Annotated in this window: 55 protein-coding genes (2 of these 55 cut by a window edge); 48 read left to right on the top strand and 7 right to left on the bottom strand. The window is 34.6% G+C overall.

Annotated features, from left to right (window positions below; all coding sequences use genetic code 11):
- The 18 genes from NZ698_RS07540 to NZ698_RS07455 all read left to right on the top strand — a co-directional run.
- Window positions 1-4511 carry the 3' portion of an alpha-2-macroglobulin family protein gene (locus tag NZ698_RS07540; RefSeq protein ID WP_263002463.1) on the top strand. It extends 1489 nt beyond the left edge of the window, so 4511 of the gene's 6000 nt are visible here — the last part of the coding sequence; its start codon lies beyond the left edge, outside the window; it ends in the stop codon at window positions 4509-4511.
- Window positions 4512-4553: 42 nt separating this feature from the next.
- On the top strand, window positions 4554-5042 hold the full coding sequence (eco, locus tag NZ698_RS07535; RefSeq protein ID WP_263002462.1) for a serine protease inhibitor ecotin: 489 nt from the start codon (window positions 4554-4556) through the stop codon (window positions 5040-5042).
- A 164-nt stretch (window positions 5043-5206) separates the two neighbouring features.
- Window positions 5207-5662 carry a DUF1569 domain-containing protein gene (locus NZ698_RS07530; protein WP_263002461.1) on the top strand — a complete coding sequence of 152 codons (456 nt, stop codon included), beginning with the start codon at window positions 5207-5209 and terminating at the stop codon, window positions 5660-5662.
- Window positions 5663-5671: 9 nt separating this feature from the next.
- Window positions 5672-6193, top strand: a complete 522-nt coding sequence (locus NZ698_RS07525; protein ID WP_263002460.1) for a hypothetical protein — start codon at window positions 5672-5674, stop codon at window positions 6191-6193.
- A 6-nt stretch (window positions 6194-6199) separates the two neighbouring features.
- Entirely contained in the window at window positions 6200-6670 is a 471-nt protein-coding gene (locus tag NZ698_RS07520; protein ID WP_263002459.1) for a hypothetical protein, read from the top strand.
- Window positions 6671-6672: 2 nt separating this feature from the next.
- Window positions 6673-7074 carry a hypothetical protein gene (locus tag NZ698_RS07515; protein WP_263002458.1) on the top strand — a complete coding sequence of 134 codons (402 nt, stop codon included), beginning with the start codon at window positions 6673-6675 and terminating at the stop codon, window positions 7072-7074.
- A gap of 2 nt (window positions 7075-7076) precedes the next feature.
- Window positions 7077-7448, top strand: a complete 372-nt coding sequence (locus tag NZ698_RS07510) for a VOC family protein (protein ID WP_263002457.1) — start codon at window positions 7077-7079, stop codon at window positions 7446-7448.
- A gap of 101 nt (window positions 7449-7549) precedes the next feature.
- Window positions 7550-7999 (top strand): VOC family protein, encoded by a 450-nt coding sequence (locus NZ698_RS07505; RefSeq protein ID WP_263002456.1) that lies wholly within the window; start codon window positions 7550-7552, stop codon window positions 7997-7999.
- A 219-nt stretch (window positions 8000-8218) separates the two neighbouring features.
- A complete protein-coding gene (locus NZ698_RS07500) occupies window positions 8219-8611 on the top strand; it encodes a DUF1398 domain-containing protein (protein ID WP_263002455.1) in 393 nt (130 codons plus the stop codon).
- A 112-nt stretch (window positions 8612-8723) separates the two neighbouring features.
- On the top strand, window positions 8724-9398 hold the full coding sequence (locus NZ698_RS07495; protein ID WP_263002454.1) for a DUF2490 domain-containing protein: 675 nt from the start codon (window positions 8724-8726) through the stop codon (window positions 9396-9398).
- Between the two features lie 29 nt (window positions 9399-9427).
- Window positions 9428-10432, top strand: coding sequence for a bestrophin family protein (locus NZ698_RS07490; RefSeq protein WP_263002453.1), 1005 nt, complete (start codon window positions 9428-9430; stop codon window positions 10430-10432).
- Between the two features lie 158 nt (window positions 10433-10590).
- Complete coding sequence (locus tag NZ698_RS07485; RefSeq protein ID WP_263002452.1) at window positions 10591-12204, top strand: Na+/H+ antiporter; 1614 nt, start codon at window positions 10591-10593, stop codon at window positions 12202-12204.
- Window positions 12205-12226: 22 nt separating this feature from the next.
- Window positions 12227-12652, top strand: coding sequence for an SRPBCC family protein (locus NZ698_RS07480; RefSeq protein WP_263002451.1), 426 nt, complete (start codon window positions 12227-12229; stop codon window positions 12650-12652).
- On the top strand, window positions 12652-13035 hold the full coding sequence (locus NZ698_RS07475; RefSeq protein ID WP_263002450.1) for a VOC family protein: 384 nt from the start codon (window positions 12652-12654) through the stop codon (window positions 13033-13035). Before NZ698_RS07480 ends, NZ698_RS07475 begins: the two co-directional genes overlap by 1 nt.
- 37 nt (window positions 13036-13072) lie before the next feature.
- Window positions 13073-14098 (top strand): glutaminyl-peptide cyclotransferase, encoded by a 1026-nt coding sequence (locus NZ698_RS07470; protein ID WP_263002449.1) that lies wholly within the window; start codon window positions 13073-13075, stop codon window positions 14096-14098.
- 88 nt (window positions 14099-14186) lie between these two features.
- A complete protein-coding gene (locus NZ698_RS07465) occupies window positions 14187-15092 on the top strand; it encodes a hypothetical protein (RefSeq protein WP_263002448.1) in 906 nt (301 codons plus the stop codon).
- A gap of 34 nt (window positions 15093-15126) precedes the next feature.
- Window positions 15127-15741: a deoxynucleoside kinase gene (locus tag NZ698_RS07460; RefSeq protein ID WP_263002447.1), complete on the top strand. Its 615-nt coding sequence runs from the start codon at window positions 15127-15129 to the stop codon at window positions 15739-15741.
- Window positions 15742-15830: 89 nt separating this feature from the next.
- Complete coding sequence (locus NZ698_RS07455; protein ID WP_263002446.1) at window positions 15831-16181, top strand: ArsC/Spx/MgsR family protein; 351 nt, start codon at window positions 15831-15833, stop codon at window positions 16179-16181.
- A gap of 48 nt (window positions 16182-16229) precedes the next feature.
- Here NZ698_RS07455 and NZ698_RS07450 read toward each other — a convergent pair whose 3' ends face one another.
- The gene (locus NZ698_RS07450) at window positions 16230-16535 is read right to left on the bottom strand and encodes a DUF493 family protein (protein WP_263002445.1); all 306 of its coding nucleotides are present in this window, start codon (window positions 16533-16535) and stop codon (window positions 16230-16232) included.
- Window positions 16536-16575: 40 nt separating this feature from the next.
- On the bottom strand, window positions 16576-17253 hold the full coding sequence (locus NZ698_RS07445) for a DUF4197 family protein (RefSeq protein ID WP_263002444.1): 678 nt from the start codon (window positions 17251-17253) through the stop codon (window positions 16576-16578).
- Window positions 17254-17661: 408 nt separating this feature from the next.
- Here NZ698_RS07445 and NZ698_RS07440 point away from each other — a divergent pair, with 408 nt between their 5' ends.
- The 19 genes from NZ698_RS07440 (at window position 17662) to NZ698_RS07350 (ending at window position 41734) form a co-directional block, all read left to right on the top strand.
- Complete coding sequence (locus tag NZ698_RS07440; protein WP_263002443.1) at window positions 17662-20499, top strand: SusC/RagA family TonB-linked outer membrane protein; 2838 nt, start codon at window positions 17662-17664, stop codon at window positions 20497-20499.
- A 12-nt stretch (window positions 20500-20511) separates the two neighbouring features.
- Window positions 20512-21975: a RagB/SusD family nutrient uptake outer membrane protein gene (locus NZ698_RS07435; RefSeq protein ID WP_263002442.1), complete on the top strand. Its 1464-nt coding sequence runs from the start codon at window positions 20512-20514 to the stop codon at window positions 21973-21975.
- A 16-nt stretch (window positions 21976-21991) separates the two neighbouring features.
- Window positions 21992-22972: a LamG-like jellyroll fold domain-containing protein gene (locus NZ698_RS07430; protein WP_263002441.1), complete on the top strand. Its 981-nt coding sequence runs from the start codon at window positions 21992-21994 to the stop codon at window positions 22970-22972.
- A gap of 44 nt (window positions 22973-23016) precedes the next feature.
- Window positions 23017-24408, top strand: coding sequence for a glucoamylase family protein (locus NZ698_RS07425; RefSeq protein WP_263002440.1), 1392 nt, complete (start codon window positions 23017-23019; stop codon window positions 24406-24408).
- 57 nt (window positions 24409-24465) lie between these two features.
- A complete protein-coding gene (locus tag NZ698_RS07420; protein WP_263002439.1) occupies window positions 24466-25845 on the top strand; it encodes a glucoamylase family protein in 1380 nt (459 codons plus the stop codon).
- A 20-nt stretch (window positions 25846-25865) separates the two neighbouring features.
- Window positions 25866-26576: a carboxylesterase family protein gene (locus tag NZ698_RS07415; RefSeq protein WP_263002438.1), complete on the top strand. Its 711-nt coding sequence runs from the start codon at window positions 25866-25868 to the stop codon at window positions 26574-26576.
- A gap of 177 nt (window positions 26577-26753) precedes the next feature.
- Window positions 26754-29081, top strand: coding sequence for a beta-glucosidase BglX (gene bglX, locus NZ698_RS07410; RefSeq protein WP_263002437.1), 2328 nt, complete (start codon window positions 26754-26756; stop codon window positions 29079-29081).
- A gap of 109 nt (window positions 29082-29190) precedes the next feature.
- Window positions 29191-29592, top strand: coding sequence for a hypothetical protein (locus NZ698_RS07405; RefSeq protein ID WP_263002436.1), 402 nt, complete (start codon window positions 29191-29193; stop codon window positions 29590-29592).
- A gap of 161 nt (window positions 29593-29753) precedes the next feature.
- Window positions 29754-31100 carry an alpha-amylase family glycosyl hydrolase gene (locus tag NZ698_RS07400; protein WP_263002435.1) on the top strand — a complete coding sequence of 449 codons (1347 nt, stop codon included), beginning with the start codon at window positions 29754-29756 and terminating at the stop codon, window positions 31098-31100.
- Window positions 31101-31227: 127 nt separating this feature from the next.
- Complete coding sequence (locus NZ698_RS07395) at window positions 31228-31821, top strand: transposase (RefSeq protein WP_263002434.1); 594 nt, start codon at window positions 31228-31230, stop codon at window positions 31819-31821.
- A 50-nt stretch (window positions 31822-31871) separates the two neighbouring features.
- The gene (locus tag NZ698_RS07390) at window positions 31872-32312 is read left to right on the top strand and encodes a hypothetical protein (RefSeq protein WP_263002433.1); all 441 of its coding nucleotides are present in this window, start codon (window positions 31872-31874) and stop codon (window positions 32310-32312) included.
- A 166-nt stretch (window positions 32313-32478) separates the two neighbouring features.
- Complete coding sequence (locus tag NZ698_RS07385) at window positions 32479-33228, top strand: SDR family NAD(P)-dependent oxidoreductase (protein WP_263002432.1); 750 nt, start codon at window positions 32479-32481, stop codon at window positions 33226-33228.
- 244 nt (window positions 33229-33472) lie between these two features.
- Window positions 33473-35617, top strand: coding sequence for a prolyl oligopeptidase family serine peptidase (locus NZ698_RS07380; protein ID WP_263002431.1), 2145 nt, complete (start codon window positions 33473-33475; stop codon window positions 35615-35617).
- A gap of 87 nt (window positions 35618-35704) precedes the next feature.
- Window positions 35705-36499: a thymidylate synthase gene (locus tag NZ698_RS07375; protein ID WP_263002430.1), complete on the top strand. Its 795-nt coding sequence runs from the start codon at window positions 35705-35707 to the stop codon at window positions 36497-36499.
- Between the two features lie 43 nt (window positions 36500-36542).
- Window positions 36543-36782: a hypothetical protein gene (locus tag NZ698_RS07370; RefSeq protein WP_263002429.1), complete on the top strand. Its 240-nt coding sequence runs from the start codon at window positions 36543-36545 to the stop codon at window positions 36780-36782.
- Window positions 36782-37087 (top strand): hypothetical protein, encoded by a 306-nt coding sequence (locus tag NZ698_RS07365; RefSeq protein ID WP_263002428.1) that lies wholly within the window; start codon window positions 36782-36784, stop codon window positions 37085-37087. Before NZ698_RS07370 ends, NZ698_RS07365 begins: the two co-directional genes overlap by 1 nt.
- A 69-nt stretch (window positions 37088-37156) precedes the next feature.
- A complete protein-coding gene (locus NZ698_RS07360) occupies window positions 37157-37387 on the top strand; it encodes a hypothetical protein (RefSeq protein ID WP_263002427.1) in 231 nt (76 codons plus the stop codon).
- 14 nt (window positions 37388-37401) lie between these two features.
- Window positions 37402-39912, top strand: a complete 2511-nt coding sequence (locus NZ698_RS07355) for a M1 family metallopeptidase (protein ID WP_263002426.1) — start codon at window positions 37402-37404, stop codon at window positions 39910-39912.
- Window positions 39913-40405: 493 nt separating this feature from the next.
- The gene (locus tag NZ698_RS07350) at window positions 40406-41734 is read left to right on the top strand and encodes a hydroxymethylglutaryl-CoA synthase family protein (protein ID WP_263002425.1); all 1329 of its coding nucleotides are present in this window, start codon (window positions 40406-40408) and stop codon (window positions 41732-41734) included.
- A 196-nt stretch (window positions 41735-41930) separates the two neighbouring features.
- Here NZ698_RS07350 and NZ698_RS07345 read toward each other — a convergent pair whose 3' ends face one another.
- From NZ698_RS07345 to NZ698_RS07335, 3 genes are all read right to left on the bottom strand, one after another.
- Complete coding sequence (locus NZ698_RS07345; protein ID WP_263002613.1) at window positions 41931-42083, bottom strand: AraC family transcriptional regulator; 153 nt, start codon at window positions 42081-42083, stop codon at window positions 41931-41933.
- 390 nt (window positions 42084-42473) lie between these two features.
- Window positions 42474-42692, bottom strand: coding sequence for a hypothetical protein (locus tag NZ698_RS07340; protein ID WP_263002424.1), 219 nt, complete (start codon window positions 42690-42692; stop codon window positions 42474-42476).
- Between the two features lie 102 nt (window positions 42693-42794).
- Window positions 42795-43994 carry a dicarboxylate/amino acid:cation symporter gene (locus tag NZ698_RS07335; RefSeq protein ID WP_263002423.1) on the bottom strand — a complete coding sequence of 400 codons (1200 nt, stop codon included), beginning with the start codon at window positions 43992-43994 and terminating at the stop codon, window positions 42795-42797.
- A 94-nt stretch (window positions 43995-44088) separates the two neighbouring features.
- On the opposite strand from NZ698_RS07335, the gene NZ698_RS07330 reads away from it, so the two are divergent.
- Genes NZ698_RS07330 through NZ698_RS07320 form a run of 3 tightly spaced genes read left to right on the top strand, consistent with a single transcriptional unit; the run spans window position 44089 to window position 45880 of the window.
- Entirely contained in the window at window positions 44089-45009 is a 921-nt protein-coding gene (locus tag NZ698_RS07330) for a DnaJ C-terminal domain-containing protein (protein ID WP_263002422.1), read from the top strand.
- A gap of 3 nt (window positions 45010-45012) precedes the next feature.
- On the top strand, window positions 45013-45315 hold the full coding sequence (locus NZ698_RS07325; RefSeq protein ID WP_263002421.1) for a chaperone modulator CbpM: 303 nt from the start codon (window positions 45013-45015) through the stop codon (window positions 45313-45315).
- Between the two features lie 31 nt (window positions 45316-45346).
- Window positions 45347-45880, top strand: coding sequence for a hypothetical protein (locus NZ698_RS07320; RefSeq protein WP_263002420.1), 534 nt, complete (start codon window positions 45347-45349; stop codon window positions 45878-45880).
- 85 nt (window positions 45881-45965) lie between these two features.
- Here NZ698_RS07320 and NZ698_RS07315 read toward each other — a convergent pair whose 3' ends face one another.
- Window positions 45966-46949, bottom strand: coding sequence for a PLP-dependent cysteine synthase family protein (locus NZ698_RS07315; RefSeq protein WP_263002419.1), 984 nt, complete (start codon window positions 46947-46949; stop codon window positions 45966-45968).
- A gap of 273 nt (window positions 46950-47222) precedes the next feature.
- On the opposite strand from NZ698_RS07315, the gene purB reads away from it, so the two are divergent.
- The 5 genes from purB to NZ698_RS07290 all read left to right on the top strand — a co-directional run bounded on the left by purB (window position 47223) and on the right by NZ698_RS07290 (window position 54038).
- The gene (purB, locus tag NZ698_RS07310; RefSeq protein ID WP_263002418.1) at window positions 47223-48650 is read left to right on the top strand and encodes an adenylosuccinate lyase; all 1428 of its coding nucleotides are present in this window, start codon (window positions 47223-47225) and stop codon (window positions 48648-48650) included.
- Between the two features lie 218 nt (window positions 48651-48868).
- Entirely contained in the window at window positions 48869-52567 is a 3699-nt protein-coding gene (locus NZ698_RS07305; protein WP_263002417.1) for a phosphoribosylformylglycinamidine synthase, read from the top strand.
- 120 nt (window positions 52568-52687) lie between these two features.
- Window positions 52688-53074, top strand: a complete 387-nt coding sequence (locus NZ698_RS07300; protein WP_263002416.1) for a barstar family protein — start codon at window positions 52688-52690, stop codon at window positions 53072-53074.
- Between the two features lies 1 nt (window position 53075).
- Window positions 53076-53705, top strand: coding sequence for an SGNH/GDSL hydrolase family protein (locus NZ698_RS07295; RefSeq protein ID WP_263002415.1), 630 nt, complete (start codon window positions 53076-53078; stop codon window positions 53703-53705).
- Window positions 53706-54038, top strand: coding sequence for a gamma-glutamylcyclotransferase family protein (locus NZ698_RS07290; RefSeq protein ID WP_263002414.1), 333 nt, complete (start codon window positions 53706-53708; stop codon window positions 54036-54038).
- A gap of 49 nt (window positions 54039-54087) precedes the next feature.
- On the opposite strand, the gene NZ698_RS07285 is transcribed toward NZ698_RS07290, so the two are convergent.
- On the bottom strand, window positions 54088-54444 hold the full coding sequence (locus NZ698_RS07285; RefSeq protein ID WP_263002413.1) for a diacylglycerol kinase: 357 nt from the start codon (window positions 54442-54444) through the stop codon (window positions 54088-54090).
- An 83-nt stretch (window positions 54445-54527) separates the two neighbouring features.
- On the opposite strand from NZ698_RS07285, the gene NZ698_RS07280 reads away from it, so the two are divergent.
- From NZ698_RS07280 to NZ698_RS07270, 3 genes are all read left to right on the top strand, one after another.
- Window positions 54528-55142, top strand: coding sequence for a hypothetical protein (locus NZ698_RS07280; RefSeq protein WP_263002412.1), 615 nt, complete (start codon window positions 54528-54530; stop codon window positions 55140-55142).
- An 84-nt stretch (window positions 55143-55226) separates the two neighbouring features.
- On the top strand, window positions 55227-56357 hold the full coding sequence (dnaN, locus tag NZ698_RS07275; protein WP_263002411.1) for a DNA polymerase III subunit beta: 1131 nt from the start codon (window positions 55227-55229) through the stop codon (window positions 56355-56357).
- Window positions 56358-56829: 472 nt separating this feature from the next.
- Window positions 56830-57671, top strand: partial view of a sensor histidine kinase gene (locus NZ698_RS07270; RefSeq protein ID WP_263002410.1) — the 5' portion only. 40 nt of this gene lie beyond the right edge of the window; only the first 842 of its 882 coding nucleotides appear in the window; the start codon lies at window positions 56830-56832; its stop codon lies off the right edge, out of view.

Below are 57671 nucleotides of genomic sequence, written 5' to 3'. Positions count from 1 at the left end.
ACGAAAAAGGAGTCTTCAAATTTCCAAATACCGCAAGCACAGATTATTACAGAACTTTTTTAATTCATCAGCCGAAAACAAATGACTTTCAAATAATGCAAGTCTATGGCAATCGCGGATATGAGGAAGATTATAATCCTAATAAGGAAACCCGTACAAAAGCACAGATTTTTACAGACAGAGCGATTTACCGACCAGGACAAACCGTTTATTTCAAAGTAATCAATACAAAAATAGAGCAGGAAGCTGAATCTGTTGTATCAAATTTAAAGCAAAAAATAATGTTGAAAGATGCCAATAATCAGGAAGTTTCTTTTCAGGATTTCACGACGAATGAGTTTGGTTCTTATCATGGAAGTTTTGTTTTGCCAAAAGGTAAACTAAACGGAAATTTCAGCCTTTCAACGGATGGGAATTCAAACGGATACAAATATTTTCAGGTTGAAGAATACAAACGTCCGAAATTTGAAGTCACTTTTGAACCTGTAAAAGATGAATACAAATACGGACAAACAATTGAACTGAAAGGAAAAGCAATGATGTTTTCTGGTGTGGCGCTGAGTAATACAAACATTAATTACGAAATCAAAAAACAAAACATCCGTTGGAGATATTTCCCATGGTATCCAAACGATAATGATAATGAGAACTCGATTCTTGGTGAAGCAAAAACCAATGAGATAGGAGTATTTACGATAAAATTAGATCTTAAAAAAGATGAAAAATTAGAAGGGATTCAGATTGATAATTACCAAATCAGTGCTTCGGCGACTGACATCAATGGTGAAACACAAACGGCAAACACGAATCTGAAAGTTGCCTCAGTTTCTCATTACATCAAAGCTGATGAGATTAAAAACACTTTCGCAGATGAAAATGTAAAATTGAAAGTTGAAACAAAAAATTACAACGAACAAAATCTTAAAAAGACCTATCAGATTAAATTATCAAAACTTGAGGTGGCTAACAGAATTTTCAGAGACAATTTTAAAGCAGAAGTTCAGAATTTACCGAAATTTTCAAAAGAAGAATTTATCAGCAAATTTCCACATGATTTATATGATAAAAATGATGAAGTAAAAAATTGGAAATCAACAATCGTTTTTGAAAAAACACAACAACCATCACCTGACAACGAAAAACTATCAACCAATCTTGATTTAGGAAAATTAGAAGCAGGAGATTATCAACTTGAATTATACAATATTGAAGGTAAAGACACGATAAAATCAACGCAAAACTTTAGTGTTTGGGATAAAAAATCTTTGAAACCCAATCAGAAAAATTTCTTAACGGTTTTGGCACCGAAAAATGAATTCTCAAGAGGCGAGAAAGCTAAAATTTATGTTTATTCTGCAATTCCTGATGCTTTGGTCAATGTTTTTGTACAAGATGGTTCAGGAAAAACAATTTCGGAAACTCAAAGATTTAAAAACGGAATTTTAGAATATACTCGTGAGATTCCGAAGGGAAAAAGTGTAAGTGATTTAAATATTCAGTTTCAGTTGGTCGCTTTTAATGATGTACAGAATAAAACGGTTAATCTGAAAATAAAAGATGCTGAACAACCTTTGAAAATTGAAACAACAACTTTCAGAGATAAGATAGAGCCTAATTCTAAAGAAAAATGGTCGGTAAAAGTTTCAGGAAATGACAAAGAAAAGATCAATGCCGAAGTTTTAGCCAATATGTACGATATGTCTTTAGATCAGTTTGCTGTGAATAGTTTTGACTGGCAGAAATTGTATACATCTTATTCATTCTTTAGTTCTTATGAGATCAGAGAAAATCTGGCTCAAAAGTATTATCAGAAGAGAATGCAGTATTATAGTGGGAAATTTGTATCTGTTCCGCAGTTTAGTTGGTTTGACCGTAATTTAGGATTTGTTTCGGATGCAGATGGTGATGGTGTTTTAGATAAAGATGATGCTTGTCCTACAGTTCCAGGTTCAACGGAGTATAATGGTTGTCCAAAAGCAAAAAAAGTTACTGCAATGGAAATAGAATCTAGTATTGCTTCACCTGTTGCAGCACCAAGAGAAGCAAAACTGGAAGAAGTTGTCGTATTAGGATATAGTAAAACTGTTATAAGAAAAAGTAGTTCTGTAGCTAGTAATACTGTTGCAAATGAAGATGCATTAATTGAAATACAATCTTCCAAAGAAGATTTAGAAAAAATCCCAGTCCGTCAAAACCTAAACGAAACCGCATTCTTTTATCCAGATTTAGAAACAGATTCAGAAGGAAATGTCAACTTTGAATTCACTTCTCCGGAAGCTTTAACAAAATGGAAATTAATGTTCTTAGCACACACAAAAGACGCAAGAGCAGCAACCTTAGAAAAAGAAGTGGTGACGCAAAAAGAATTTTCAGTTACACCAAACTATCCAAGATTTTTGAGAGAAGGCGATGAATTGAATTTACAATCTAAATTATCAAACTTGACAAGCAAAAAATTAAATGGTTCTGCAAGTTTGCAAATTTTAGATGCTTTTACGAATGAAGATATTTCGTCTAAATTTGGTTTGAATTCAAGCGTTCAGAATTTCGATTTAAATGAAAACGGAAACTCAGCTTTGACGTGGAAAGTGAAAGTTCCAAACAACGTTTCTTCGATTATTTTGAAAGTCGTTGCCAGTTCCACTCCGCTGAGTGGACAAGGAAAATATTCTGATGGTGAACAAAAAGCAATCGCGATTTTACCAAACAGAATGTTGGTGACAGATGCATTGCCGATTTTTGTAAAAGAAGGCGAAACAAAAACTTTTGAACTGGAAAATCTTAAAAATACAACTTCGACGACGATTTCAAATGTTTCAAATACTTTGGAGCTGACGACGAATCCGATTTGGGAAATTATGTTTGCACTTCCAAGTTTGAAAAATGATCAGAACAATTCTGTGGATGTGATCTTTAATAAATGGTTTGCCGATGTTTTGGCTTCTGAAATATTCAAAGCAAATCCTAAAATGAAAACTGTTTTTGAAGAATATCAAAGCAAAGGATTGTTAAATTCAAATCTTGAAAAAAATCAGGAATTGAAACAGCTTTTACTGGACGAAACTCCATGGGTTTTAGAAAGCAAAAATGAACAGGAGCAAATGCAGAAACTGGCGCTGTTGTTTGATGCCAATACAATGAAAAACTCAATTAATCAGGATTGGGATGATTTCAAAAAACTGCAAAATCCTGATGGTGGTTTTTCCTGGTATCAAGGTTATCCTAGTTCTTATTCAACTTCACTTTATGTTCTTAAAAATTTAGGTAAAATCAATTTTTGGCTAAAAGATAATGTGAAAGATTATCAGAGTGCAGAACAGAAAGAGTTAGTTGCAAAATTAGTTCAATATGTTGACAGTGAAATCAATAGATATTATGATGGTAAAGGAAAAAATGTCTGGACTAACTGGACACTTGATTATCTTGACACAAGAAATTATTGGGAAAAACAATATCCGTTAAAAGGAAAAGGAGCAACTTTAAAATCTTTAGTGGAACAAGAAGCAAAAACTGCGAAAATTACCGATTTTACCTTCTTTGGATTGCACCGAGCTGCGTTGTTAATGAGCGATTACGGGTTGAAAGATGTTTCAGATAAGTTATTAAATTATTTAAAAGAAACTTCTGTAGACTCAAAAACACAAGGCGTTTATTGGAAGCAAAATTTGGATGATTGGGGTTGGTTCAGTTCAAAAGTGGTAAATCATGCAGGAGCTTTGGAGGCTTTCAATAAGTTAAAACCAAATGATCAGAAATTCATCGAAGACATGAAAATCTGGTTGATCACCCAAAAAGAAGTGAATTCTTGGGGAAGTTCAAGAGGAACTTCAGAAGTGATCTTTACGATTTTAAATTCAGGAAAGTCATGGACGAGTGCAGAAAGTGATAAAGCAACCATCATTTGGGGAGGAAAAGAATTGAAACCGGAAACTCAGGCAACAGGTTATGTAAAATCTACTTTGAAAACCGATGTTTTAGATAAAAATTTAGCTACGGTGACAGTAACAAAACCTGGTGCAGGAATTATTCAGGGAGGTTTATTCTGGCAATATTATGAAGATTTAGATAAAATAAAATCTTCAGAAAATTACATTTCGATAACAAAAGAATTGTACAAAAAAATCAAAACGGTAAACGGTGAAGAACTTCAGAAAATTTCATCTCAAACTCCATTGAAAGTCGGCGATAAAGTAACTGTAAGAATGATTTTAAATACCGACAGAGCGATGGAATTCATTCATATTAAAGATATGAGAGCTGCAGGATTCGAACCTTTGGATGTCATCTCCGGTTATCAATGGACAAATAGTTTAGGCTATTATCAGTCGACAAAAGATGCATCCACAAACTTTTATATTGAATCTATGCCGAAAGGAAAATATGTATTTGAATATGATTATGTTGCCAATGCATCCGGAAAATTCTCAAACGGAATTACCACCATTCAGAATTATTATGCGCCACAGATGAATGCACATACAAAAGGCAGCAATGTAGAGATTGTGGAATAATTTTTGACTTTAAGGAATTGCTCAATTTTAAATACATTAATTATGAATTTTTTGAAAACAATATCTGCAGTTTTAATGGTGTTCTTCATCGCAAATATTTCGGCTCAGAAGAAAACAGATAAATTTGAAAAACTTCAGATTGACATGTTTCCAAAAGCGAAAGAAGGATTTAAACAAGTGTATATTCGATTGCCTATTGCAAAAAATGAAGCTGATCTTAAAGTTGAATTTTTCGTTGGTTTAGAAAAATTGTTGGATTGCAACAAGCATTTTTTGATGGGAAAAGTTACCACTCAGGATTTGCAAGGTTGGGGTTATAATTACTACGAAGTAGAATCCAACGGCGAAACGGGCGGAACTTTAATGGGTTGTCCGGATCAGAAAAAAACTAAAAAATTTGTGTCTCTACAGCCCGAAATTGTGAGATACAACAGCAAATTGCCTTTGGTTTTTTATGTTCCGAAAGATCTCGAAGTTCGTTACCGGATTCTACGTCCTGATGCTGCAATGAAAAAAGCAGTTCAGAAATAAACTAAAATCATAAAAAGCATTTAACTCCTTACAAATTTTGTAGGGAGTTTTTTGTTGCAATTTGAAGCAATGATTTATTCATTAATTCACCATTGAAGATTAAAAACAATTATTAAAATCACCTGAAATAATATTATATTTGTTTTTATACAATTTGATAAACTATGGAAAATGTATTTGATGCGAAAGACGCTCAGAATTATATCAATAGAATAAATAATTTGGTGGAAGATACACACGGTTTGTGGGGAAGAATGACGGTAGATCAAATGTTGGCTCACTGTTGCATCACTTACGAAATGGTGTACGAGCCGGAAAAACATAAAAAACCGGGATCGATCGCAAAATTTATTTTAAAAAGATTCGTAAAACCAAAAGTAGTTGGTGATAAAGCCTATCCAAGAGATTCTCCGACTGCGCCTCAATTTGTGGTCTCCGGAAGAAGAAATTTTGACGATGAAAAGAAACGATTGATTGGCTATATTCAGAAAACACAGCAATTGGGAGCATCGGCTTTTCACGAAAAAGAGTCTTTTTCTTTTGGTAAATTAAAATCTGACGAATGGAATAATATGTTTGCAAAACATTTGAATCACCACTTGTCTCAGTTTGGAGTTTAAACTGATTAGATGAAAACAATTTTATTGCTTTTTTTCCCTCTTTTTACTTTTTATGCACAAACCAATAATTTTCCTTTGAAAGATCAGGATTTCAGTAAAATTTTATTGAATGAAAAATTAGGTTTTGACGGCAAAATAAATGATGGTAAAATAGATGTAAAATTTGAGACCGTTTCTAAAGATGCTAAAAAGCCGGAAAACTATTTAGTAAAAGGTATTTACATATTGAACGGAAAAACGTTGACATGTTCAGGTAAACTTACTTTCAATTATGTATTCAATGTAAAAGATCATCCAAATGAAATGTTGGTTTTTGGTGATTTTCAGTTAAATGGAACTCAGCCCGATATTGATGACGGATTTTTCAAAGGCAAATTTCGTATTCAGACAAGGAAAAATTTGAGTGATAGAGGAAATTACTCTACAACAACATTCAAAGGGATTTTTACAAATTTAGAAAGCGGAAAAGAATCTGAAGTCTGGTTCAGTAATTTTTCCCATGATGATATTTCTAAGGTAATATTTAAATAAAACAAGATGAAAAAACTTTTACTTTTTCTCATTCTGATTTCAAATTTTGCATGGTCTCAAATGCCGAATATTGCAAATGTATGGCTGAATCAGTCAAAACCTTATGTTGGAACCATAGGTAATGAAAACGAAACCATAAAACTTAAAGTTGAAATTTCTGAACAAAACAAAAAAAATGATCAGGAATATTTTATTTCAGGGTATTCTGTTGTTGAAAATAACACGTCTAAGTACGAAGGTAAAATCACAATTACAAAGTACAAAGACGGAAAGAAAAAAAGTACTGTTTATGGTGATTATGAGTTGTCTGAAGAAAATAAAGGAAAGCATTCCGGTACTTTTACAGGAAAATTTACTTATACATTTAGCTGGAACAAGAAAACTGAGAAAATAGAAAATCCTAACATCGAACTGATCGGAAACTGGAAAAGCTATGACGGGACTTTAGATTTTAAAACTAAATTAAAAAATCACTAATTATGCTAAGACTTATTTTAGGAGTTATCGCAGGAATTGTCGTCGGTTCTGTCTGCGTTTGGGCGGTAGAAACATTGAATCATAGCTTATATCCATATCCGGTTGGGATGAAAGCAGGAGATATGAATGCGTTTAAAGCTTATATCGAAAATCTTCCGTTCTTAGGTAAATTTATGGTGATTGTAGGTTACTCTTTAGGAGCTCTGGTTTCAGGATTCATTTCGACTAAAGTTGCAAAAAACGGAAAACCTACAGCCGCAGTTATTTGTGGGCTTATTTTTCTTTCATTCACCATTTACAATATGATAGTTTTGCCGACACCTGTTTGGTTCTGGGTTTTAGGAGTTTTGGTTTGGGGATTGGTTTTCGTAGGATATAAATTAGCTTTAAATAAAAATAGATAAGCATGAAATTAGGAGCATTTTCTATCAGTTTAAGCGTAAAAGATCTCGAAAAATCTAAAGATTTTTACGAAAAATTAGGTTTCAATACGATGGGAGGAAGTATGGAAAGCAATTATCTGATCATGAAAAACGGAACGACATTGATCGGACTTTTTCAGGCGATGTTTGACGGAAATATGCTGACTTTCAATCCGGGTTGGGACGAAAATGCACAGAATCTCGAGTCCTTTGACGACGTGCGCGAAATTCAAAAACATTTAAAAGAAAATCAGGTAATATTAGAAAAAGAAGCCGACGAAACAACTTCCGGACCCGAACATATTTTCCTGAAAGATCCCGACGGAAATATGATTCTGATTGATCAACACAGATGATTATAAATTAGTAATGGGTAATTAGTAATGAGCATTTAGTAATTTATCTTTAACAATCAACTATCAAATAAAATAATAAACACAAAATTTAAACTAAAATTATGGCAACAGTAAACGTTTACTTAACATTCAATGGCGATTGCAGACCTGCATTCGAATTTTACAAATCAGTTTTCGGAGGAGAGTTTCCGTACATGGGAACTTTTGGCGAAATGCCTCCACAAGACGGTAAAGAAACACCAGAAGAAGACAAAGACAAGATCATGCATGTTTCTCTTCCGATCTCGAAAGAAACTATGTTGATGGGAAGTGACACAGGTGGAGAATGGTCTTCTAATCTGAAAGTCGGGAACAATTTTTCAGTTTCCATCAATGCAGATTCGAAAGAAGAGGCCGATAAATTATTCAACGGGTTATCTGAAGGCGGACAAGTCACAATGCCTCTTGCAGATACTTTCTGGGGCGCTTATTTCGGAATGTTTACCGATAAATTCAGCATAAACTGGATGGTCAATTATGATGATCCTGCGAAAATGCAGCAACATCCTTAATATTTATATTTTAAAAATAAATTGCGTTAAAAAATAACCGGCAGATTAATTTGTCGGTTTTCATTTTAAGTATTTAAAAAATCAAAAATTTTAAAAATCTTTGCTGAGTGAAACGCCTTTGCGAACGAAAAAATATTCTTAATAATTTAAAAAAATCTTAGCGGATCTTGCGTTAAAATTATCACAATCAATAACAAATAATATAAAAAAACAAACAAAATGAAATTCACAATTGAAGAAATCAAAGCAGAACATCAAAAAGTAAAAAGCGGAGCAGATTTTCCGAAATATATTCAGGCAATTAAAAATTTGGGTGTTTCGCATTATACAGTGTATGTTGCAGATGGCAACACAGAATATTTTGATCCTGAAAATGATTCTGCAAGTACAGGTAGTAAATACGAAACATTACCAATTTCAGAAAACTTAAATCTTGATCAATTTAAAACAAGATTAAAACTTCACCAACAAGGTGGAACAGATTATATGACATTCTGTAAAGACTGCGTAGAAAACGGAGTAGAAGGTTGGAGAATGGATTTAAATGAAATGACTTGTACTTATTTTGATAAAAACGGAAACGATGTTTTAGAAGAAAAAGTTCCTTCGTAAGCTCCCTTTTTTCACTTCCTGAAAATTCAAATGATTATTTATTATTTGCAATTATTGATTTAAAGTATTAGATTTGTTAAATACGATAGATAATAATTATAAAGAATAATACATGAAAATTTTCAGGCAGTTGATTTTTATAATCCTTATTGGTTTTTCTACAACTTATTATGCTCAGAAAAGTGATCTTGGAGCGTGGTATATGTATTTTGGAAACAACAAAATCAGCAAAAAACTTAATTTTCATAACGAAATTCAATATCGTAATTTTGACGGAATCGGAGATTTGGAACAACTTCTTATTCGCACCGGAATTGGTTATGATCTTACCGAAAATAACAACAATGTTTTATTGGGTTATGGTTTCATTCTGAGCCAACCTTATGTACAAGGAGAAAAAACTGAAAATATTGAACATCGTATTTTCCAGCAATTTATTACAAAACAAAAATTCGGTCGTTTTAATATTCAGCATCGTTATCGTTTGGAAGAACGTTTTCTCCAGTATGATTTCAGGATGAGGTTCCGTTATTATTTAGGTTTTAACATTCCGGTTACCAACAAAGAAATGCTTCCAAAAACTTTGTATCTTTCAGCTTACAACGAAATTTTCCTGCATCTCGACAGTCCGGTTTTCGACAGAAACAGAGTTTACGGAGCTTTAGGTTTTGTCATCAACAAAAATATGAGAATCGAAGCGGGTTACATGAATCAGATTCAGGAAAATAAAAACCGTGGACAAGTGCAGATCGGATTTTACAACAATATTCCGTTTACCAAAAATTAATTTCATTAAAAAAACTAAAAACTAAGAAAATGCATTCAGGAAAAAGATTCGGACCGATAGAATTTATCATGTGGACAAGGAGAAGTCTGTACATTCTGTTTATCATGTCGGCAATTCCAACTGTTCTCTATTATTTTGGATTTACTTTCGTCTCATTTCCGTGGCAGCCGATTGCGATTATGGGAACAGCTGTTGCCTTTATCGTAGGGTTCAAAAACAACGCCAGTTACAGCAGACTTTGGGAAGCCAGACAAATTTACGGAGCAATCATTAACGACAGCCGGAGTTTTGGATATATTCTGAGAGATTCTTTGTCTGAGAAGAATTCGGATAAAGTAAAACTGATGTTTAGACGTCATTATGCTTGGTTGACGGCACTTCGTTTTCAGCTTCGTGAATCCAGAAACTGGGAAAATATGAGTACTTCACAGTTTAAAGAATATGCGCAGAAATATGAAATTCCCGAAAGACTTTCAACTTTGGATGCTGAACTGGAAAATTATCTTTCTGCAGATGAACTTCAATATGTTTTAAGCAAAAAAAACCGTGCAACACAATTGATGGCTTTGCAAAGTAAAGATTTGTCTGAAGCTTATTCTCAAAATGAAATTAACGATTTTCAATGGACGCAAATCAATCAGCAATTGGTGAAATTTACAGATGATCAGGGAAAAGCAGAAAGAATCAAAAACTTTCCTTATCCGAGAAACTTCTCTTCGATTACGACGTATCTTTTGCATATGTTTATCATTTTTGTACCGTTCGGATTGATCAGAGAATTTGACAAAATGGGAGAGGGAACTGTATTGGAAGATTATACTTTGTGGTTTAATATTCCTTTTTCGTTATTGGTGACTTGGTGTTTTCATACTTTAGACAGCGTTGGTGAAGCGTCAGTAAATCCGTTTGAAGGAAGTCCGAATGACGTTCCGATCACTCAAATTAGCCGCACCATTGAAATTGATATGAGAGATATGCTGGATGAAACTGATCTTCCGGCAGCAATTGTGGCTAAAAATAATATTGTAATGTAAAGTACAGTTTAAACGTTAAGATTTAAAAGATGATTTTCAAACTACATTTTATTGAAATTAAAATCCTTGCAGCTCAAAATATCATTCATCATAAAACACTGAAACACAAAGCGAAAATTATTACTTAGAATTAAATAACAATATTTAAAAAAATAATAATGATTCATACCTATGTCATCATATCCATTGCAGTTTTACTTTCTGTAATGATATTGGTAATGATTGGACAAAAGCTAAAAGTGGCTTATCCGATTTTTCTTGTGATTGCAGGATTGATTATCAGTCTTGTTCCGGGAATGCCACATATAGAGATTGAGCCGGACTTGGTTTTTCTGATTTTCCTTCCGCCTATTTTATTTGAAGCCGCTTGGTTTACTTCCTGGCAGGATTTTCACAAATGGAGAAAGCAGATTTTTTCGATGGCTTTCGGATTGGTTTTTCTGACCTCGATTGTAGTTGCTTACCTTTCTTCATCAATAATTCCTGGATTGACCGTCGCAATGGGATTTTTGTTGGGAGGAGTAAATTCTCCGCCGGATGCAGTTGCGGCAACTTCAGTTTTAAAGCATATGAAGATTCCAAAGAAAATAACAAGTATTCTGGAAGGAGAAAGTTTAATTAATGATGCTTCGAGTTTAATTGTATTTAAATTTGCTTTGGCAGCAGTGATTTCCGGACAGTTTATCTGGAGAGATGCGATCGGAGATTTTTTCAGCATGGCAGTTGGAGGAATCGCAATCGGTGTTGCTGTTGGATTGCTTTTCGGATTCTTTTTAAGACTGATTCCTTCCAATTCGAATATTGATACCGTTATTACGCTTATTGTTCCTTACATTTTATATGTCGGAGCAGAACATTTTCATTTTTCAGGTGTGTTGGCTGTTGTTGCGGGAGGATTGTTGATGTCTTATAATTCGCATTGTTACCTGAGTCACACATCCAGAATTCAATCCGGAAATGTTTGGAGTGTGCTTATTTTTGTGATGAATACGATTATTTTTATTTTAATCGGTTTGGAATTACCTATTGTTGTTGCTGCAATGAAAGATTATACCATTTCCGAAGGTATTTTTTACAGTATCGTCATTGGTGGCGCAATTATTTTGACAAGATTATTGTACAGCTATTCCATTATGTATTTTCCGTGGTTTTTGTCTAAAAAATTAAGGGCGGAAAATCCGAAACCCGATTGGCGTGAACCGTTTATCATTAGTTTTGCAGCGATGCGTGGAGTCGTTTCATTGGCTGCTGCACTTTCTATTCCTGCATTTTTGCCAAACGGAGAGGCGTTTCCGCACCGTAATATTATTTTATTTGTGACTTTCGTGATAATTTTGATAACTTTAGTCGGACAGGGATTGATGCTGACTCCGATTTTGAAATTCTTAAAAGTTGATGACGCCGGAAGTGATTTGCCTGAAGAAAAACAGGAAGTCATTCTGATGAGAAAGCTGAAGGAAACTGCTTTAAATAAATTGGAATCGGATTTTTCTGAGCTTACGGAGACAAACAGTATGGTTCGTCATCAGAAACACAGACTTGAAAATGAAATGCTGATGATGGCAGATAAATCTCAATGCATGGCTTCGACAGGAGATTACGTCACGGCAATGAATGAAAATAAAGATGTTGTGCGACAATTGATCCAGGCTCAGAGAAACGAACTTCACCGAATGAAACGTGAGAAAATATTTGACGATCACGTTATGAGAACAATCGAAATGCAGCTTGATTTTGATGAAGCTAAAATTACAGGATTTGCTCACAGTTAATTTAATTTAAAAAAATACAAAAATGAAAACTCCGATTATTGTTACTAAAAAAATCAATGCACCGATAGAAAAGGTCTGGAAAGCATTGACAGACAAAAACGAAATGCAGTCATGGTATTTTGATATTCCTGATTTTGAAGCTGAAGTTGGAAAATCATTTGATTTCTATGAACCGGGAGAAGAAAAAAAATACCTTCATCGGATCGAAATTTTAGAAATAATTGAGAATCAAAAACTGAAGCATACTTGGTTTTATCCTTCATTTTCAGACGAAAAAACGATTGTAACTTGGGAACTTGAATCAGACGGAGAAGGTACAAAAGTTAGTTTGACACATGAAGGAACAGAAAATCTGAAAGATTTGGGAGAAGGCTTTTCAAACGAAAGTTTTACACAGGGTTGGAACGAGATTATCGGACAAAGTCTGAAACTTTATCTGCAAAACTGATGATAAAATTCAATTCGTTTTTTCCAGTAATCTGGACAGAAAATTTTGAAGAAACCATTGGTTTTTATTTACATATTTTAAAATTTTCATTAATTGATGCAAATTCCGAAATGCAGTGGGCGTTTTTGGAAAAAGACAGCGTGAAAATCATGATTTCAAAACCGAATAAGCATGAGAAATTTGCTCAAATCGGTTTTTCGGGCTCATTTTATTTTAACGTAAATGATGTAAATGATCTTTGGGAAGATCTGAAAACGATCACAAAAATCTGCTACAAAATTGAAACTTTCGAGTGGGGAATGAGAGAATTTGCCATTTATGATAACAACGGTTACATATTACAATTTGGTCAACCTGTAACCGAAATTAGTAAGGAGAAATAAAATTTGCTATTTTTGGGGAAATATTTTAGAAATAATAATGAAGAAAAAAATAATAATAGGTTTTGCAGCGCTTCTGTTGTTCGTATCTTGTAACAATGACGAAAAAATACTGAATTCTTTAGCTGATTACAACAATTCTATGGAAACGAAAGGTTATCATTTCGGTGATAAACTTAATCTTCCGGAAGAAGTTCTGGATAATGCAGAAAGTATTTCGATCAGTTTTGGAGATAAGGAAACTTCAAGTCTTGTTGTAGACTCTAAATATTTTACGTTAGGTGATAATGCCGTAACTTTTAACATCAAAAAGAAAGACGGACAGGTTTTAAACCAAGATGCAACAATCAATGTTTTTGCAAAAAATCCTGAAGTGAAAATGAGTTACACTTTGGTTGCAGAATATCCTCATAACCCTACAAGTTTCACAGAAGGTTTCTACATGGAAGGAAATACAGTTTATGAAAGTGTAGGACAAGAAGGTGCTTCTAGATTTATGAAATATGAGCTTGGAAGCGAAACTGTTACAAAAGAAGCAAAACAACCGGATACTGTTTTTTCTGAAGGTATCTCTAGTCTTGGAAACAAGATTTATCAGTTGACATATAAAGAGAAAAAAGGATTTATTTATGATAAAAATTCTTTTGAACTTATCAGTGAATTTGCTTATCCTAATGTAATAGGAGAAGGTTGGGGAATGACGACTGACGGAAAATATCTGATGGTTTCAGACGGAACAAAAAATATTTATTTCCTGAATCCGAAAGATCCTTCAAAAATGGAAAGATTTATTTCTGTGGCAGGAAATTCTGAAGTTTATGACCAAATCAATGAATTGGAATATCACAAAGGATTTATCTATTCAAATGTTTGGCATAAAAATGTTATTCTGAAAATCAATCCTGCAAACGGTGAGGTTGTAGGTAAATTTGATTTATCTCAAATTGCAGATCAGTATACAAAAGCAAACAGTGAAAACGTACTTAACGGTATTGCTTTCAAAGGTGACAATATGGTGATTACGGGTAAAAACTGGCCGAAAATATATGAAGTCGCAATTAAATAATTTAAGTTATTTAATTCCTTTTAAACAAAATAAATGTAAATTGGTAGCGTTCCTCACGGAGCGCTATCATTCGTAAAGTAGATTTTTTTTGAAATTAATACAAATTTTTTTGATTTTCATTTTCTGTTCACTTTCTGCGCAGAGAGTTCTTCCTTTTGACACGTTGAGAATCAAAGAAGTGAGAGACTTGTTTGCGGATGATTATGGAAATATTTATCTCTATAAAAACAAAGATTTTAGTTTTACGAAGTACGATTCTTTAGGAAAACAGCTTGGTAAATTGATGTTTACGGTTCCTTTCAAAGTTCAGGGAGTACAAAATCCTTTAAGTATTGCTCTTTTCTCTGAAAATGCTCAGGAAATAAAATTTGTGGATCAGAATTTAAATGAAATTCAGAAAATAGATTTCAAGCAAAAATTTACTTATATCAAACATGCTTATGCTGAAGATCTGCAACAAATCTGGCTGTTGGATGAAAGTACAAAACGTCTTCTACAATACAATTTCAGAAATGATACAACGATAAATTCCTATCCTTTTGATGCGAGTTTTGACGATTTGATTGATCTTTTGGTTTTTGAAAATAAGGTTTATATTTTAACGAAAAATCAATTCAGAATCTATAATTTAAAATTTGAAAAATTATATGAAGCTCCTCTTGAAAATGGGAAACGATTGAGGAGAGAGAACGAATTTGTTTTAATTGTAGCAAAAAATTCAATTTTCAAATATATTCCTGAAAAAGAGGTGACAAAAATTTTCGAAGATCCAGATGTGCAAATTGTGGAAAAAAACTCGCTCGCTTATTTTGAAATCAAAGGCAACAAACTTTATCTTTACAACCTGGAAAACATCCGGGATTCTAAAATACAGACCGTCATCGAAAGTCCGAAAAATGACACGGAAAAAACTGTAGACGAACTGATAAAAGAAAAAACTGAAAAACCAGATATGATTAAGCTTCTGGATGAAATTCAGGATCTTGGCTTTTGAATCAATCAATTTTAAATAATATAGAAGACGAAATATGCACATTGCAGTTACCGGAAATATTGGAGCAGGAAAAACGACCTTAACGACAATGTTGGCAAAGCATTATAGTTGGGATGCGCAATTTGAAGATGTAGATCACAACCCTTATCTGGAAGATTTTTATGCAGACATGAGCAAGTGGAGTTTTGCACTGCAGATTTATTTTTTGGGCAGTAGATTTCGTCAGGTAAAGGAGATCAGAGACAGCGGTAAAAACATTATTCAGGATCGTACAATCTATGAAGATGCTCATATTTTTGCAGAAAACCTGAACGATATGAAGTTGTTGTCAGACAGAGATTATACAAATTATGCGTCTCTTTTTGATTTGATGAAAACTTTCGTCTCGGCTCCTGATTTATTAATTTATTTAAAATCTGATGTTCCGAATCTGGTAAAAAAGATTTACAAAAGAGGAAGAGAATATGAAGCTTCGATCAGCATTGAATATCTTTCTAAGCTAAATCAGAAATACGAAAAGTGGATCTCCAATTATACGGAAGGAAAACTTTTGATCATTGAAGTTGACGATCTTGATTTTGTAGAAAAACCTGAGGATTTTGGTTTGATTTTAGAAAAAATTGAAACAGAATTGAACGGCTTATTTTAATATTCTTTTCGTAAAGATTAAATCAGGAATGATGTTCTTTGGTGCTAAATTTGTTTAATGAAATTTAGATCATTTAAATATAAAATACAATGTTGGTAAAAGTTTTGCATAACGGAAACTGCTCAAAATCAAATGCCGTACTAGAGTATCTGGACGAAAACGGAGTGCCGTTTGAAATCATCAACATCATAGAAGATCCGTTGAGTGTTCTTGAACTGAAAACGGTTTTGAAAAAGCTAAACGAAAATGTTTTTCACATCATTAGAAAAGAAGAAAAGCTGTATCTGGAAAAATATGCCGGAAAAGACTTTACAGAAGATGAATGGCTAAAGATTTTATCAGAAAATCCTTCATTGATACAAAGACCAATTTTGATCAAAGGTTCCGTAGCAATGCTCGGAAGACCTGTAGAAAATGTGAAATTTTTTATTGAACATTAAGAAAATATACGAAATAAAAAAGTCAGCTTAATTGCTGACTTTATTTTTTTATAATAGAATGACACCTTCTATTTTTGCCACCTCTTTGTAAATTCTCACCACCTGATCTGCATCTAAAACGAATGCATTGATGTTACAAGCAGTGTACTTACCGTTTTTGCTTTCTCTGTTTCCCAGTGTAAATTTAATGCCGTCAAAAACTCTGTATATTTCTGTAAGCTTTGCCTGATCTGTAGGAATTATAAATTTAAAAAGATAATCCTCAGGAAAGTCGTGATGACCTTCCAGTTTTTCCTTTAGTGAAATATAAAAATCTTCAGGATTTGCGTGCTGATTTCCTTGTAATATGTCCATTATGAATACTAATTTATATATAAATATACTGAAAATTTAATTATTTTCCAAGTGGTCCGAGAAGAGACGCTGAGTTTTGCTTTTCGTGGTCTTCGATGATATTGAATAATCCGTTAACGATCTGTTCTGAAGCTAACATACTTAATCCACCTGCATTTACATTGCTTCTGTTTCCACCCAATAAACTTCCCAAAAGATTACTTCCTGATAAAGCGGTGTTGATGGTTTTAACGATGCCGTATTTGTTAAGTTCCTGCTCAACTTTCGGTGCAATTGCTGCAACCAGTTGCTGAGAAGTTTTTTCTTTTAAAATTAAAGTTGCAGTACCTTTTTCACCTTGAATAATTCTGGTAACATCTTGAGCATTTAAGCTATTAACAGCATTTTCAAGAATCGGTCTTGAAATATTAACTGTATAAACTGCTGCATCAGCAATGTATTCTCTTTCTTTTGCTACCAAAGAGGGAGCGATCTTCTCCAAAGTAGTATTGATATCTCTCAATTCTTTTGGTAAAGCTTTGTCTACTAAATTGTTTTGAAGAAAAGCTTCTTTATTTCCGTAGATGCTCATCCCTTTATTGATTCCTCCCAACAAGACTCTTTTGATAACCGCTAATCCTAAATCTGAAGTTGCAAGTGTAGAGCAAGATTGTAGAGTTGTGTTGATCACCGCGCCAGTTCCAAAAACCAATGCAATGGCTATTATATATTTTTTCATTTTCAATTTTTTTAACATTGTCAAATACTGCACCAAAGGTAAAAACAAATGGATGTTTAACAAAAATTAGTTTATAATAATTTTAGTAGAGCATATTGAATAGATTATTTTCGGAAGTACTGATAAATTACATTTAAATGTTGTTTGATTTTTGCGAATCAGATGATTTTGGAGCTTCAATGTTAATTTTGGGTTAAATATTTGTGGATTTGAGGCTTTGTTTCAATATGAAATATTCATTTATATTAAAATATTATGATTCCTAATTTATTAAAATTAAGATTATATTAACAAATTTGATAATTTAACGTGTTAATTTTAAAATATTTAAGTAAATTTAACATCATTTGATATTTTTTATATTTTTGACCAACGTCTTCTTTTGAGAAATTAAAGTAAGAGTTACAAATGACTAACACATTTGATTTGTACAAGATAAAATTAAACTATATGAAGCAAACTAATTTAAAGTATTCTTGTCTGATTGCAGTTCTCTACTTCGGTATGAACGTCAACGGACAAACGACTCCACAAGATACACTGCCAAAAGAGCAGAAGATTGAGGAAGTAGTGATGATTGGGTATGGAACAAGAAAGGCAGTAGATAATACGACTGCAATAAGCTCTTTAAAAGCAGATGAAGTTTCTAAAACAAAGGTTTTAAATGCAACACAAGCAATTCAGGGAAAGATTGCTGGTGTACAAGTAACTGCGTCCGATTTACCGGGTTCTACTCCTACTGTTTTTATTAGAGGCTTAGGTACTGTAGCATCTAAAAGATCACCATTATATGTGGTTGACGGACTTTTTGTGGAAAATCTGAATAATATCAACACAAATGATATTCTTTCTTATGACGTTTTAAAGGATGCTTCGGCACTTGCAATTTATGGTAATAGAGGCGCTAATGGTGTGATTATCATTACTACTAAAAGCGGCAGGGGCAAAGGTCTAAATGTTGAATATGATGGCTTTATTGGGGTTAGAAACCCACTAAGAAAGGTAAAGATGGCTGGTAGTAATCTTTTTAGTTATTATAATAATATTGCTTTGCAAACTACGAAATTCTCTCAGGATCAACCTGTGAATACTGATTGGTTTGATGAAATAACAAGAACCGGTATTTACAATCAACACAATGTTAGTTTGTCTGGATCGTCAGATAAAGCAAAATATTTTTTAAGTCTAAATAATTATGATGAAAAATCTATTTTGAAAGGAAGTGACTATAATAGAGCAACTGTTCGAACAAATAACGAATTTAGAATTGCAAAAGGAATTATTGTTTCTCAGAATTTAAGTGTAGCTTTTACCAATACAACTCCAAAACCACTTGGTGCTTTTACAACTGCTTACAGGCAGTCTCCAATTGTCCCGGTTCGTTTTGCTGATGGGCAGTATGGTGTTTCAATAGTTGGGCAAGATGGTTTTGCATCTCCAATAGGAACTGGAAGATTTAATGATCAAGGAAATCCTTTAGCTCAACTTGAATTAAATAATGAAAGACAAAAAGCTATGCAGTTACAAGGCGGTATAAAGCTAGATGCCGATATTGTAAAAGGTTTAAAACTAACATCACAGTTTAGTGGAGAGTACTATCATTACAAAAATTATGCATTTGATAATGGTGTAAGATTAATTGGTCAGCCAGCCGCATCTTTCACAAACCAATTAACTAATAATAATGAGGATTATTTTAATTGGCAATTGACAAACTATTTGACATACAATAAAGTATTTGCAGATGTTCATAATGTAGAAATAACCGCAGGTACAGAAACTACATTCAAGTCTGGTTATAATAGGTTAAGATATGTTCGACAAGGACTTTCCGGAAACAGCAGCTATTGGAATTTACAGGATTTAGATTATGTAGCGAATGGAAGCTTAAAGAATTTTTTTAGTTCAGATGAGAATGAAAATAGAACAGTTTCATATTTCGGTCGAGCACAATATAAATTGATGAATAGATATCTACTTACGGCAACAATCCGTAGAGATGGGTCATCACAATTTGCTGAAGGAAAAAAATGGGGTAACTTTCCATCTTTTGGTGCGGGTTGGATAGTTTCTGAGGAAAGCTTCTTAAAAGATAATAATATCATTAATCTCTTAAAAATTAGAGGAGGCTGGGGAAGATTAGGTAATCAGGATGTGTCATTAAATGTACCGACTTTAGCATCAGGAGGTGAAGGTTATAATTATTCGTTTGGTGGAACATTAAATTCGAATGGAACCACGAATAATCAATTGTTAGATCCTAATTTGGGGTGGGAAATCACAGAAGAAACAAGTGGAGGAATTGATTTCGCATTTTTAGATAGCAGACTATCTGGATCGGTAGACCTATATAATAAGATTACCAAGAATATAGTATTGGCTTCTCTACCTCCGGGTCCTGCAGGAATTGGAATATCAGGTTTCTCACATTTAGGTCAGGTCTCAAATAAAGGAGTCGAAATTAGTTTAGGATGGCAGGACAAAGTAGGTGAAAATTTTAGTTATGCAATCAATGGTAACTACTCTTACAACAAAAACAATTTGGATAAAGTTTTTGCAAATGTAAATATTATCCAAGGTGGAAGCCTAGGAAATGGTGAGTGGACTAAATATTTTGGGGAATTAGCAGTTGATCAACCGCTAGGCAGCTTCTATCTTTGGGAAGCAAATGGTTACGATGCCAATGGGAATATAGCATTTGTAGATACTAATGGCAATGGAATAACAGGAAAACAAGATGCAACCGACCGAAAGTTTTTTGGTTCTTATATTCCGAAATCTACATTAGGGATAAATATTGATTTACGTTACAAGAATGTTGACTTAGCCATTAATGGATTTGGAGCATTTGGTCACAGTGTTTATAACGGTAAAAAAGCTCAGAGAATATCTGGTGACAATATTGAATACGATGTTGCAACAAATTTTTGGACACCTAGCAATATGAGTGCTCAAAATCCGGTGCCATCAGCAGGCATTCCTGCAGCATCCACCTATTTTCTGGAATCAGGAGATTTTTTTAGAGTTAACAATATAACCTTAGGATATAATTTTGCAAAACCTGTGGAGCACATCTCTTCTCTAAGATTTTATGTAAGTGCTATTAATCCATTTATTTGGCAAAAGTTTTCAGGATTTACACCGGAGTTAAATGCAAACGGTAATCCTTATGAATTAGCTGGCGTTGAATTGGATGCATACCCATCACTTCGTTCTTTCGTTTTTGGAGTTAATATCAAATTTTAATCAGTAAACATTATGAAAAAATCAATTATAGCTTTATCATTATTATCACTATCATTTCTTACGCAGAATTGTAGTAGTGATTACTTAGATACGTCACCAACACAACAGATTGCTCTAGAAGACTTACTTAATGAGTATAATAATAATGCTGGAGCAGAAAGTTTTGTATCAGCAATCTATGGAAAATATCTTGATTGGAATATAAGTTCTTTTGCATGGATCGGTATAAGCAGTATAACATCTGATGATGCAGATAAAGGCTCTTCGGCTGGAGATGCTGGATCTGACAAGGATGTTTTAGATGCTTTGACATTTAGTGCAACAAGTCCATCATTTAATGATGTGTGGGAAGGTCACTATCAAGCTATCAATAGATCGAACCAGGCGTTGAAATACTTACCTTTATTAGACAAAGCTGATGCATCCCTCCGAAGCAGATTGGAAGGTGAGGCAAAGTTTCTTCGAGCTTTCTCATATTTTATTTTAGTACGTAGTTACGGTGATGTTCCTTTGGTTAACAGAGTTTTTGAAAATACTGATGAAGATCGAATGATGGTTTTTACAAGAAAATCTAAAGCCGAAATTTATGCTTTTATCGAGAGTGATTTGCAAGCAGCAATCGCTGCATTGCCCCAAAAGTCTGCATATAGTGGTAATAATGTGGGAAGGGCTTCAAAGGGTGCAGCTTATGCTTTACTAGCGAAAGTCGCACTATATCAAAAAAAATGGCAGCAAGTTATTGACAATTGTAATCAGGTAAACGGTTATTCTTTAACTCCAAACTTCCAAGATATTTATAAAGTTTCTGGCGAGAACAATGCAGAATCTATTTTTGAAATCCAAGGAAAAGGTGGGCCGGGTCAGCCAGGTATCAAGCAGTATTCTCAGGTACAAGGTGCAAGAGGTGCTGGTGGTTGGGGATGGGGCTTTAACACTCCATCACAAAGCCTAGTTAATGCCTATAATTCTGAAGGCGATACAGAAAGAAGAGATGCGACTATTATTATTAAACCTACAATCTTGTATGACGGAAGAGTAGTTCCTGCAACGGTAGAAAATAATTATTACAACGGTAAGGCTTACTCATCTGCTTTTACAGGTGATGAATTTTCAGATGCTAATATTCGTTATTTAAGATATTCTGAGGTCTTATTAATGAAAGCTGAAGCTATGAATGAGCTAGGACAAACTTCAAATGCTGCGACATATCTTAACTTAGTCCGAAATAGAGCTGGTTTAGGAGATACTACTGCAGTATCTCAAGCAGATATGAGGACAGCGATTTATAAAGAAAGAAGATTAGAACTTGCTATGGAGCATGATCGTTGGTTTGATCTTGTAAGGACTGGGCAAGCGCAGGCTGCTATGGCCGCTAACGGTAAAACATTTAAAGTAGGAACTCATGAGGTGTTTCCTGTTCCAAATAAGTTTATACTTGAAGCTAAAGGTCTTGCTTCGCAAAATTTAGGTTATTAATACAAATAGAAAAAATATGAAATCGTACAAAAAATTGAAATACGTTGGCTCTGCATTGATGCTCAGTACAATATTGTTAAGCTGCGAAGATAGCATTGATAAAGATAATCCACCAGTTCCTTACGCCGAAATTGGCGGGTATGCGAACTCAGACGAAATTGCTTCGAGTAGTCTAGTTGCAAAGCTTAGTTTTGAAAATAATCTCACAGACGCCAAAAATAATATAACCGATGGCATGCCAACAAATATTGCTTATGTTGCTGGAGTAAAAGGTAACGCATATGACGGTTCCAGCTCACAAATGAGATACGCAATAGGGAATGCCACGACTGCAATCACTAATTTGAATAGCTTCACTTTAAGTTTTTGGATGAAAAGCGCAAATACTGTTGATCCGGTCATTCCAGGTCAAGGAAAAGGTGCACAAGGAATCTTTAGCATAGTAAGGCCAACAGAATTTTGGGGAGGTATAAATGTTTTTTTAGAAAATCCAGATAGTTCAAAGCCTGATAGATTACGATTAAAGTTAGGTGTTGAAAATGGAAGACCAGGTGTTTCATGGAAAGGACAAAATGTAATAATGAATATTGATGGCCAGAAAAATAACTGGGTGCATATTACAATGTCTTATAATGCGATAACGAGCAGAGTAAGCTGTTATGTAAATGGTGAGCCTGCAAGTAATTTAGTTGGTTTTGCTTATGCACCTGCTGCAGGGTTACAAGGTTCTGCACCTTGGTATGCAAGTGATCCGGGAGATATTAATAATTCAGGAGGCGCTGCTCAGGGTTACGGACAGTTACAGATGGTAGGAACTAATGGCAAAGTTGTTTTTGGATCTCATCAGTTTGAGACTATGCCACCGTTAAATAATGGTTCACAACAAGACTGGGCAACGAGTTTTGCAGGTCAGCTTGATGAATTTCGAATATATAACACAGCTCTATCGAACGGCGATGTCATCGCTCTATATAAGTTAGAAAAAGATAATAGATAATCTCAAAAGAGCCCTTATCGGGCTCTTTTTTTATATATTTGAATATGAAAAAGTTTACAGCAGCAATATTTTTTTTAGGATTAATTGTTACTTCGTGCTCATCCGAAGATAGCACACCAAGTGCAGGTACGCCTATTGGCGGTGGCGGTGGAATAGAAGTTCCAAACAATTATACCGACACCCAACTCATCGAAATGGTTCAGAAAGATGCATTAAAGTATTTTTGGGATTATGCGGAAAGCAATTCAAAACTGGCGAGAGAAAGATATCATACCGATAATCCGGGACAAGATGCTAACGTTGTTTCGGCGGGAGGATCTGGTTTTGGATTGATGACAATTTTGGTAGGAATCAAAAATGGCTATGTTGCAAGGGCGGAAGCAGTTTCAAGACTTACGACAGCACTTAATTTTCTTCAGAATGCAAACAGATTTCACGGAGCATGGCCACATTGGATGAATGGTACCAACGGACAGGTAATTCCTTTCAGTCCACAAGACGATGGAGGAGATTTAGTTGAAACAGCTTTTTTATCTCAAGGTCTTATTTGTGTACGAGAATACTTTAAAAATTCTACAGACTCTTCGGAGCTTGCTTTATCTCAAAAAGCAGATAGTCTTTTCAAAGGAATCGAATGGAATTGGTATACTAAAGGTGAAAATACATTATACTGGCATTGGTCTCCAAATTTCAGTTTTCAAATGAATATGCAATTGAAAGGTTTTGACGAAACTTTAATCACTTATGTAATGGCAGCAGCTTCACCCACTTCTACGATTACAAAACCGGTTTATCAGCAAGGTTGGGCGCGAAGTGGTGCAATTGCAAACGCTGGATCACAATATGGTTTCCCTCTAACTGTCAGTCATAATGGAGCTGCAAATACAGTAGGACCAATGTTTTGGTCACATTATTCATTCATGGGGCTAGATCCACGGGGTTTAACAGATGATTATGTAAATTATGGCAATGCAACAACCAATCACGCCAAAATTATGTATCAGTATTCTGTAACTAATCCAAAAGGATGGCAAGGTTATAATTCAAAAAGTTGGGGATTAACGGCCAGTTATTCTCGAAATACAGATGGTTCTACAGGATATTCGGCACATCAGCCTAACAATGATTTAGGAGTAATATCACCAACAGCAGCACTTTCAAGTATGCCATATACGCCAACAGAAAGTATGAATATGCTGCGGTTTTTGTACAATGAAAATTATACTAAATATATCGGTGTTGCAGGACCATATGACGCATATTCAATTCATTATAATTGGGTGACTCCAAGATATTTGGCGATCGATCAGGGAACAATCGCACCAATGATAGAAAATCATAAATCTCAGTTTTTGTGGCAGTTATTTATGAATGCTCCAGATGTAAAACAGGGTCTTATTAAATTAGGATTTCACTCTACGCAGTACGGATTTTAATCTACTACTTTGCTAAAGTTTAAAATCTTTAGCAAAGTTTTTTTAATAAAATTTAAAATGAAAAAATTCGCACTCACAGGAGTCTTAGTCTTAACATTATTTTCCTGCAAAACACCTTCAAATTCTCACAGTAGTACAGCAATCACTGTAAAAAACAATATTTCAGACGAACAACTACTTGACAAAGTCCAAAAAGATGCTTTAAAATATTTCTGGGATTACGCAGAACCCAATTCAAAATTAGGAAGAGAACGCTATCACGAAGACGATATCTATCCGGATAATGATAAACACGTTATTACAACGGGTGGATCAGGGTTTGGTTTAGCAACAATATTAGTCGGGGTAGAAAGAGGTTTTGTTCCAAGAAAAGATGCGGTAAAGCGATTGACCACAATGATGGATTTTCTTGCAAAAGCAGATCGTCATAAAGGAGCTTGGTCGCATTGGATTAATGGAGAAACAGGAAAAACAGTTCCTTTCGGTAAAAAAGATAATGGCGGAGATTTGGTAGAAACAGCATTTTTAACTTCAGGGATTTTAATGGTTCGTGAATATTTTAAAAACGGAAATGTTGAAGAAAAAGCATTAGCAAAAAAATGTGATGAACTTTGGAAAGGAATTCAGTGGAACTGGTACACAAAAGGAGGCGAAAAAGTTCTATATTGGCATTGGTCACCTGAATATCAATGGGAAATGAATTTTCCATTACAAGGTTATAACGAATGCTTGATTACTTATATTTTAGCTGCTTCATCACCTACTTATTCCATCGATGCCGAAACGTATTACAAAGGCTGGACAAGAAACGGAACTTACCTTTCAGACAAAGAAAAATACGGACTTCCAATGTATGTAAAGCACAATGGAGCCGAAGAATACGGGGGTCCATTATTTTGGACGCAATATTCTTACATCGGTTTAGATCCGACCAATTTATCAGATAAATTAATTAAAAATTACTTTGATTTAAATAAAAATCAGGTTTTAATTGATTACAAATACTGTCTTGAAAATCCAAAACAATGGAAAGGTTACGGACCAAATTATTGGGGATTAACCGCAAGTTATTCAAGAAATAAAGACGGAAGTGTAGGTTACGACGCTCATTTTCCACAAAATGATCATGGGATAATTACTCCGACTGCGGCTTTGAGCAGTTTTCCGTATTCACCGAAAGAATCAATGGATTTTTTGAGATTTATTTACACTCAAAAACCAGAATTTATCGGTTCTGCAGGACCTTACGACGCAACTTCAATCAATTATAACAATTGGACAACGCCTCGGTACTTAGCGATCGATCAGGGTACAATTGCTCCAATGATTGAAAATTACAGAACAGGATTTTTATGGAAATTATTTATGAATGCTCCTGAAATCCAACAAGGATTAAAGAAATTAAGTTTTCAGTCACCTAAATACGGAATAAAATAAATTTCTAAATTAAACAGTCAATGAAATTTAAACTAAAATATGCTTTTCTACTACCTCTTTTATTTTCAATGAGTGCAAATGCTCAGGAAATAAGAGGAGAATTAAATAAAGAAGTTAAAAGACAGGAAAAAATATCCTACATCTTGGATTACCCTCAAAATGCAAAAGGAAAAAATGTTCCTCTGATAGTCTTTCTTCATGGTTCCGGCGAAAGAGGAACTAATCTTGAAATTGTAAAGGCTCATAGTCCTTTCACCTATAAAAATCTGATCAAGGAACCTGTCGCAATCTTGGCACCTCAGTGTCCTGAAAATATGTGGTGGGATACGGTGACGATTTATAATTTAATTAAGGAAATTCAGTCAAAATATAAAGTTGACGCTTCCAGAATTTATCTTACCGGACTTTCAATGGGAGGTTGGGGAACATTAAAATTGGCAATGGAGCATCCTGAAATGTTTGCGGCAGTGGTATCAGTTTGTGCACCGACAGATAGAGTGATGTATGCAAACATCGATCAATACAAGAAGTTAAATATGAAAATTTTTCATGGCGGAATGGATGATGTAGTTTTACCTGAAAATGCTTTAAATTTTTATCAAGCATTACACCCAATCAATCCGACGGCGGAATTGACAATTTTTCCAAATGACAACCACAATTCATGGGATTCTACCTACTCAAATCCTAAATTATATGAATGGATGTTGTCAAAAAGAAAAGATAAATAATTCATTTAAATTAATAATAATGATTAATAACTTTGTGATCTTAGCTAAGTGAAACGCCTTTGCGATCTTAAAAACATAACAATTGTTAAAGAAAATCTTTGCGACTTTGCGTTTAAAATAAATCGTTATTAAAAAATTTTTTAAAAAAAAGAAACTATAATTTAAGAAGATAGATTTATGAAAAAGTTAATTGTAATTGCAACTTTAGCACTTGCTCCGATGTTTTCGGCGCAGGAAATGGTAACGAAGCCCGTTCAATCTTATCAGACGGCTCAATATCAGGCTAAAAAGAAAGCTTTTGTAGATAATCTTTTGTCGAAAATGACTTTAGATGAAAAAATCGGGCAACTGAATTTACCAAGTTCAGGCGATTTTACTACAGGTTTGGCAAAAAGTTCCGATATCGGAAAAAAAGTTGAACAGGGTTTAGTCGGTGGACTATTCAATATAAAAGGGGCAGATAAAATCAGAGCCGTTCAGAAAGTTGCCGTTGAAAACAGCCGTCTGAAAATTCCTTTGATTTTCGGGATGGACGTAATCCACGGTTATGAAACCACTTTCCCGATTCCATTAGGTTTAGCTGCTTCTTGGGACATGAATTTGGTTCAGCAGTCGGCACGAGTTGCGGCAAAAGAGGCTTCTTCTGATGGGATCAACTGGACGTATTCTCCAATGGTGGATATTTCCCGCGAACCAAGATGGGGAAGGGTTTCCGAGGGTTCTGGTGAAGATCCGTATTTAGGAAGTGAAATCGCTAAAAATATGGTTTACGGTTACCAAGGAAAAGATTTATCTGTTGGTAATACAATTTTAGCTTGCGTAAAGCATTTTGCATTGTACGGAGCAGGTGAAGCGGGTAGAGATTACAATACGGTTGACATGAGTCACGTAAGAATGTTCAATGAATATTTTCCACCTTATAAAGCGGCTGTTGACGCAGGTGTTGCTTCTGTGATGGCTTCTTTCAATGAAGTTGATGGGATTCCTGCGACAGGAAACAGATGGCTTCAAACGGAAGTTTTAAGAAATAAATGGAACTTCAAAGGTTTTGTTGTTACAGATTACACCGGAATCAATGAAATGGTTGACCACGGAATGGGAGATCTTCAGCAGGTTTCAGCTTTAGCTTTAAAAGCAGGAATCGATATGGATATGGTGGGTGAAGGATTTTTAACAACACTTAAAAAGTCTTTATCGGAAGGGAAAGTGACTCAGGCTGAAATCGATATGGCTGCAAAAAGAATTCTTGAAGCTAAATATGACTTAGGTTTGTTTACAGATCCTTACAAATATGGAGATGCGAAATTGGCGGCAAAAGAAGTGTACAGCATGGAAAATAGAAATATTGCAAGAAATGCTGCGGCTCAGTCAATGGTATTAATGAAAAACGACAATCAGGTTCTTCCGTTGAAAAAATCAGGAACGGTAGCTGTGATCGGACCATTGGTGAATAATTCATTGAACATGGCAGGAACTTGGAGCGTTGCTGCAAAACATGATCAAGCGGTTAATTTAATGCAGGGTCTTCAGGCGAATTTCGGAAAAGAAGTGAAATTCGTTTCTGCGAAAGGTGCAAACATCGATTATGATGCAAAATTAGAAGATATTTATGCAGCTCACGGTAAAAAAACTGACAGAGACAGCCGTTCCAAAGAAGCTTTATTAAAAGAAGCAATTGACATTGCCAACAAATCAGACGTTATTATTTTAGCGATCGGAGAATCTGCAGAAATGAGTGGAGAATCTTCATCAAGAACGGAGATTACAATTCCTCAGTCTCAGGTTGATTTATTAAACGAATTAAAAAAGACGGGAAAACCAATCGCAATGGTGCTTTTCACAGGTCGTCCGTTAGCTCTGAAGAATGTAAAAGATACACCTGATGCGATTTTAAATGTCTGGTTTGCTGGTTCAGAAGCCGGAAATGCCATTTCTGACGTTCTTTTTGGAAAAGTGAACCCTTCCGGAAAACTGCCGATGACCTTCCCAAGAAGTTTAGGACAGGTTCCGATTTATTATAATGCTAAAAATACAGGTCGTCCTTTAGACCAGAAATTGGTTGATAAATGTGAATATCAAAGATTCCGCTCAAACTATATGGATGAATGTAATACACCGTTGTATCCGTTTGGTTACGGATTGAGTTACACGAAATTCAATTATTCAGAGGTTACGGTTTCTAATGCAAATCCAAAAGGAAATCAAACGATTCAAGCTTCTGTAACTGTTACGAATTCTGGAAATTACGATGGAGCAGAAGTTGTTCAATTATATATCAGAGATATGGTCGGAAGCATCACAAGACCGGTAAAAGAATTGAAAGGATTCCAAAAAGTAATGCTGAAAAAAGGAGAATCTAAAAAAATTACTTTCGACATTACTCCGGAAAATTTAAAATTCTACAACGGAGATTTAAAATATGATTGGGAATCGGGAGATTTTGATATCATGATCGGTACAAATTCCGAGGAGGTAAAACATGCAAAAATCAACTGGACAAAATAATATTCATAAGCCATTCAAAATGAATGGCTTTTTTAATGAATAAAAAGTAAATTGGTGAATCTTATTTTTTTATTATAAATTTGTTTTGTAAGACATAAATAATTAAAATATGAAAAAAGTAATTTTATTTGGCGTAATGTTTTTGGGTTCTCTGACTTTCGCACAAAAAGTAGGTGGAGACAAAGACGTTCATGGTTGTATTGCTTCTGCAGGTTACACTTATTCACAAATCAGAAATACATGTGTAAGGGTTTTTGAGCAAAAAATTAAATTAAACCAGGTGAACTCTGATAAAAGTTATACTTCGATGACGGCTGTAATTTTTAGTAAAAACATGAAAAAAGCTGAGATTTTTATTCCAGATGGCGCAGCAAAGAGTATTATCCTTACAAGACAGGGAAAAGGAAAGATATGGAAGAGTGGAAGTAATATTAAAGAAAGTTATGTTTTAACCCCTTTTAAAAAAACTCGCTATCAGATTAAAAAAGATAACGTTATTATTTATCAATAAATACAAAATATACGAAGCCATTCTCCAAGAATGGCTTTTTAGTTTTCTGAAAAATTTGATTTAATAAGATAAGCATAATAAAAATCTGAAATCTTGTAAAATTTACCATTCTCAATTCCCTATTAAGTTTGCAATTCGTTATTTTTGTTAAAATTAAATGTATGAGGAAAGCAATTTTACTCGCAACTGTCGGTTTGGGACTTTTGTCCTGCACTACGCAAAACATCAGAAAAAATATGGATTTACCTACGGAATGGAAACATACTACCAACATTTATGAAGTCAATCTAAGACAATATACTCAGGAAGGCACCTTCAAAGCATTTGAAAAAGAAATGCCTCGACTGAAAAATATGGGTGTGAAAACACTGTGGTTTATGCCCGTTACTCCAATTGCCCAACTCAATAAAAAAGGAAGTTTAGGAAGTCAGTATGCTGCTGCAGATTACACATCGATCAATCCGGAATTCGGTACCATGGATGAGTTTAAACATATGGTCAACGAAGCGCACCGGTTGGGCTTTAAAGTGATTATCGACTGGGTGGCCAATCACACCGGCTGGGATCATGTATGGACAAAAACTCATCCTGAATTTTATTTAAAAGATCCCGACGGAAGTTTTCACAAAGCTTCAGGAATGGATGATATCATCGAACTGGATTATAAAAACAGGGAGATGAGAAAGGAAATGATCGATGCAATGAAATTCTGGGTAAGAGAAACAGGCATCGACGGTTTCAGATGTGATTTGGCTTCATGGGTTGAAGTCGATTTCTGGATAGAAGCAAGACCTGAAGTGGAAAAAATAAAACCTCTTTTCTTTATAGGCGAATACGACGAACTGGAAAATCCGGATTACGGTAAAGTTTTCGACGCAAGTTATTCCTGGAAATGGATGCACAAATCTGAAGATTATTACAAAAAGAGCGAGGCGATTAGTGAATTGACAGATTTGCTCAAAAAATATGCAGCGATTGGAGATGCATCTATGAGAGCATGGTTTACAACAAATCACGACGAAAACTCGTGGAACGGAACAGAATTCGAGAAATACGGTGATATTACGAAGCCAATGGCTGTTTTCTCTGCCACATGGAACGGGATTCCACTGCTGTATTCCGGTCAGGAGCTTCCCAATATGAAGAGATTGGAGTTCTTCGAAAAAGACGTCATCGAGTGGAATGGAAAATACGATATGGCCGACTTCTATAAAACCCTTTTAAGTTTAAAATCATCAAATCCAGCTTTGAGAGGTGGAGATTCTGCAGTTTCAACTTATCTTCTGAACACAACTGCCAATGATAAAATTCTGGCATACGTAAGAAAGAATGGGAAAGATGAGGTTTTAGTGGTTTTAAATTTTTCAAAGGAGCCCGTAAATTTCACCATTCAGGATGAAAATGTAACTGGGACTTTCAAAAATGTTTTTGACAAAACAAAGAGAGATTTCAGTGAAGGAAAAGATTTTAATTTTAAAGTTTCTGATTTTGCTGTTTTTGAAAAATAAGGTGTAACTTTAATGTTATCTTAAAATATCAATAGGAGCGGGCAACCCTGCCAGCGTTTCAAACGCTGGCAGGGTTACGTTCTGACAAGCAATTTTTGAATAATTTAGGTTTAGAAATATTATTATCATGTTATTAGATAATATTGAAGAAAGTTACTTTTACCATATTTATAACAGAGGAAACAATGGAGGAAATATTTTTTTTGATTCAGAAAATTATAGATACTTTCTTAAACTTTTAGCAAAATATGTAATTCCGGTAGCTGATATCTATTGTTACTGCCTTATGAAAAATCATTTTCATTTATTGATTAAGGCGAAAAATGCAGACGATATCAATAATAGCGATCTAAGTTACACAACTGTGGAAACTCCTATGTTTGTAAGTGCATCAAAACAATTTTCTCACATGTTCAACGCATACGCTCAGGCGATTAACAAAAGATATTCGAGAAGTGGTAGTCTTTTTGAAAAACCGTTTGAAAGAAAAAGGATTGTTGACGAAGACTATCTTAGACAGGTAATCTTATATATTCACAATAATCCTGTTCATCATGGGTTTTGTGCTTATGCTGATGATTATCAATGGAGTTCATATCTTTCAATACTGTCGCCTTCAACTTCGAGATTAAAAAGAAAAGAAGTCATTGATCTGTTTGATACGAAAGAGAATTTCATTTATTGTCATAAAAATTATGATGATTTAAATTTACGATTCTAAACACAACCCTGCCAGCGTTTAAAACGCTGGCAGGGTTTCGGTACTGCCATATGAAAAAAGAAGAAATACTAAACATTCTCAAAAACAAAATCTCAGAAAAAATTCTGACTTTCGAAAATCTTATCGCTGAAACCCGCGCCTCCAGCAACGACACCAAAAGTTCGATGGGAGATAAATATGAAACCGGCCGCGAAATGCTGCAGCAGGAAATCAATAATCTGCAAGTTCAGCTGAATGAAGTCTTAAAACAGAGAGATTTTCTTAAAAGTTTATCTACAAAGCCATCTGTAAAGGCGGAAAAAGGAGCGCTGGTAAAAACGGATAGAGGACTTTTCTACATTTCGGTTTCTCTGTCAAATATTGATTTAGACGGGAATAAAATTTTCTGCATTTCCCCAGATTCACCTTTGGCAAAAGTTCTGGAAGGAAGATCAGAATCGGAAAACATCAGTTTGAATAATGTCACCCATAAAATCTTAACAATTTTTTAAGCCTGAAATCTAATAATTCTCAAAATCAAATCGTTGATAGATTTCGGAATCTTTTTTGAATAAATTTCCAGAAAAACTTTAATAAAAGTTTAATGTTTTAAAAAGAAACAATGAACGGGAATTATCGTAAATTTAATTATTCAAATATTAATCAAAATTTTATCAAATGGGAATTTTAGACAATAAAGTAGCTCTTGTAACAGGAGCAGGCTCAGGAATCGGATTGGCAATCGCCGAGTCTTATGCAAAAGAAGGAGCAAAAGTTATCGTTAGTGATATCAATGAAGAACATGGCAAACAGGCTGTGGAAAAAATCAAATCTGAAGGCGGTGAAGCATCATTTGTAAAAGCAGATACGTCAAAGGCAGAAGAAGTAGAAGCACTTATTAAATCAACGGTTGAAATCTATGGAAAATTGGATATTGCGTGTAATAACGCGGGAATCGGAGGCGAACAGAAACTGACCGGAGAATATGGTCTTGACAGTTGGAGAAAAGTACTGAACGTTAATTTAGATGGTGTCTTCTACGGTTGCAAATATCAACTGGAGCAGATGGAGAAAAACGGTGGCGGAGTGATTGTGAATATCGCATCAATCCACGGAACAGTGGCAGCACCGCTTTCTTCGGCATATACAGCATCAAAACATGCAGTTGTTGGTTTGACGAAGAATATCGGTGCAGAATACGGACAGAAAAATATCCGTTGTAATGCTGTAGGTCCTGCTTATATTGAAACACCTCTGTTAGAAAGTGCAAGTGGAGATATGAAGGAGGCTTTGGTTGCAAAACATCCAATGGGAAGACTTGGGACATCGCAGGAAGTTGCTGAGTTAGTCTTATTTTTGAGCTCAGACAAAGCATCATTTATGACTGGTGGATATTACCTTGTTGACGGTGGTTATACTGCAGTTTAAATTTAATTTATATAGTACAATCCAGACAGGTTTCAATGAAGCCTGTTTTTTTTATTTAGATATTTTAATCTGCAGAATCTAAATAGTTTTCTGTGGAACTAGCTCTGTTTTCAGGCTCTTGGCATTCTCCGTTAAGTGAAAAATTAAATTCGGTTTAAATATTTAACTGCACTGACAGTCAAATTATTATATTTGTGTAGCGGACAGTTATTGTCACTATTTTTAAAAACTAAAACTTATTACCATGAAAAAATCAATAACATTGGGCGTTTTGCTACTGAGTGTATGGTTCTTTGGTCAGTACAAATATCCCGAAACGAAAAAAGAACTGGTTTCCGATACTTATTTCGGGAAAAAAGTTGAAGATTCCTACCGCTGGCTGGAAGATATCAAAGATCCAAAAGTTCTGGATTGGTTCAAGGGCCAGGAAAACTTCACCAATGCCCAGCTTTCAAAAATCCCGAATCAGAACAAGATCATTCAGGAACTCAAAGAGCTCGACAAAATTATTGCTGTAAAATATATTCCCGCTGCCATTGAAGGCGGAAAATACTTTTATAAGAAGAGATTGCCGGATGAATCTGTACTCAAACTCTATTACAGACAAAGCAAGAACGGAAAAGAAGTTCTTCTGTTTGATCCCCAAAATTACATAGCAGGAAAAGTGATGGATTATGCCGTGAGTGTAAGTCATGATGGCAGCAGATTGGTTTTTAATCTTAGCGAAGTGGGATCGGAATTGGGTGATGTGAAAATCATGGATGTAGCAACCGGAAAGTTTCTTCCTGATGTCATCCCGCACAGCAACGGCGGTTTTGTTGACGGCAGCAATACAGAAATCATGTACGGTGAAGCAAAAAGTTATGATACCCACGATCCCGAAGTCTGGTTAAATTCAAAAACAAAACTTCATGTTCTCGGCACCGACAATTCAAAAGATCTTCTGCTGGCAAGTGCGAAAAAATATCCTGATCTCAATATTCTCCCGTCGGAATATCCGGATATGTATATTTCTAAAAATTCTCCCTATATTTTTCTAAGTAAAGCAACGGTTGAAAATTATAAGGAAATGTTTTACGCACCCGCTTCAGAATTGAAAAAAGAACGCATCAACTGGAAACCATTCTGCACAAAAAAAGATGAAATCTGGAATTTTTTTGTGAAGGGTGATGATGTTTATCTTTTAACTACAAAAGGAAATTCTAAATTCAGACTGGTAAAAACCTCGCTTTCGAAACTCGATTTTGCAAATGCCAAAGAAGTAGCATCCGGAGATAAAGAATGGAAGCTGTCCTCTGTCACACAATCGAAAGATTATCTGGTTTATTTTAAAACTAAAAATGAATTGGTTGTAGAACCGTTTTATTATGATTTAAAAACTGGAAAAACAACGAAAATAGAAACGCCTTTGAAGGGAAATGTAGAAGCGACGGCACTTTCAAAGAATTCAAACGAGTTGACGCTCATCAATGTCGGCTGGAATTTACCGATCAATTTTTACACTTACGATGTTGATTCGAAAAACTTTTCCAAAGGACCTTTCAGCATGGATATCAATTTTCCGAATCTTGAAAATATTGTTTTTGAGGAAATTGAAGTTCCTTCCCACGATGGTGCAATGGTTCCGCTGAGCATTATGTATGATAAAACCAAACTGAAAAAAGACGGCAGCAACATCGCATTCATGCAGGGTTACGGCGCATACGGGATGTCTTCTACACCTTATTTTTCAACCAGATATTTACCGTTACTGAATCGCGGTGTTGTTTTGGCATTTGCCCATATCCGCGGTGGTGGAGAAAAAGGTCGGGATTGGTATCTTGCCGGTAAGAAGGTTACAAAACCCAACACGTGGAAAGATTTCAATGCCTGCGCAGAATATTTGATTAAAAATAAATATTCCTCATCAGATAAATTCGGAATTTCGGGAGCAAGCGCCGGTGGAATTCTGATTGGAAGAGCGATTACAGAACGTCCCGATCTTTATAAAGTTGCCATTCCGAAAGTAGGCTGTCTGAATGCTTTGAGAATGGAATTTTCACCAAACGGCCCCGGAAATATCCCTGAATTTGGAACCGTAAAAGACGAAACAGAATTTAAGGCTTTATGGGAAATGGATGCCTTTCATCATATTGAAAAAGGAACAAAATATCCTGCCCAGCTGATCACGACAGGTTTTAATGATTCCCGCGTAGAAAGCTATATCCCTGCAAAATTTGCGGCTAAGATGCAGGATGAGAATGCATCAAAAAATCCTGTTCTTCTTTATGTAGATTATAAAGCAGGGCATTTCGGTGGAAGTACGGTTGATGAACAGTTTGTTCAGGTGGCCAGAGAATATTCTTTTCTGCTGTGGCAATGTGGTGATAAAGATTTTCAAATGAAGTAAAATAACAGCAATTTGTTTTTTGAATAAAGTCACGCAACTTATCTGCATGATTTTTCATAAATTTGAGCCCAATATTATTCTCCAGAAATGCAAAATTACCACGAATTACTTCAGCATATTTTAGACAACGGAACCGATAAAACCGACAGAACAGGAACGGGAACACGAAGCGTTTTCGGATACCAGCTGCGTTATGATCTGTCAAAAGGATTTCCTTTGGTTACAACCAAAAAGGTTCATTTAAAATCGATTATTTACGAATTGCTGTGGTTTCTGAAAGGTGATACCAATATCAAATATCTTACGGATAACGGAGTTTCTATCTGGAATGAATGGGCTGATGAAAATGGTGATTTAGGTCCTGTTTACGGTGCGCAGTGGAGAAGCTGGACTGGTGCAGACGGAAAAGTGGTAGATCAGTTTGCTGACGTAATCGACCAGATCAAAAAAAATCCGGATTCTAGAAGACTCATCGTTTCTGCGTGGAATGCTGCTGAAATTCCAAATATGGCTTTAGCGCCTTGTCACGCTTTGTTTCAGTTTTATGTTGCGGATGGTAAACTTTCACTTCAGCTGTATCAAAGAAGTGCAGATGTTTTTCTGGGAGTTCCTTTCAATATTGCAAGTTATGCTTTGCTTTTGATGATGGTGGCGCAGGTTTGTGATTTGAAAGTGGGAGATTATGTACACTCTTTCGGGGACGTTCATATCTATAACAATCATTTTGAGCAGGTTAAAAAACAGCTTTCAAGAGAAACAAGACCTCTACCTACCATGAAGCTAAATCCTGAGATTAAAGATATTTTTAATTTTAATTTCGAAGATTTTACTTTGGAAAATTATGATCCTCATCCGGGAATTAAAGCTCCGGTTGCCATTTAATTTTTAGTAATAATTCATTAACTTTGATGTAAATTCAGGAATTATGGAAATTAAAATCAGCTTAGACGAATATGCAGATGTTCCTTTTATCAAAAAACTTTTATCGCAAATAAAAGGGATTACGAGTTTTGAACTTTCCGAAAATGATAAGACTGATTCTTGGAAAGAAATTGAGAAATCTGATGAATTTAAAAAATTAATCGAACAAAGTCGTAATGAAATCAAAAATGAAGAATATGTGGAATATTCTGATAAATTAATAGATTCCATTTTTAAAAAGTAATGAAAATAGTATTTTCAATTACCGCGATTGAAAGTCTTAAACAAATCATAGATTTTCTAAACGAACGTTGGACTCATAAGGAACTTAAATTATTCAATAAAGACTTGGAAAAATTAATTGAGTCATTTAATGATCAATTAATTTCATATCAAACTATAGATTCAGATAAGAAATTACAATTTGCACTGTTAGGAAAAAAACAAGTTAAGGTATATTTTAAAATGAAAGAAGATTTTATAGAAATTTTGTTATTTCTTCCTTCAAAGAGTAATCCTGAAAATATCCAAAAACTATTAAATAAATAATTTAAAAGTGAAGCCTAAAAACTTCACTTTTTTTTGTAACTATTTCTTATTAAATACTACTTATCAAGCATGAAATCAATTAAAATTACTTTAGAACAAAATGTTGATGCAGAGAGTTTAAAACAAGTTCTGTTGCAGATCAAAGGCGTTGCTTCAATTGAAATCATCGATGAAGAAAATCCTGAAAGCGAACTTAAAAAAGCTTTCGCTAAAACTAAAGAACAGCTCAAAAAAGGTGATTACGAAACTTTAGTTAATGATATTTTCGACATCATTACAAAAAATAATTCTAAAAAATAATAAGAAGAAAAGAAATGAAGAAAGTCATTTTATCTATCGCAATATTGGGAGCTTTGTTTTCCGGAAATGTATCTGCGCAAACCGAAACTTCGGGCAGAGAAAAAGTCTATAGAGCGACACCTGCAAAAGTCACAGAGCTTAAACATACCAAACTAAAAGTCAGCTTCGATTATCAGAAAGAGCAGATGAATGGGGAAGAATGGTTAACTGCCTCGCCTTATTTCTATGCGACAAACGAGTTGATTCTGGATGCAAAAGGAATGTTGATTCACGAAGTTGCTTTGGATAATAATGGAAAAAAATCTCCTTTAAAATATGACTACAAAAATGATGTTTTAAAAATTTCTTTGGATAAAACCTATCAAAAAAATCAGGATTATACGGTTTACATCAAATACACGGCTCGTCCGAATGAAGTGAAACAGACAGGAAGCATGGCAATCAGCGATGCAAAAGGTCTTTATTTCATCAATGCTCAAGGAACGGATCCTGACAAACCAACACAAATCTGGACGCAAGGTGAAACAGAATCATCTTCTGCATGGTTCCCGACAATTGATAAGTCAATTCAAAAAACAACTCAGGAAATTTTCATGACCGTTCCTGATAAATATGTTACGCTTTCAAATGGGATTTTAAAAGATTCTCAAAAAGAATCGAATGGCTTAAGAACCGATCATTGGGTGATGGATAAAAGACATTCTACCTACCTTTTCTTCATGGGAGTTGGTGAATATGCGATTGTAAAAGATAAATGGAAAAATATTCCGGTAGATTATTATATCGAAAAGGAATACGAACCTTATGCAAAACAGATCTACGGAAACACTCCGGAAATGATTGAGTTTTTCTCCAAAAAATTGGGTTACGATTATCCGTGGGCGAAATATGCACAGATTTCTGGTAGAGATTATGTAAGTGGAGCAATGGAGAATACAACTGCAACGCTTCACGGAAGCGATATTTTACAAAAGCCTGGACAGTTAATCGATGAAAATAAGTGGGAAGATACTATTGCTCATGAATTATTTCATCATTGGTTTGGAGATTTAGTAACTGCCGAAAGCTGGAGTAATTTAACCGTAAATGAATCTTTTGCCAACTACTCAGAATACCTTTGGAACGAGTACAAATACGGAAAAGATCAGGCAGATTATCACCAGATGGAAGATGTAGATCATTACATTCACAATCCTTCAGATTTCAAAAAAGATTTGGTGAGATTTGATTATGATTCTCGCGAAGATGTTTTTGATCTGGTGACGTATCAGAAAGGTGGCGGAATTCTTCACATGTTGAGAAATTACTTAGGTGACGAAGCATTTTTTGCCGGAATGAATGACTATTTAAAAACCTACGAATACAAAAATGCTGAAGCTCATCAATTGAGATTATCATTCGAAAAAGTTTCAGGAAAAGATTTAAACTGGTTCTTTAATCAATGGTATTTTGGAAGCGGACATCCAAAATTGAATTATTCTTACACTTTTGAGCCGGTAAAAAAACAAGTGACTGTAATAGTAAATCAATCTCAGGAATTGCCGTTTGAATTTCCTTTGACTATTGATGTTTACGACAACGGAAAAGCAAAAAGACAACAGGTTTGGGTAAATGCAGCTGCAAAAAATACATTCAGTTTTGATGTTTCAAAAAATCCTGATTTAGTGAATATCAATGCAGACGGAATTTTGGTTGCGGACATTACTGAAACAAAAACTCCTGAGCAAAATCTGATTCAGTTTACGGGATCTAAAGAATTTAAAAGCAGATACAACGCTCTAAATGCAATTAAAGATCAAGTAGGAAAAAATCCGGCAGCTACAAAATTACTGTCTGCAGCATTGAAAGATCCTTATTTCAGAATGAGACAGAAAGCTTTGGAATTAATAGATTTATCAAATGCCGAACAACTTAAAGCTTTAGGAGCAGATGTTGAAAAATTAGCTTCAAATGATCCTAAAACTTTGGTTCAGGGTGCAGCGATTGCAGCGTTAGCAAAAACAAAAGATAAAAAATACCTTCCGGTTTTTGAGAAAGGAGTTAACGCAGTTTCAAATTCTGTAAAAGCAAATTCTGTGGCGGCAGTTCTGGCTGCAGATCCATCAAAAGCAAATACTTTGGCAGATAAAATTGATTTGCAGGGTGCTTCTGATGAGTTATTGAGCCAAATGTTGCCGATTATTGTTAAAAACAAAGTGACTTCGCAAATGTCAAATATTGCTCAGTTAGTTGCTTTCTATCCTTTTCTTAAATTCCAAAATCCTGAATTGGGGAAATCTGCGGAAGAAGGGTATAACTGGATTATGACTTCTGATAATCTAAAAGCAACAGAAAGCATTACCAAAATTTTAGGACAGGCAAAAGGACAAATGGGAGAAAATCCTCAGGTAAAAATGATGATTTCTCAAATGTTGAAAGATGGTTTAACGAAAAAAATGGAACTTCTGAAACAAAATCCTCAAAAAGCCTCAAGTATCAATCCACAGATTGATGCCATCAACAAAGCAATTGAAAATTTCAAGTAGTAAATCATTATATATTTTTTTTAAGCATCTCTTTCTCGGAGGTGCTTTTGTGTTTAACATATTTAAAAACTGTTGATTAGAGAAACTTTGCTGTCTTAGCTGAGTGAAATCAAAAGATTCGATGAAGACAAACGCCTTTGCGAACTTAGAAACACTTAGTAGTTTAAAAAAGTCTTAGCGAACATTGCGTTAAAAATAATTTTCGCAAAACAATAAGTAATTAAATTAATAATTTCTCAAAATTAAGATGGTAATGAGTTTCTTAGATGTAATTTCAAATTGTATAAAATTATCAAAATAAAGAAAACATTGTGATCTTAGCTAGTGGAACGCCTTTGCGAACTCAAAAACAGTTAGTAGTGAAAAAATCTTAGCGAACTCTGCGTTAAAAATATCAAATTAATCCAACCTTAATAAATCCTCAAAAATTTAGACGATAATAAAGTTTTTTTTACATAATCTTTTATAAATTCGTTTTAAAATTAAAACAATTATGAGTTTTGGAATTGAGGCAGCGAGTTACTATATGCCATCTTTGTATTTGGAAATTAAAGACTTAGCAGAAAAAAGAGGAATAGAACCCGCAAAATTAGAAAAAGGTTTAGGACTACATAAAATGGGTTTTCCCGATGTACATGAAGATGCTGCCACTTTCGCTGCGGAAGCTTTGTTAAAATTAATCAAAGATTACAATATCAATCCAAAAGACATTTCAAGAATATATTTAGGGACAGAAAGCGCAATCGATGCCGCAAAACCGACTGCTTCCTACGCAATGCAGATGGTAGAAAAGGTTTTGGAATCAGAATTTGGAGAAAGATGCTTCAAAAACTGCGATGTAGTGGATCTGATTTTTGCCTGTATTGGAGCAGTAGATGCACTTCACAACTCTCTGGATTTTGTAAGGGTAAATCCGGATAAAAAAGCTGTAGTCATTGCAAGCGATTATGCAAAATACGAGTTAGCTTCTTCAGGTGAATATACGCAAGGTGGAGGAGCGGTTTCTCTGTTGATTTCTGCAAAACCCGATCTTTTGGAAATTGAAAATGAATGGGGAGTTGCAACTGAAAGTGTTTTTGATTTTTTCAAACCGAGACGTCATTTCAAAAAAGAAGATTTAACAAATGCTTCAGAAAATTTTCCTGATAAGATTGAAATTTTTACAGATGAGCCGGTTTTTGACGGACAGTATTCTAACCAGTGTTATCAGGATAGAATCCGAGAAGCTTATGAACATTATAAAGAAGTTTCAGGAAAGGAAAAACCTTATCAAGATTGGAAATATCTGATTTTTCATCTTCCTTATGCATTTCATGGGAAGAGAGTTTTTACTGAAATTTACAGTTTAGAAAATAATTTAAATTACTCAACTCCTGACGAACAAAAAGCGGTTGCAAAATCTGAAGATTATCTAAAATTTATCAACGATAAAATTGAAAAAACGCAACGAGCATCTTCAGAAATCGGAAATATGTACACTGCTTCAATTTTCATGGCGTTACTATCTGCATTGCAGGTTTCATTTGACGAAAATGAAGAATTGGCTGGAAAAGAAGTTGGTTTTTTAGGGTACGGAAGCGGCTCAAAATCAAAAGTTTTTGCAGGAAAAATATCTGAAAACTGGAAAAGTGTAGTTGAAAAATGGAATTTGTTTGAAATACTGAATGATCGTTTAGCTATTGACTTCGATACCTACGAAAAACTGCACAGAAAACAATTGGAACACTCTGTAAAATCTGACTACTCAGGTTTTGGATTACAATCTGTAGAATTGGAAAACCCCGTTTTATTGGGAGCGAGATATTACGGTTATAAAGATTAAAAATTTTGAAAGCATCTCATTTGAGGTGCTTTTTTGATTTAATACAATTTACCTCGATTATTTAAAATAATTATAAATACTATGATAGTAAATAAGAAAATGGACAAATTCCAAATCAAATTTCCTTTTTTAGTCATTTTAATTCCGAACAAAAACTCTATTATTTTTTCTGGAGCAAACATTGTTTTAAAATCAATTAATAAGTTATATTATTATTCTGATAATTTTTTGGAGTCACTCCAACTAACTGCTTAAAAACTCTCGTAAAATAATTCGTATCAAAAAAACCAGTCTGGAAGGAAGTATCCTTGATGTCGTTGTTAAATGCTAAAGTTTTTTTAAGCGAAATCTGCCATTAGAAAAACATTTACAGTACATTGCTAATAAAATTTAAAAATTAAAAAGATGTCATGGAAAGTCAACAATTTAGTGATAGCTTTTAAACTGATTATTTTTTGAAGCAATAAAATTTAATTCTCTTTCAAAATCATATTTTCCTTTCTTGATATTTCTTTTCAGAGTAAAATAATGAGTTACAGCTCCAATCAATGGAATTATCATTATAAAAGACATATCAGAACTGGCTTGGAAAGTAATACTAAAAAAGATAACTAGGAAAATTATCAGAAAAATTAAGGGTACAATAAAATATTTTACTGGTGTGAATTCCATTTTTATTAGTGTTTTTCCATTCTCATCATTGATAGTTCCCTTTATCAGAGGATTTGGCATATTACTGTCAAAAAAAATGTCTTCTACGCTTTACCAAAAATCCGTTTTTATTTACATATCCTTTATATTCATATCTATTGGGAATTGAATATTCTGCAGTTTCAAAAAGACTAAAATCACTCTCGTAGATAATTTTTTCTAGATTTTCAATGAATTCGGCTTTATTCATAGTTGTTTCAAAATTTAATTCATCATAAAGCCCAATAGATTTAAAAAAAGAATTCATGTAATAATTTTAATGCATTTGTGAATGAGTAGGAAAATATTTGTAGATTTAATAGATTCTATGCGTGTTTTTAATAAGAATTTTAAAAAAATAAATTTAAAATCAAACCTTCACAAACCGATTCACAAACATCGCCGCTACAATATCTCCGACAGCATTTAAAACCGTTGCCAAAGGATCAACCAAAGTTCCAATAATGATAACAGCAGGAACCGCTTCCTGTGGTAACTGATAAACAGAAATCATCAGCATTTCACCAATATAACCGCCATTCGGAATTCCACCTGCAACGATACTCACAAAAACAGTAATTCCTAAAGCTAAAAGAAGGTTTGATGGTTCAAAAAAATCTCTTCCAATAATCTGAAAAGCCACATAAATTTTAATGATAGAAGACATTGACGAACCATTTTTATGCAAAGTGGTTCCAATTGGGATCACAAGATTCGCAATGGAACTCGGAATGCCGATCTTGGAAGCCGCTACCAAATTCGACGGCATTGTTGCGAAGCTGCTGCAAGTACTTAAAGCGGTTAACGTTGGTAAAATTGCATTTTTCCAGAAATCTTTAATTCCGTTTTTTCTGTCGGAAATAAATGCATATAATGAGAAAAAGACAAAGAAATAAATAATTCCTGAAATATAATAAAGGCCTAAAGGTTTAGCATAAAATCCAAAAAGCTGAGGTCCCAAAGTTGCCACCTGATAAGCAAAATAAGCTCCCAAACCAATTGGGGCAATTTTCATAATCATTAAAAGCAATTCTTTCATCACTTCATATCCCGATGCGATAAAGATTCTGAAAGGTTTCCCGTTTTCGCCGGATTTTCTGGCTGCAAAACCTGTAAGAAAAGCAAAAATCAACAAAGCCAACATATTTTTTCTTGAGAAGACTTCGGTAAATTCTCCCACCGTGAAAAAACTTACGATTCGGTCGCCCCAATTTTCTTCTTTGGCGGCTTCAGTAATGATTTCTGAACTTCCTGAAATAGAAGAAACAGGAAAAAGATAAACCATTCCTATTGTAAAAATGGCAGCAATGAGTATAAAAAGAAGAAAAGTAAAAGACATGGTAAAAATGATCTTTCCAAATTTTGACTGCTGTTCTAAGGATGAAATAGAATTGGAAACCGCAAAAAACACCAACGGAACAACACTCACAAAAAGCAGATTCAGAAAAATATCTCCTAAAGGTTTTATATACTCAACTATTTGTGGTGCAACAATCCCAAGAATGCTTCCAAAAGCGATTCCCAAGAGTAAAAACAGAATTCCTGAATAGTTTTTCAGTACCTCTTTCATGTGATGATTTTTGGTAAAGATAGATTTATTTTTAACAATTTCTTAGATGTTTGTTCGTCTTAATTTTTCTAAATTTGAGTAAACATTCGTTTCTATGGCTTATATAGATTATTACAAAATTTTAGGCGTAGACAAAAGCGCAACTCAGGACGATATCAAAAAAGCGTACCGTAAGCAGGCAAGAAAACTGCATCCCGATCTCAACCCGAATGATAAAGAGGCTGAAAAAAAATTCAAAGAATTAAATGAAGCCAATGAAGTGCTCAGCAATCCTGAAAACCGCACTAAATACGATAAGTACGGAGAAAACTGGAAACACGGAGAAGAATACGAAAAGGCTCAGCAACAACAAAGACAATATCAAAGTCAGGGAGGCGGAAATTACGGAGGTGGTTTTTCGGGTGCTGATTTCGGAGAAGGTGAAGATTTCTCAGACTTTTTCCAGAGTATGTTTGGCGGAGAAAATGGTGGTTTCGGAAGAAGTTCGCGCGGAAGCGCTTCTGGAAAATTCAAAGGGCAGGATATTAATGCAGAATTAAATTTAAATTTAAAAGAAGCTGCAAAAACGCACCAGCAGACTTTTGACATCAATGGTAAAAAAGTAAGAATTACAATTCCGGCTGGAGTTTATGATGGACAGCAAATCAAATTGAAGGGTCACGGAAATCCCGGTTTTAATGGCGGACCAACAGGAGATTTGTACATTACATTTAATATAACTCCGGATCCGAATTTTGAAAGAGTAGGAGATGATCTGAAAACTAAAGTCGTTATCGATCTTTACACTGCAGTTTTAGGAGGCGATGTGAAAGTTGAAATTTTAGAAGGAACTGTCAATCTGAAAGTAAAACCTGAAACTCAAAATGGCGTAATTGTCAGATTAAAAGGAAAAGGTTTCCCTGTCTACAAAAAAGAAGGCGAGTTTGGTGATCTATTTGTGACTTATGATGTGAAATTACCGACAAACCTTACGGAAAAACAAAAAGAACTTTTTGAACAACTTAAAAATTCTTAAATCATGAGCGAAAGAATATCACGGGAAGAACTCGTAAAAATATACAATATTGAGATCACTTTTTTTGATGAACTAGTCAATGGTGGTTTGTTGAATGTAGAAATGGACAATGATGTCCGTTATCTCTTGTATGAAGATCTGCCAAGATTTGAAAGATTTACCAATTGGCATTACGATCTGGAAATCAATCTTCCCGGTTTGGAAGTGATTCACGATATGCTCAGTAAAATGGAAGATCTGAAACAGAGAAATCGCGAATTGATGAATAAACTTTCAGCAATTAGTGAGAATTTTGAGGATATTTAATTTAGTTTTGTAGACTTTTAATATCCAAAGTATGAGAATCAACGACGATAAAATCATTAATTTAAAAATCAACAGAAAAGATTTTGAAGAGGTTTATCTTCATGGAAATCAGGGAAGCTTGTTTTTTTCGCCTTCCGTAAAAGGAAAATTCATTACAACTTCAGTTGTTGCTTTTATTTTGGCGATATTATTTGTTTTTAAAGATGATTTAAGCAAAGAAAAATTCGGAATTCTATATTTTGTAAGCTTTCTTTTTCTATTGTGTGCAGTTTACCTTTCTTTGGCAATTAACAAGGTTTCAAAATGGAAAAAAGAAGTGGTAAAATATCTTAAAACTCTGGAAAGTGCAGAAATTTATCAGATTCAGTTTAATAGTAAAGTTTTTAAAGTAAATCTTAATAATCAAAAAGAAACAAGTCTCTGGACAGAATTTATCGCTGCCGAAATTGATGATAAATTTATCGCTTTAGAAGGAAAATTCAATTATATGTTTCCAAAAAAAGCAATGCAACTTTCAGATTTTGATTTGTTGAAACAGGCGGTGAAGAAAAGTGTTCAGAATTAAAAATTTACAGACAATAAAAAAATCAGAGTAAAAAACACTCTGATTTTTTTATATTAATAAACTGATTTACTAATTAACTTAAAAACTAATCTAGCCAACCCATTTCTTTCATCCACTCATCATTGTAGATTTTCCCTACATATCTTGAACCATGATCGTGAAGTAAAACAACTATCACATCATCTTTAGTGAACTGATCTTTCATCTGAACCAAAGAAGCCATCGCACTTCCCGCAGAATATCCACAGAAAATTCCTTCTTCTTTTGCCAGTTTTCTTGCATAGATCGCTCCGTCTTTATCGGTCACTTTTTCGAAATGATCGATTACTGACATATCGTAGTTTTCAGGAAGAATATCTTCGCCAATACCTTCTGTAATGTAAGTGTAAGCGTTTTCTAAATTGATTTCTCCCGTCTCATGAATTTCCTTTAAGATAGAACCGTAAGTATCAACTCCGATAATCTTAATGTTTGGATTTTTCTCTTTAAAATACATTCCACAACCGGTAATAGTTCCACCTGTTCCGGCTCCCACTAAAAAGTGAGTCAGTTTTCCATCGGTTTGTTCCCAGATTTCAGGAGCTGTAGACTCGTAATGAGCTGCTCTGTTTGATAAATTATCATATTGGTTTACATACCAACCGTTTTCTGTTTCTTTAGCCAATCTTTTTGAAACTGAATAATAAGAACGCGGATCGGTAGGTTTTACATCTGTTGGACAAACAATAACTTCCGCACCAACGGCACGAAGAATATCGCACTTTTCTTTAGATTGTTTTGCGTTCGTTACGAAAATACATTTGTAACCTTTGATAATTGCTGCAAGAGCCAATCCCATTCCTGTATTTCCTGAAGTTCCTTCTATGATGGTTCCTCCTGGTTTTAATCTTCCGTCTTTTTCAGCATCTTCAATCATTTTCAGAGCCATTCTGTCCTTTACAGAGTTTCCTGGGTTGAAAGTTTCCACTTTTGCCAAAACCAATGCCGGAAAATCCTCTCCCAACACTTTATTAATCTTTACAAGGGGTGTATTTCCTATGGTTTCGAGAATATTTTCTGCGTATTTCATACTTGTTTTTTTTCTGCGGGGCAAAGATACAGCTTTCAATTGATTTTGAGGATAGGGAAGGTATTAAATGAATTACAATATTTAAATAAATTTTTCAAGATTAATATCAGTATTTACAATAAAATGGTTAATATTTTTAATTGATAATATGAAATGGCTCATCTTTAAAATTAATGAAAATTAGCTGAAATTTGGCAAGTAAATGTGTGAAAAACGATTTTTCTCTCTCAATCAAAATCCGTATTTTTGTGCATCTAAAAAGTAAAAGAAAGAATGAATTCCTACAAAAATCCATTGGAAGAGCGCTACTCCAGCGAAGAAATGTTGTTTAACTTTTCTCATAACAACAAATTCCAGAATTGGAGAAAGCTTTGGATCGCTTTGGCTGAGATCGAAAAGGACTTGGGTCTTGACATCACAGACGAGCAAATTGCAGAGTTGAAAGCCAATGTTGACAATATCGATTACGATAAAGCAGCAGAATATGAGAAGAAATTCCGTCATGATGTGATGGCTCACGTTCACGCATATGGCGATGTGGCGCCTTCTGCAAAAGGAATTATTCACTTGGGAGCAACTTCAGCGTTTGTAGGAGACAATACAGATTTAATTCAAATCCGTGACGGACTTTTAATTTTAAAGAAAAAGTTGGTAAACGTAATGAAAAATCTTGCTGATTTTTCAATTCAATATAAAGATCTTCCAACTTTAGGATTTACCCATTTCCAACCAGCTCAGTTAACAACTGTTGGAAAAAGAGCAACACTTTGGTTACAGAGTTTAGTTTTAGATATCGAAGAACTTGATTTCTTCTTAGAAACGCTACGTTTCAGAGGGGTAAAAGGAACAACCGGAACGGCAGCAAGTTTCCTGGAGCTTTTCAACGGAGATTATTCTAAAGTAAAACATTTAGATAAAGAATTGTCAAAAAGATTCGGTTTCGAAAAAGTTTTCGGAGTTTCGGGTCAGACTTACGATAGAAAAATTGATGCAAAAGTGGTTGCCTTATTAGGAAATATCGCACAGTCTGCACATAAATTCACCAACGATTTGCGTTTGCTTCAAAATCTGAAAGAAGTTGAAGAACCGTTCGAGAAGAACCAAATTGGTTCATCGGCAATGGCTTACAAGCGTAACCCGATGAGAAGCGAAAGAATCGGAGCACTGGCAAAATACGTAATGTCATTGACAACGAGTTCTGCAATGGTAGCTTCAACGCAATGGTTTGAAAGAACATTGGATGATTCTGCAAACAAGAGATTAACGATTCCTCAGGCGTTCTTAGCGGTTGATGCAATTCTATTGATCTGGAACAACATCATGAACGGAATTGTGGTGTATCCGAACAGAATCAACAAACATATTATGGAGGAACTTCCTTTCATGGCGACAGAATACATCATCATGGAAGAAGTGAAGGCTGGAGGCGACCGTCAGGAGATTCACGAAGTGATCAGAGTTCACTCAATGGAAGCTTCTAAGCAGGTGAAAGAAGAAGGTAAAGAAAATGATTTGATCGAAAGAATCTTAAACGATCATTCTCTGAAGCTTGATAAATCAAAACTGAAAGAAGTTCTTGATCCTAAAAACTTTATCGGTTTTGCGCCAATTCAGACTGAAGAATTCATCGCCAATGAAGTTCAGCCGATTATTGATGCCAATAAAGACCTTATAGGTTTGGAGGCTGATCTTAAAGTATAAATATTGTGCAGTCTTTTGGGCTGCATTTTTTACTTTGTTCAATTAATGATTTGAATAAAGTATTGATCATTGAAATTTAATTATTTGGGCAGCTTAATTCGCTTGGAATTTATCCTGAGCTTGTCGAAGGGCTCTCGTTAAATTCGGGCTGCAAAGATTCACTGCCATAATAAATTTCAGGAAAAATTCAAATAAATCTAATAAATATCCGACATCTAATGTCTCAAAACAAAAGAATTTTCGTAGAAAAAAGAGGAATTTTCGATGTAGAAAGTCCAAAAATTTTTGATGAAGTAAAAGCGGTGGTTCCGTCTATCCAAAGTGTAAAAGTGTACAACGTATACGATATTTTTGGATTAAATGACGGTGAATTCGAAAAAGTGGTCAACAGCACATTCGTGGATCCTGTTACCGATATTTTAATCGAGGAAAATCCTGCAGAAGGAGTTTATTTCGCATTGGAATTTTTGCCCGGACAATACGATCAGCGTGCAGATTCTGCGCAGCAGTGTATCGCTTTACTGACTGGAAATGAGAAATCAAAAGTGAGAAGCGGTAAGCTTATGCAGTTTGAAGGCATTTCAGAAGCTGATTTGGTGAAAATCAAAGACCTTTTGATCAATAAAGTGGAATCTCAGGAAAAAGATTTAGCTATTCTAAATATTCCTGCAGAAGAAACACCGTCAAAAGTGATTGTTCACGAAGGTTTTATCAATTTTGATGATGCTCAGCTTGAACAATTTTTTAACAATCACGGTTTTGCATTAGGTTTAGATGATTTAAAATTCATTCAGGAATACTTTAAAACTGAACAGAGAAATCCTACAGAAACTGAACTGAAAGTTTTAGACACGTATTGGAGTGACCACTGCCGTCACACAACGTTTGAAACTGAATTATCAAACATTGAATTTGAAGGACAGTTCAAACACACATTGGAAAGTATTTTCAATGATTATATCGAAAAAAGAAAATTCTTAGGACGCGAATTGAAACCGATTTCTTTAATGGATTTGGCAACGGTTTGCGGAAGATATTTCCATAAAACAGGCAACCTGGAAAACCTGGTGGTTTCTGACGAAATCAACGCCTGTACCATCCAGATCGAAGCTGAATATGACGGTAAAAAAGAACCTTGGTATTTATTATTCAAAAATGAAACGCACAATCACCCGACAGAAATTGAACCTTTTGGAGGTGCTTCAACGTGTTTGGGTGGGGCAGTCAGAGATCCTTTGTCAGGACGTTCATTCGTTTTTCAGGCGATGAGATTGACGGGCGCTGCGGATGTTTTGGAACCTGTAAATCACACATTGCCAGGAAAATTACCTCAAAAAACAATCACGAAACAGGCTGCAAACGGTTATTCTTCATACGGTAACCAAATCGGTCTCGCGACCACAATGGTTTCCGAAATCTACGATGAAGGCTACAAAGCAAAAAGAATGGAGGTTGGTTTTGTTACCGGCGCCGTTCCTGTGGATTGGGTAAGACGTGAAAAGCCTGAGGCTGGTGATTCGATCATCATTTTAGGTGGTGCAACAGGTCGCGACGGTGTTGGTGGAGCAAGCGGAAGTTCGAAAGAACAGGACGAAACTTCAATCCACACAATGAGTTCTGAAGTTCAGAAAGGAAATGCCGTAGAAGAACGTAAAATCCAGAGATTATTCAGAAATCCTGAAGTGACGAGACTGATTAAGAAATCAAATGATTTCGGAGCGGGTGGAGTTTCTGTAGCCATTGGTGAAATCGCTGATTCTTTGGAGGTTAATTTGGATGTTTTGCCTTTAAAATATGAAGGTCTGAATGGAACTGAGCTTGCCATTTCTGAATCCCAGGAAAGAATGGCGGTTGTGGTTGAGCCAAAAGATAAAGAACAGTTCATCAAGTTCTGTGAGGCTGAAAACATTGTGGCTGTAGAAGTTGCAAAGGTGACAGATTCCGGAAGAATGCAGATGTTCTGGAAAGGTGATAAAATTGTTGATCTTTCAAGAGAATTTCTCGATACGAACGGATGTTCTAAAAGTCAGGAAGTTAAGATTACGCATCTTAATGAAGTGAAAGAAGAAACTCAGGTTTTTAATGAAGAGAATTTCTTGAAAATTCTTGCAGATAAAAACGTTGCTTCTCAAAAAGGTTTATTGGAGATGTTTGATTCATCGATTGGTGCGACTACGGTTGCGATGCCTTTAGGTGGGAAATATCAGCAGACTTTGATGGAAGGAAGTGCTCAGACGCTACCGATTTTAGGAGCTAAAAATATCGAAACCGTTTCCTTCGCAAGTTGGGGATTTGATGCTGAAATTTCAAAGCAAAACTCACTGCTGGGAGCTTCCTATGCAGTCGTTGAAAGTGTGGCAAAAATCGTTGCGATGGGTGGCGATTATAAAAATATAAGATTAAGTTTCCAGGAATATTTTGAGAAATTAGGTCAGAATGCTGAAAAATGGGGCAAGCCTTTGGCTTCACTTTTAGGAGCTTATGATGCTCAGATCAACCTTGGTTTAGCTGCCATTGGTGGTAAGGATTCAATGAGTGGAACGTATCAGGATTTGAATGTTCCGCCGACCTTGATTTCATTCGCTTGTGCTAATGGCGAGAAGAAGAATGTGATCTCTCCGGAATTTAAACAGGCAGGAAATAAACTGTATTTCTTCAACCATATTCCACAGGAAAACGGACTTCCAAACTATGAAAATCTGAAGACAGTTTTTGAATTGATTTTCGAAAATATCAAGGCTGGAAAAATCGTTTCAGTGAAGACTGTGAAAGAAGGTGGCGTTGCAGTTGCATTAGCCAAAATGAGTTTTGGGAACAGATTGGGAGCTGAAATAACCGTTGCGGATGAGAACGTTTTAATGGCAAAAAATATCGGAAGTCTGATCATTGAATCAACTGAAGAATTAAGTTCTGTTGATCTTCAATTAATCGGTGAAGTTGAAAATTCAAATGTTCTCAACATCAGTGGTTTGAATTTTGAAATCGAAAAATTACTTGAGGCGAATACAAAAACTTTTGAGAACCTTTTCTCAACGGTTGAAAAAGAAAAAATAACGGTTGAATTAGATTCAAAACTGAACTCAATTAAACCAAGAAATATCGTAATTAAAAAACACGGAATTGCTCAGCCGAGAGTTTTTGCACCGGTTTTCCCGGGAACAAACTGCGAATACGATACACTGAATGCATTCCAAAAAGAAGGAGCGATTGTAAGCAGTTTGCCTTTGATTAATATCAATCATCAGTTGCTTGACGAAAGTATCGATGCGTGGGTGGAAGAAATTAAACAGTCACAGATTTTAGCATTCTCAGGAGGTTTCTCTGCGGGTGACGAACCAGACGGTTCTGCCAAGTTTATAGTGAATGTTTTGAAGAATGAAAAGATGAGAAACGCCGTTCACGAATTGCTCGACAGAGACGGAATGATCATCGGAATTTGTAATGGTTTCCAGGCATTAGTAAAATCAGGATTGTTACCTTACGGTAGAATTAAGGATCTGGATGAAAATTCTCCGACTTTGGCTCACAACGCGATCAGAAGACACATTTCTCAAATGGTGAATGTGAAAGTTCTGAATGACGAATCACCTTGGTTGAAAGGAATGAAAGATAAGGTTTTCACGATTCCAATTTCTCACGGTGAAGGTCGTTTTATGGCTTCAGAAGAAGAAATTCAGAAGCTGTATGAAAACGGACAGATTGCGACTCAATACTTAGATTTGGATGGAAACATCGCTCACGGAATGCCTTTCAATCCTAATAATTCATTATTCGGAATTGAAGGAATCACAAGTCCGTGTGGAAAAATCTATGGTAGAATGGGGCACCCTGAACGTTTTGCAGAAGGTTTAATGAAAAATATTCCGACGGCGAATTACCATAATATCTTTAAAAACGGAGTAGAGTACTTTAAATAGGCAGATGGCTTTTGGCAATTGGCTGTTGGTTTTTAATATAAGAATAAAGCTTTCAAACCTAACGGGTTTTCAAAACCCGTAGGTTTAGAGAAAACTGTCTGTTGAAATATTTATATCAAATTGGATAATTCAAATAAAAATAAAAAAGAATCGGCTGTCATCAATGGCAGCCGTTTTTCTGATTTATCAGCCTTCTATGAAGTGGTTTCCCAGGTTTTGATGAAAGATGAAGATTGGAAAATCGGAACGCTTGATGGATTTGATGATATTTTGTATGGATTTAAAGGTGAAATGATCTGGAAAGATTCTCAAAAATCACGGGAAGATTTAGGATTAGAAGCTACAATGAAATTCTACGAAAATAAAATCAGGCAGGGAAAGCCTTTTAATATCAATTTAGCCAAACAAAAACTGGAGGATGTGATTGCCGGAAACGGAAAGACCTTGTATGAAATCCTGATTGAAATTTTAGAATCGCATAAAAATATAACCCTAATTTTAGATTAAAATGAAGAAGAAAATGATGTACGGATTATTCTTTGGTGACAGCATAACCTACGGCGAATACGATGGAGTTTTCGGTGGCTGGGTCGATATTCTCAAACGGTATGCTTTGCAGAAATACAGTGAACGAGCAAATGAATTAATTCTTTTCAATCTTGGTATTGGCGGTGAAACTTCAGAAGGTTTGGTTAAAAGAATTCAAAACGAAATGACTGCCAGAAATGCCGAAGATGGAAATATTGTATTCATCGGTTACGGTGCCAATGATTTGGCTGTAAAAGATCAGAAGCAAATGGTAAATCCTGAACAATTTAAAGCAAATGTTGAAAAGGCAATTCAGCAGGCACAGGATTTTTCAAAACAGATTTATCTGGTGAGTATTCTTCCTATTTCAGAAAAGGTAGCGGGTAAAATTTCCGCAACCGGAAAAGTAAGAACCAATGAAGAAGTTTTGGTTTATAATCAAATTCTGAAAGATATTGCCATTAAAAATTCTTTAATTTATATCGATTTTCATTCGGCATTTTTAGAAGATAAAGAAGTTTTGCTTTCCAAAGACGGTGTACATCCCAACGAGAAAGGGTATGGAATAATGGCTGAAATTGCGATTCCAGTCATTGAAAAATATTTATAAATGCCAAACTTATTTTCTTATGGAACTTTGCAGAAGGAGCAGGTTCAGCTCGAAACCTTTGGACGAATTTTAAGAGGTGAAAAAGATATTCTTGTTGGATATCAATTGAAAATGCTTGAAATAAAAGATCCCGAAGTTTTACGGAAAAGCAATCAGAAATACCATCCGATTTTGGAATTTTCAGGAGATAGTGCAGATGAAATAGAAGGTGTTCTTTTTGAAGTGAGCAATGAGGAAATCCTTCACGCTGATGAGTACGAAGTGGACGACTACAAAAGAATTGAAACTGTTTTTAAATCCGGAAAGAAAGGTTTTATTTACGTAGGAAAATAGGTTTTAAAAGTTCGTAAAAGTATTACAGCAGAAAAATCTGTGAAAAATATTAACCGAAAATATATTTCCAGTACACAAAAACTCCCACGATGACAGAAGCTGCAGCAATCAACGTCACGGCTCCTGCAGAAACATCTTTAATGAAACCGATTCTTTTATCAAATTCCGGATGAATGATATCGCAAATCTTTTCGATGGCTGTATTAAAAGTTTCAGCGACTAAAACTCCCATAGAAACTGTTAAGACCAAAACAGTATCAAGCGCAGAAAGTTTCAGATAAAAAATCAAAAAAATATTAATCAGGAGAGCCACCACTTCAATCTGAAAATTTCTCTCAGACTTGAGCATCATCCAAATTCCCCGAAAGGAGTTGATGAAGCTTTTATGGATGGGAGGCTTGCGCATTAAACTTTTTTACAAATATAATATTTGTGTTTGATGTTTTTTACGAATTCATTTATCTTTGAGAAATTAAAAATTCAACCATGATGAAAAATTTAGTAGCAGCTGTTCTGCTTCTTCTTTCAACGCTCGCTTTTTCTCAAGATTATAAGAGCAAATTTTCTAAAAGTGTTTGTGAGTGCGTAAACAAACTTGATGCAACCAATAAGACGAAGAAGGAGATGAGCGCCCAATTCGGTTTGTGCGCTTTTAAAAATGCAAATCCTTACAAGAAAGAACTGAAAAGAGATTTTGATATTGATTTAGTAGCGGATATTTCAAATGAGAAAAAGATGACTGATTTTGGTGTGCAGGTAGGTCTGCTAATGCTGAATGACTGTCCGGAGGTTCTAATTGCCATGAATAAAGATTCTGAAGAAACGGAAACTGTGTCGGATGAAAGTTCATATCTGCTTCTAAGCGGAACGGTGAAAAAAATTGAAAAAGAAAATTTTGTAGTTTTTCATATTGTGGGCGAAAATAATAATCTTACCAAATTTTACTGGGTTTCAAATATAGAATCAAATCTTGATTTGCCTAAAGAGTACAATTCACTTTTAAATAAAAAAGTAAATATCAGTTATTATACAACAGAAATTTTTGATGCGAAAATTAACGATTACAGAAATTTAAATGTAATATCAAGTCTGAAAACCGAATGATGATGTTTGTTTAAAACTCGTAACGATTATTTTTTTCATTCTTACTTCTATTTGTTATATTTGTAAAAACTTATTTTTAAATCTATGAAATTTATTATTTCAAGTGGTGAACTTCAGAAAGCATTGCAAACTGTAAGTGGCGTAATATCAAGCTCTCAATCGAGACCAATTTTAGAAAATTATCTTTTTGAGTTAAACGAAAATAACCTTACCATTACAGCGTCCGACGGCGAAACAACTTTGGTGACTTCCTTAGATGTTAAATCTGATGATGCAGGTAAATTTGCAGTTCCTGCTAAGATTTTTCAGGATTTTATAAAAACTTATGGCGAACAACCTCTTACCCTTGTTGTAAAAGACAATGCTGAAGGTACAGGAAGCCAGCTTGAGATTTTAGATGAGAAAGATAATTTTGCCGTTGCATTAGATAACGCAGATGATTATCCTGAACTTCCGGAATTTGACGCTGCACAAAGTGTTACAATGCCTGCAGGTGTCTTATCCGAAGCTTTAACAAATACACTTTTCGCTACAAGTAACGATTCTCTTCGTCCCGTAATGACAGGAGTTTTATTCCAATTTGGGGAAAATGAAACCAATTTCGTTTCTACCGATTCTCACAGATTGGTTGTTTATAAAAGAACAGATTTGATGAATGCCGAGCCAATGGAATTCATTATGCCTAAAAAACCTCTGAACATTTTCAAAAATATTTTAGCAAGTTCAAACGAAGACATTACAATTGACTTCAACGAAAACATGGCTAAATTCACTTTTGGAAAACATATCTGGATTTGTAGACTGATCGACGGAAAATATCCAAATTATACTGCGGTAATTCCTAAAGAAAATCCGAATGTTTTGACGATCAACAGAAACCTGTTGTTGGGAGCAATTAAGAGAGCTTCTATCATGTCTAATAAATCAACCAATCAGGTAAGATTTAAATTGTCTGCAAACATTCTTCACCTTCATGCAGAAGATACAGAATATGCAAACAAAGCAGATATGCAGATTCCTTGCGATTACAACGGCGAAGATATCAACATCGGTTTCAGTTCAAAATTCTTAACAGAAATGTTGGGTATTCTTGGAGCAGATGATATCACAATGAAAATGTCTCAGCCAAACAGACCGGGAATCATCGAGCCTCTTGATGGTCTTGATGAAAGCGAAAATATCTTAATGTTATCAATGCCGGTAATCGGATTGTAAGATTAAAATTTAATAAATAATTAAAAGAGGTTGATTTTTCAATCTCTTTTTTTATTGGATTTAGCAGAAAAATCAAGAGTTCTTCTATAAAATTTCACGTTTTGTCTATTAAATTTGATATTGGTGTAGTTATTGAGCAATTTTAGAAGGTAATTATTATTAATTCTCAAATAAGAAGATTATGATAGGAAAATTTTTAGAATCACTTTTTCAAAAATTTCACAGATTTTCAATTTTTAAAGGACTGGATAGATTTAAATTTTAAAAATAGTAAAAGCATTTAGAATAAATTTTACATTGAAATACTTTCAATCAATAGATTTCCATGATTAATTTCAAAAATAATAATTTAGAAATCAGCATTCATATATTGATATGGCTGGTTTTATTTTTTCTGCCTGCTGGCTTTTCTTTGGGTTCAGATGGCAATTGGCTGGGTCTTTTTCAGCATTTCTGGTTATAGTTGATTTTTTTGGCAATCATATTTTATGTTAATTATCTTTTTCTGATCAAATGGTTTTTCTCAAATAAAAAACTCAGTTATTTTATTGTAAATGTTGTTTTAATTTTAATTTTAATTTATTTCAGAAACGAAATTTTCGATTTATTTGAAGCAGGAAAATCCAGAAATTTCAGAGGTAAAAGACCACCAATGGGATTACGTTATTTTATGGATTTCCTTACTTACATGATTCCCGTTGCTTTTTCTATTGCCATAAGCTCCGGCCAGAGAATGAAACAGGCAGAAGAAATGAAAAGTGAAGCAGACAATATCAAACTCAAATCTGAACTTCAACACCTAAAATATCAATTACAGCCACACTTTTTCTTCAACGCACTCAACAATATTTATTCATTGGTAGAATTTGCGCCCGACAAAGCAAAACAAAGTATTCACAGCTTGAGTAAACTGATGCGCCATCTTTTGTATAAAACGGATGTAGAAAAGATCAGTCTTTCGGAAGAAATCGATTTCCTGAATAAATATATCGAACTGATAACTTTGAGATTAAATGATAAAACGAAAGTTTTCACAAGTTTTCCTACTCACGTTCCAAGTCTCGAAGTTGCACCTCTGCTTTTTATTTCAATTGTTGAAAATGCCTTTAAACATGGGATTTCTGCAACTCAACCTTCAGATATTAATTTTAAAATGGAAATTTTAGAAGACGAAATACATTTTACAGCTTCAAATTCAAATTTTCCCAAAACAGATTCTGATAAAAGCGGCTCAGGAATTGGCTTGGAGAATCTTCAAAAAAGACTTAATTTGCTGTATCCCGAAAAACATGAATTTCACTCTTTCCTCAACAA

Source organism: Chryseobacterium edaphi, assembly GCF_025628985.1.
GTDB classification, from domain to species: Bacteria; Bacteroidota; Bacteroidia; order Flavobacteriales; family Weeksellaceae; genus Chryseobacterium; species Chryseobacterium edaphi.
Note: the sequence above shows the minus strand (reverse complement) of the source record. Positions and strands in the feature narration are given on the sequence as shown.

Excerpts from the sequence above, each read along its gene's own strand:
- eco (WP_263002462.1), top strand. The coding sequence starts at position 4,554 with ATGAATTTTTTGAAAACAATATCTGCAGTTTTAATGGTGTTCTTCATC.
- NZ698_RS07530 (WP_263002461.1), top strand. The coding sequence starts at position 5,207 with ATGGAAAATGTATTTGATGCGAAAGACGCTCAGAATTATATCAATAGA.
- NZ698_RS07525 (WP_263002460.1), top strand. The coding sequence starts at position 5,672 with ATGAAAACAATTTTATTGCTTTTTTTCCCTCTTTTTACTTTTTATGCA.
- NZ698_RS07520 (WP_263002459.1), top strand. The coding sequence starts at position 6,200 with ATGAAAAAACTTTTACTTTTTCTCATTCTGATTTCAAATTTTGCATGG.
- NZ698_RS07515 (WP_263002458.1), top strand. The coding sequence starts at position 6,673 with ATGCTAAGACTTATTTTAGGAGTTATCGCAGGAATTGTCGTCGGTTCT.
- NZ698_RS07510 (WP_263002457.1), top strand. The coding sequence starts at position 7,077 with ATGAAATTAGGAGCATTTTCTATCAGTTTAAGCGTAAAAGATCTCGAA.
- NZ698_RS07505 (WP_263002456.1), top strand. The coding sequence starts at position 7,550 with ATGGCAACAGTAAACGTTTACTTAACATTCAATGGCGATTGCAGACCT.
- NZ698_RS07500 (WP_263002455.1), top strand. The coding sequence starts at position 8,219 with ATGAAATTCACAATTGAAGAAATCAAAGCAGAACATCAAAAAGTAAAA.
- NZ698_RS07495 (WP_263002454.1), top strand. The coding sequence starts at position 8,724 with ATGAAAATTTTCAGGCAGTTGATTTTTATAATCCTTATTGGTTTTTCT.
- NZ698_RS07490 (WP_263002453.1), top strand. The coding sequence starts at position 9,428 with ATGCATTCAGGAAAAAGATTCGGACCGATAGAATTTATCATGTGGACA.
- NZ698_RS07485 (WP_263002452.1), top strand. The coding sequence starts at position 10,591 with ATGATTCATACCTATGTCATCATATCCATTGCAGTTTTACTTTCTGTA.
- NZ698_RS07480 (WP_263002451.1), top strand. The coding sequence starts at position 12,227 with ATGAAAACTCCGATTATTGTTACTAAAAAAATCAATGCACCGATAGAA.
- NZ698_RS07475 (WP_263002450.1), top strand. The coding sequence starts at position 12,652 with ATGATAAAATTCAATTCGTTTTTTCCAGTAATCTGGACAGAAAATTTT.
- NZ698_RS07470 (WP_263002449.1), top strand. The coding sequence starts at position 13,073 with ATGAAGAAAAAAATAATAATAGGTTTTGCAGCGCTTCTGTTGTTCGTA.
- NZ698_RS07460 (WP_263002447.1), top strand. The coding sequence starts at position 15,127 with ATGCACATTGCAGTTACCGGAAATATTGGAGCAGGAAAAACGACCTTA.
- NZ698_RS07455 (WP_263002446.1), top strand. The coding sequence starts at position 15,831 with ATGTTGGTAAAAGTTTTGCATAACGGAAACTGCTCAAAATCAAATGCC.
- NZ698_RS07450 (WP_263002445.1), bottom strand. The coding sequence starts at position 16,535 with ATGGACATATTACAAGGAAATCAGCACGCAAATCCTGAAGATTTTTAT.
- NZ698_RS07445 (WP_263002444.1), bottom strand. The coding sequence starts at position 17,253 with ATGAAAAAATATATAATAGCCATTGCATTGGTTTTTGGAACTGGCGCG.
- NZ698_RS07440 (WP_263002443.1), top strand. The coding sequence starts at position 17,662 with ATGACTAACACATTTGATTTGTACAAGATAAAATTAAACTATATGAAG.
- NZ698_RS07435 (WP_263002442.1), top strand. The coding sequence starts at position 20,512 with ATGAAAAAATCAATTATAGCTTTATCATTATTATCACTATCATTTCTT.
- NZ698_RS07430 (WP_263002441.1), top strand. The coding sequence starts at position 21,992 with ATGAAATCGTACAAAAAATTGAAATACGTTGGCTCTGCATTGATGCTC.
- NZ698_RS07425 (WP_263002440.1), top strand. The coding sequence starts at position 23,017 with ATGAAAAAGTTTACAGCAGCAATATTTTTTTTAGGATTAATTGTTACT.
- NZ698_RS07420 (WP_263002439.1), top strand. The coding sequence starts at position 24,466 with ATGAAAAAATTCGCACTCACAGGAGTCTTAGTCTTAACATTATTTTCC.
- NZ698_RS07415 (WP_263002438.1), top strand. The coding sequence starts at position 25,866 with ATGAAATTTAAACTAAAATATGCTTTTCTACTACCTCTTTTATTTTCA.
- bglX (WP_263002437.1), top strand. The coding sequence starts at position 26,754 with ATGAAAAAGTTAATTGTAATTGCAACTTTAGCACTTGCTCCGATGTTT.
- NZ698_RS07405 (WP_263002436.1), top strand. The coding sequence starts at position 29,191 with ATGAAAAAAGTAATTTTATTTGGCGTAATGTTTTTGGGTTCTCTGACT.
- NZ698_RS07400 (WP_263002435.1), top strand. The coding sequence starts at position 29,754 with ATGAGGAAAGCAATTTTACTCGCAACTGTCGGTTTGGGACTTTTGTCC.
- NZ698_RS07395 (WP_263002434.1), top strand. The coding sequence starts at position 31,228 with ATGTTATTAGATAATATTGAAGAAAGTTACTTTTACCATATTTATAAC.
- NZ698_RS07390 (WP_263002433.1), top strand. The coding sequence starts at position 31,872 with ATGAAAAAAGAAGAAATACTAAACATTCTCAAAAACAAAATCTCAGAA.
- NZ698_RS07385 (WP_263002432.1), top strand. The coding sequence starts at position 32,479 with ATGGGAATTTTAGACAATAAAGTAGCTCTTGTAACAGGAGCAGGCTCA.
- NZ698_RS07380 (WP_263002431.1), top strand. The coding sequence starts at position 33,473 with ATGAAAAAATCAATAACATTGGGCGTTTTGCTACTGAGTGTATGGTTC.
- NZ698_RS07375 (WP_263002430.1), top strand. The coding sequence starts at position 35,705 with ATGCAAAATTACCACGAATTACTTCAGCATATTTTAGACAACGGAACC.
- NZ698_RS07370 (WP_263002429.1), top strand. The coding sequence starts at position 36,543 with ATGGAAATTAAAATCAGCTTAGACGAATATGCAGATGTTCCTTTTATC.
- NZ698_RS07365 (WP_263002428.1), top strand. The coding sequence starts at position 36,782 with ATGAAAATAGTATTTTCAATTACCGCGATTGAAAGTCTTAAACAAATC.
- NZ698_RS07360 (WP_263002427.1), top strand. The coding sequence starts at position 37,157 with ATGAAATCAATTAAAATTACTTTAGAACAAAATGTTGATGCAGAGAGT.
- NZ698_RS07355 (WP_263002426.1), top strand. The coding sequence starts at position 37,402 with ATGAAGAAAGTCATTTTATCTATCGCAATATTGGGAGCTTTGTTTTCC.
- NZ698_RS07350 (WP_263002425.1), top strand. The coding sequence starts at position 40,406 with ATGAGTTTTGGAATTGAGGCAGCGAGTTACTATATGCCATCTTTGTAT.
- NZ698_RS07340 (WP_263002424.1), bottom strand. The coding sequence starts at position 42,692 with ATGAATTCTTTTTTTAAATCTATTGGGCTTTATGATGAATTAAATTTT.
- NZ698_RS07335 (WP_263002423.1), bottom strand. The coding sequence starts at position 43,994 with ATGAAAGAGGTACTGAAAAACTATTCAGGAATTCTGTTTTTACTCTTG.
- NZ698_RS07330 (WP_263002422.1), top strand. The coding sequence starts at position 44,089 with ATGGCTTATATAGATTATTACAAAATTTTAGGCGTAGACAAAAGCGCA.
- NZ698_RS07325 (WP_263002421.1), top strand. The coding sequence starts at position 45,013 with ATGAGCGAAAGAATATCACGGGAAGAACTCGTAAAAATATACAATATT.
- NZ698_RS07320 (WP_263002420.1), top strand. The coding sequence starts at position 45,347 with ATGAGAATCAACGACGATAAAATCATTAATTTAAAAATCAACAGAAAA.
- NZ698_RS07315 (WP_263002419.1), bottom strand. The coding sequence starts at position 46,949 with ATGAAATACGCAGAAAATATTCTCGAAACCATAGGAAATACACCCCTT.
- purB (WP_263002418.1), top strand. The coding sequence starts at position 47,223 with ATGAATTCCTACAAAAATCCATTGGAAGAGCGCTACTCCAGCGAAGAA.
- NZ698_RS07305 (WP_263002417.1), top strand. The coding sequence starts at position 48,869 with ATGTCTCAAAACAAAAGAATTTTCGTAGAAAAAAGAGGAATTTTCGAT.
- NZ698_RS07295 (WP_263002415.1), top strand. The coding sequence starts at position 53,076 with ATGAAGAAGAAAATGATGTACGGATTATTCTTTGGTGACAGCATAACC.
- NZ698_RS07290 (WP_263002414.1), top strand. The coding sequence starts at position 53,706 with ATGCCAAACTTATTTTCTTATGGAACTTTGCAGAAGGAGCAGGTTCAG.
- NZ698_RS07285 (WP_263002413.1), bottom strand. The coding sequence starts at position 54,444 with ATGCGCAAGCCTCCCATCCATAAAAGCTTCATCAACTCCTTTCGGGGA.
- NZ698_RS07280 (WP_263002412.1), top strand. The coding sequence starts at position 54,528 with ATGAAAAATTTAGTAGCAGCTGTTCTGCTTCTTCTTTCAACGCTCGCT.
- dnaN (WP_263002411.1), top strand. The coding sequence starts at position 55,227 with ATGAAATTTATTATTTCAAGTGGTGAACTTCAGAAAGCATTGCAAACT.